47 protein-coding genes and 3 pseudogenes (1 of these 50 only partly in view) are annotated in these 57417 nt (G+C 71.9%); 21 read left to right on the top strand and 29 right to left on the bottom strand.

Features of this window, described 5'->3' with window-relative positions; genetic code table 11:
* Positions 1–47: the 3' end of a TetR/AcrR family transcriptional regulator gene (locus ABZ659_RS29980; RefSeq protein ID WP_360225954.1), read on the top strand. It extends 640 nt beyond the left edge of the window; only the last 47 of its 687 coding nucleotides appear in the window; the start codon falls outside the window, past its left edge; its stop codon occupies positions 45–47.
* A gap of 8 nt (positions 48–55) precedes the next feature.
* On the opposite strand, the gene ABZ659_RS29975 is transcribed toward ABZ659_RS29980, so the two are convergent.
* From ABZ659_RS29975 to ABZ659_RS29965, 3 genes are all read right to left on the bottom strand, one after another.
* Positions 56–544: a methylated-DNA--[protein]-cysteine S-methyltransferase gene (locus ABZ659_RS29975; RefSeq protein WP_360225951.1), complete on the bottom strand. Its 489-nt coding sequence runs from the start codon at positions 542–544 to the stop codon at positions 56–58.
* Positions 545–552: 8 nt separating this feature from the next.
* Positions 553–2025: an AlkA N-terminal domain-containing protein gene (locus tag ABZ659_RS29970; protein WP_360225975.1), complete on the bottom strand. Its 1473-nt coding sequence runs from the start codon at positions 2023–2025 to the stop codon at positions 553–555.
* Between the two features lie 61 nt (positions 2026–2086).
* Positions 2087–4027, bottom strand: a complete 1941-nt coding sequence (locus ABZ659_RS29965) for a heavy metal translocating P-type ATPase (RefSeq protein WP_360225948.1) — start codon at positions 4025–4027, stop codon at positions 2087–2089.
* 57 nt (positions 4028–4084) lie between these two features.
* On the opposite strand from ABZ659_RS29965, the gene ABZ659_RS29960 reads away from it, so the two are divergent.
* Positions 4085–4456 (top strand): metalloregulator ArsR/SmtB family transcription factor, encoded by a 372-nt coding sequence (locus tag ABZ659_RS29960; protein ID WP_360225945.1) that lies wholly within the window; start codon positions 4085–4087, stop codon positions 4454–4456.
* A 234-nt stretch (positions 4457–4690) separates the two neighbouring features.
* Here ABZ659_RS29960 and lpdA read toward each other — a convergent pair whose 3' ends face one another.
* The 4 genes from lpdA to ABZ659_RS29940 all read right to left on the bottom strand — a co-directional run bounded on the left by lpdA (position 4691) and on the right by ABZ659_RS29940 (position 11025).
* The gene (lpdA, locus tag ABZ659_RS29955; RefSeq protein ID WP_360225942.1) at positions 4691–6112 is read right to left on the bottom strand and encodes a dihydrolipoyl dehydrogenase; all 1422 of its coding nucleotides are present in this window, start codon (positions 6110–6112) and stop codon (positions 4691–4693) included.
* Positions 6113–6238: 126 nt separating this feature from the next.
* Positions 6239–6568 (bottom strand): DUF6343 family protein, encoded by a 330-nt coding sequence (locus ABZ659_RS29950; protein ID WP_360225939.1) that lies wholly within the window; start codon positions 6566–6568, stop codon positions 6239–6241.
* A 20-nt stretch (positions 6569–6588) separates the two neighbouring features.
* Positions 6589–7014 carry a CBS domain-containing protein gene (locus tag ABZ659_RS29945; protein WP_360225936.1) on the bottom strand — a complete coding sequence of 142 codons (426 nt, stop codon included), beginning with the start codon at positions 7012–7014 and terminating at the stop codon, positions 6589–6591.
* Positions 7015–7092: 78 nt separating this feature from the next.
* Complete coding sequence (locus tag ABZ659_RS29940; RefSeq protein ID WP_360225933.1) at positions 7093–11025, bottom strand: glycoside hydrolase family 2 TIM barrel-domain containing protein; 3933 nt, start codon at positions 11023–11025, stop codon at positions 7093–7095.
* 363 nt (positions 11026–11388) lie between these two features.
* On the opposite strand from ABZ659_RS29940, the gene ABZ659_RS29935 reads away from it, so the two are divergent.
* The 3 genes from ABZ659_RS29935 (at position 11389) to ABZ659_RS29925 (ending at position 13058) form a co-directional block, all read left to right on the top strand.
* Complete coding sequence (locus tag ABZ659_RS29935; protein WP_360225930.1) at positions 11389–12066, top strand: lytic polysaccharide monooxygenase; 678 nt, start codon at positions 11389–11391, stop codon at positions 12064–12066.
* 107 nt (positions 12067–12173) lie between these two features.
* Entirely contained in the window at positions 12174–12788 is a 615-nt protein-coding gene (locus ABZ659_RS29930) for an ABATE domain-containing protein (protein WP_360225928.1), read from the top strand.
* Between the two features lie 147 nt (positions 12789–12935).
* Positions 12936–13058: a hypothetical protein gene (locus ABZ659_RS29925; protein WP_360225927.1), complete on the top strand. Its 123-nt coding sequence runs from the start codon at positions 12936–12938 to the stop codon at positions 13056–13058.
* 155 nt (positions 13059–13213) lie between these two features.
* Here ABZ659_RS29925 and ABZ659_RS29920 read toward each other — a convergent pair.
* From ABZ659_RS29920 to ABZ659_RS29905, 4 genes and pseudogenes are all read right to left on the bottom strand, one after another.
* A pseudogene (locus ABZ659_RS29920) lies at positions 13214–13471 on the bottom strand (macro domain-containing protein); the annotation flags it as partial.
* Positions 13472–13512: 41 nt separating this feature from the next.
* Entirely contained in the window at positions 13513–14922 is a 1410-nt protein-coding gene (locus ABZ659_RS29915) for an NAD(P)/FAD-dependent oxidoreductase (RefSeq protein ID WP_360225924.1), read from the bottom strand.
* 162 nt (positions 14923–15084) lie between these two features.
* Positions 15085–15927, bottom strand: coding sequence for an inositol monophosphatase family protein (locus tag ABZ659_RS29910; RefSeq protein ID WP_360225921.1), 843 nt, complete (start codon positions 15925–15927; stop codon positions 15085–15087).
* Between the two features lie 202 nt (positions 15928–16129).
* Positions 16130–17959, bottom strand: a complete 1830-nt coding sequence (locus ABZ659_RS29905) for a gamma-glutamyltransferase (protein ID WP_360225918.1) — start codon at positions 17957–17959, stop codon at positions 16130–16132.
* Positions 17960–18203: 244 nt separating this feature from the next.
* Here ABZ659_RS29905 and ABZ659_RS29900 point away from each other — a divergent pair, with 244 nt between their 5' ends.
* From ABZ659_RS29900 to ABZ659_RS29890, 3 genes are all read left to right on the top strand, one after another.
* The gene (locus ABZ659_RS29900; protein ID WP_360225915.1) at positions 18204–19373 is read left to right on the top strand and encodes a hypothetical protein; all 1170 of its coding nucleotides are present in this window, start codon (positions 18204–18206) and stop codon (positions 19371–19373) included.
* Positions 19374–19601: 228 nt separating this feature from the next.
* Positions 19602–20582 (top strand): glycoside hydrolase family 11 protein, encoded by a 981-nt coding sequence (locus ABZ659_RS29895; RefSeq protein ID WP_360225912.1) that lies wholly within the window; start codon positions 19602–19604, stop codon positions 20580–20582.
* A gap of 34 nt (positions 20583–20616) precedes the next feature.
* Complete coding sequence (locus ABZ659_RS29890) at positions 20617–21606, top strand: polysaccharide deacetylase family protein (protein WP_360225909.1); 990 nt, start codon at positions 20617–20619, stop codon at positions 21604–21606.
* A 3-nt stretch (positions 21607–21609) separates the two neighbouring features.
* On the opposite strand, the gene ABZ659_RS29885 is transcribed toward ABZ659_RS29890, so the two are convergent.
* On the bottom strand, positions 21610–22284 hold the full coding sequence (locus ABZ659_RS29885; protein ID WP_360225906.1) for a response regulator transcription factor: 675 nt from the start codon (positions 22282–22284) through the stop codon (positions 21610–21612).
* Entirely contained in the window at positions 22281–23468 is a 1188-nt protein-coding gene (locus ABZ659_RS29880; protein WP_360225903.1) for a sensor histidine kinase, read from the bottom strand. Before ABZ659_RS29880 ends, ABZ659_RS29885 begins: the two co-directional genes overlap by 4 nt.
* Positions 23469–23633: 165 nt before the next feature.
* On the opposite strand from ABZ659_RS29880, the gene ABZ659_RS29875 reads away from it, so the two are divergent.
* From ABZ659_RS29875 to ABZ659_RS29865, 3 genes are all read left to right on the top strand, one after another.
* Complete coding sequence (locus tag ABZ659_RS29875) at positions 23634–24635, top strand: carboxymuconolactone decarboxylase family protein (RefSeq protein ID WP_360225900.1); 1002 nt, start codon at positions 23634–23636, stop codon at positions 24633–24635.
* Positions 24632–25456, top strand: a complete 825-nt coding sequence (locus ABZ659_RS29870) for a class I SAM-dependent methyltransferase (protein ID WP_360225897.1) — start codon at positions 24632–24634, stop codon at positions 25454–25456. Before ABZ659_RS29875 ends, ABZ659_RS29870 begins: the two co-directional genes overlap by 4 nt.
* A gap of 618 nt (positions 25457–26074) precedes the next feature.
* Positions 26075–26755, top strand: a complete 681-nt coding sequence (locus ABZ659_RS29865; protein WP_360225894.1) for a hypothetical protein — start codon at positions 26075–26077, stop codon at positions 26753–26755.
* 25 nt (positions 26756–26780) lie between these two features.
* Here ABZ659_RS29865 and ABZ659_RS29860 read toward each other — a convergent pair whose 3' ends face one another.
* The 9 genes from ABZ659_RS29860 to ABZ659_RS29820 all read right to left on the bottom strand — a co-directional run bounded on the left by ABZ659_RS29860 (position 26781) and on the right by ABZ659_RS29820 (position 37425).
* The gene (locus tag ABZ659_RS29860; RefSeq protein WP_360225891.1) at positions 26781–28325 is read right to left on the bottom strand and encodes an NCS1 family nucleobase:cation symporter-1; all 1545 of its coding nucleotides are present in this window, start codon (positions 28323–28325) and stop codon (positions 26781–26783) included.
* A gap of 108 nt (positions 28326–28433) precedes the next feature.
* The gene (locus ABZ659_RS29855; protein ID WP_360225888.1) at positions 28434–29453 is read right to left on the bottom strand and encodes a TIGR03842 family LLM class F420-dependent oxidoreductase; all 1020 of its coding nucleotides are present in this window, start codon (positions 29451–29453) and stop codon (positions 28434–28436) included.
* A gap of 23 nt (positions 29454–29476) precedes the next feature.
* Positions 29477–30880 carry a dihydropyrimidinase gene (gene hydA / locus ABZ659_RS29850; RefSeq protein WP_360225885.1) on the bottom strand — a complete coding sequence of 468 codons (1404 nt, stop codon included), beginning with the start codon at positions 30878–30880 and terminating at the stop codon, positions 29477–29479.
* Between the two features lie 28 nt (positions 30881–30908).
* Entirely contained in the window at positions 30909–31751 is an 843-nt protein-coding gene (locus ABZ659_RS29845) for a nitrilase-related carbon-nitrogen hydrolase (RefSeq protein WP_360225882.1), read from the bottom strand.
* Positions 31752–31907: 156 nt separating this feature from the next.
* On the bottom strand, positions 31908–33473 hold the full coding sequence (locus ABZ659_RS29840; RefSeq protein ID WP_360225879.1) for a PucR family transcriptional regulator ligand-binding domain-containing protein: 1566 nt from the start codon (positions 33471–33473) through the stop codon (positions 31908–31910).
* Between the two features lie 12 nt (positions 33474–33485).
* The gene (locus tag ABZ659_RS29835; protein ID WP_360225876.1) at positions 33486–34772 is read right to left on the bottom strand and encodes an aspartate aminotransferase family protein; all 1287 of its coding nucleotides are present in this window, start codon (positions 34770–34772) and stop codon (positions 33486–33488) included.
* Entirely contained in the window at positions 34769–35611 is an 843-nt protein-coding gene (locus ABZ659_RS29830; RefSeq protein WP_360225874.1) for a nitrilase-related carbon-nitrogen hydrolase, read from the bottom strand. Before ABZ659_RS29830 ends, ABZ659_RS29835 begins: the two co-directional genes overlap by 4 nt.
* Before the next feature lie 157 nt (positions 35612–35768).
* Complete coding sequence (locus ABZ659_RS29825; RefSeq protein WP_360225871.1) at positions 35769–37046, bottom strand: hypothetical protein; 1278 nt, start codon at positions 37044–37046, stop codon at positions 35769–35771.
* A 127-nt stretch (positions 37047–37173) separates the two neighbouring features.
* Positions 37174–37425, bottom strand: coding sequence for a helix-turn-helix transcriptional regulator (locus ABZ659_RS29820; RefSeq protein WP_360225868.1), 252 nt, complete (start codon positions 37423–37425; stop codon positions 37174–37176).
* A 32-nt stretch (positions 37426–37457) separates the two neighbouring features.
* Here ABZ659_RS29820 and map point away from each other — a divergent pair, with 32 nt between their 5' ends.
* From map to ABZ659_RS29805, 3 genes are all read left to right on the top strand, one after another.
* On the top strand, positions 37458–38240 hold the full coding sequence (gene map, locus ABZ659_RS29815) for a type I methionyl aminopeptidase (protein WP_360225865.1): 783 nt from the start codon (positions 37458–37460) through the stop codon (positions 38238–38240).
* 567 nt (positions 38241–38807) lie between these two features.
* On the top strand, positions 38808–41384 hold the full coding sequence (locus ABZ659_RS29810) for an ATP-dependent Clp protease ATP-binding subunit (RefSeq protein WP_360225862.1): 2577 nt from the start codon (positions 38808–38810) through the stop codon (positions 41382–41384).
* Positions 41385–41491: 107 nt separating this feature from the next.
* Positions 41492–42265 (top strand): hypothetical protein, encoded by a 774-nt coding sequence (locus ABZ659_RS29805; RefSeq protein ID WP_360225859.1) that lies wholly within the window; start codon positions 41492–41494, stop codon positions 42263–42265.
* Between the two features lie 196 nt (positions 42266–42461).
* Here the strand turns inward: ABZ659_RS29805 and ABZ659_RS29800 are convergent, their stop codons facing one another.
* Together ABZ659_RS29800 and ABZ659_RS29795 are read right to left on the bottom strand one after the other, a co-directional pair.
* The gene (locus ABZ659_RS29800) at positions 42462–43205 is read right to left on the bottom strand and encodes an amino acid ABC transporter ATP-binding protein (protein WP_360225856.1); all 744 of its coding nucleotides are present in this window, start codon (positions 43203–43205) and stop codon (positions 42462–42464) included.
* A 139-nt stretch (positions 43206–43344) separates the two neighbouring features.
* Positions 43345–43779, bottom strand: coding sequence for a DUF6278 family protein (locus ABZ659_RS29795; protein ID WP_360225853.1), 435 nt, complete (start codon positions 43777–43779; stop codon positions 43345–43347).
* A gap of 318 nt (positions 43780–44097) precedes the next feature.
* On the opposite strand from ABZ659_RS29795, the gene ABZ659_RS29790 reads away from it, so the two are divergent.
* Entirely contained in the window at positions 44098–45804 is a 1707-nt protein-coding gene (locus tag ABZ659_RS29790; protein WP_360225972.1) for an SGNH/GDSL hydrolase family protein, read from the top strand.
* A 9-nt stretch (positions 45805–45813) separates the two neighbouring features.
* Here the strand turns inward: ABZ659_RS29790 and ABZ659_RS29785 are convergent, their stop codons facing one another.
* The 4 genes from ABZ659_RS29785 to ABZ659_RS29770 form a co-directional block, all read right to left on the bottom strand.
* Positions 45814–46593 (bottom strand): exodeoxyribonuclease III, encoded by a 780-nt coding sequence (locus ABZ659_RS29785; RefSeq protein WP_360225850.1) that lies wholly within the window; start codon positions 46591–46593, stop codon positions 45814–45816.
* A gap of 53 nt (positions 46594–46646) precedes the next feature.
* Complete coding sequence (locus ABZ659_RS29780) at positions 46647–47282, bottom strand: MBL fold metallo-hydrolase (RefSeq protein ID WP_360225847.1); 636 nt, start codon at positions 47280–47282, stop codon at positions 46647–46649.
* 56 nt (positions 47283–47338) lie between these two features.
* The gene (locus tag ABZ659_RS29775) at positions 47339–48688 is read right to left on the bottom strand and encodes an alpha/beta fold hydrolase (RefSeq protein ID WP_360225844.1); all 1350 of its coding nucleotides are present in this window, start codon (positions 48686–48688) and stop codon (positions 47339–47341) included.
* A gap of 290 nt (positions 48689–48978) precedes the next feature.
* Positions 48979–49107: a hypothetical protein gene (locus tag ABZ659_RS29770; RefSeq protein ID WP_360225841.1), complete on the bottom strand. Its 129-nt coding sequence runs from the start codon at positions 49105–49107 to the stop codon at positions 48979–48981.
* An 8-nt stretch (positions 49108–49115) separates the two neighbouring features.
* On the opposite strand from ABZ659_RS29770, the pseudogene ABZ659_RS29765 reads away from it, so the two are divergent.
* Positions 49116–49410: pseudogene (locus ABZ659_RS29765) on the top strand (phospho-N-acetylmuramoyl-pentapeptide-transferase); the annotation flags it as partial.
* Positions 49411–49845: 435 nt separating this feature from the next.
* Positions 49846–51924: a hypothetical protein gene (locus ABZ659_RS29760; RefSeq protein ID WP_360225838.1), complete on the top strand. Its 2079-nt coding sequence runs from the start codon at positions 49846–49848 to the stop codon at positions 51922–51924.
* Positions 51925–51985: 61 nt separating this feature from the next.
* Here ABZ659_RS29760 and ABZ659_RS29755 read toward each other — a convergent pair whose 3' ends face one another.
* Positions 51986–52633: an SMI1/KNR4 family protein gene (locus ABZ659_RS29755; RefSeq protein ID WP_360225969.1), complete on the bottom strand. Its 648-nt coding sequence runs from the start codon at positions 52631–52633 to the stop codon at positions 51986–51988.
* Between the two features lie 729 nt (positions 52634–53362).
* Here ABZ659_RS29755 and ABZ659_RS29750 point away from each other — a divergent pair.
* The 4 genes and pseudogenes from ABZ659_RS29750 to ABZ659_RS29735 form a co-directional block, all read left to right on the top strand.
* Positions 53363–53527 (top strand): annotated as a pseudogene (locus ABZ659_RS29750) (hypothetical protein); the annotation flags it as partial.
* A gap of 119 nt (positions 53528–53646) precedes the next feature.
* On the top strand, positions 53647–53904 hold the full coding sequence (locus ABZ659_RS29745; RefSeq protein WP_360225835.1) for an IS3 family transposase: 258 nt from the start codon (positions 53647–53649) through the stop codon (positions 53902–53904).
* 287 nt (positions 53905–54191) lie between these two features.
* Entirely contained in the window at positions 54192–55394 is a 1203-nt protein-coding gene (locus ABZ659_RS29740) for a hypothetical protein (RefSeq protein ID WP_360225832.1), read from the top strand.
* Entirely contained in the window at positions 55391–57310 is a 1920-nt protein-coding gene (locus tag ABZ659_RS29735) for a caspase family protein (protein ID WP_176945206.1), read from the top strand. The genes ABZ659_RS29740 and ABZ659_RS29735 overlap by 4 nt, the downstream gene beginning before the upstream one ends.
* Positions 57311–57417: the final 107 nt, after the last annotated feature.

Genomic DNA, 57417 nt, shown 5'->3' with positions numbered 1-57417 from the left:
CCCTCATCCTCGACGCACTCGGTCCGGACGAGGCGCCGGGCACCTGAGCGGCGGGTCAGAACAGTGCCGTGCCCCGTTCGAAGTCCAGCAGGCGGCGCTTCCGCTCCAGGCCGCCGCCGTACCCGGTGAGGTCGCCGCTCGCGCCGACGACCCGGTGGCAGGGGACGACGATCCCGACGGGGTTGCGGCCGTTGGCGAGGCCCACGGCGCGGGAGGCGTGGGGGTTGCCGAGGTCGGCGGCCACCTCGCCGTAGGTGCGGGTCTCGCCGTAGGGGATCCTCTGGAGCGCGGCCCAGACGGTGCGCTGGAACGGGGTGCCGTGCAGGCGGAGTTCCAGGGTGAACTCCTTCAGGGCGCCCGCGAAGTACGCCTCCAGCTGCTCCTCCGCCTCCGCGAAGGGGGTGGTGGAGCGAGGGCCGAAGGTCTCCTCGGCGGGGCGGTGGCGCTGGTCGGTCATGTAGAGACCGCAGAGGGCCCCGTCGTCGGCGACCAGGGTCAGGGGGCCGTACGGGCTGTCGATGACCGTGTGCTGCTTCGTGTCCATGGAGCGTCCTATGCGGGGAGGAAGTTGATCGGGTGGCTGTCCGTCGCCCACAGGTACTGGACCGCGTACGCCCGCCAGGGCCGCCACGACGACGCCCGTGCCGTCAGGGCCACCGGGGTGGCGGGCAGGCCCAGGTCCCGGGCGGCGCGGCGGACGCCGAGGTCGGTGGGGAGGAAGGCGTCCGGGTCGCCGAGGGCGCGCATGGCGATGACGTCGGCGGTCCAGGGGCCGAAGCCGGGGAGGGCGAGGAGCCGGGCGCGGGTCTCGGGCCAGTCGCTCTCGACGCCCAGGCGGAGGGTGCCGGAGGCGAGGTGGGCGATCAGGGTCGTCAGGGTGGCGCGGCGGGACTTCGGCATGGCCAGGCCCTCCGGGTCCACCGCCGCCAACGCCTCCGTCGACGGGAAGAGGTGGGTCAGCCCGCCCTCCGGGTCGGCGACGGGTTCGCCGTGCGCGGTGACCAGGCGGGCCGCGTGGGTGCGGGCGGCGGCCGTGGAGACCTGTTGGCCCAGCACCGCCCGGACCGCGAACTCGGCCTCGTCGACGGTGCGCGGGACCCGGCGCCCGGGCGCCTTGTCGACCAGCGGGGCGAGCAGCGGGTCGGTGCGCAACTGGTCGTCGGTGGCGGTCGGGTCGGCGTCCAGGTCCAGCATCCTGCGGCAGCGGCTGCCGGCGACCGGCAGGTCCCGCAGGTCGGTGAGGGTGAGGCGGCAGGCGATGTGGTCCGGGTACGGGGTGAGCGCCGCGATGCCGTGGCCATAGGGGAGGCGCAGGGTGCGGCGGTAGGCGCCGTCCCGCCACTCCTCCACGCCGGGGACGGCGGTCGCCGCCAGGTGCCCGAAGAGGTTGTCCGGGTTGAGGGGGGCGCGGAAGGGGAGCCGCAGGGCCAGGGTGCCGCCCGTGCCGGTCACGGGGGCGTCGCGCGGGGCGCGGGCGCGCAGGGCGGTCGGCGTCAGGGCGTAGACCTCCCGCACGGTGTCGTTGAAGGCGCGGATCGACGCGAATCCGGCCGCGAAGGCGATCTCCGCCATCGGCAGTGCCGTCGTCTCGATGAGCAGCCGCGCGGTCTGGGCGCGCTGGGCGCGGGCCAGGGCGAGCGGGCCCGCGCCCAGCTCGGCCAGGAGCTGGCGCTCGATCTGCCGGGCGCTGTAGCCGAGGCGGGCGGCGAGACCGGGAACGCCCTCGCGGTCCACGGTGCCGTCGGCGATCAGCCGCATCGCGCGGGCCACGACGTCGGCCCGGTGGTTCCACTCGGGCGAGCCGGGGCTGGTGTCCGGGCGGCAGCGCTTGCAGGCCCGGAACCCGGCCTGCTGGCAGGCCGCGGCGCTCGGGTGGAACACCATGTTCCGCGGCTTCGGCGCGACCACCGGGCAGCTGGGCCGGCAGTAGATGCCGGTCGTCAGGACGGCCGTGTAGAACCAGCCGTCGAAGCGGGCGTCCTTGGACTGGACGGCGCGCACGCAGCGCTCGGTGTCGGTGTGCATCCCCTGGTGCATGTGTCCAGCATCGGGGACGCGTCCGCGCCGGGCTGGCGGGAATCCGACATCAGCCTCCCGTGGGCTGCGCCGCCGCCGGTCGCCACGCCGACTCCCGCAGCAGCCGCAGCCCGTTCAGGCCCACCAGGACCGTCGAGCCCTCGTGGCCCGCGACGCCGAGCGGGAGGGGCAGGTGTCCAGCGAGGTCCCAGACGACGAGGACGGTGATGAAGGTGCCCGCGATGACCAGGTTCTGTACGACCAGGCGGCGGGCGGTGCGGGAGAGGCGGACCACTGCGGGGACGGCGGTGAGGTCGTCGCGGACGACGACGGCGTCCGCGGTCTCCAGCGCGAGGTCGCTGCCCGCGCGGCCCATGGCGAGACCGGAGTGCGCGGCGGCCAGGGCGGGGGCGTCGTTGACGCCGTCCCCGACGAACAGGACCTTCCGGCCGGAGCGTTCCAGGTCCCGTACGGCGTTCACCTTGTCCTCGGGGAGGAGGCCCGCGCGGACGTCGGTGATGCCGGTGGCCCCGGCGACCAGGGTGGCGGTGCGGGCGTTGTCGCCGGTGAGGAGGGTGGGGGCGGCGCCGGTGAGGGCGGTCAGGGCGGCGGTGGTCGCGGGGGCGTCGGGGCGGAGGCGGTCGGTGAGGGCGAGGGTGCCGACGGGGGTGCCGTCGCGGGTGACCTCGACGACGGTGGCGGCGTCGGGCGCGGGGTGGGGGGAGCGGCCCACGGTCACCCGGTGTCCGGCGACGGTGGCGGTGACGCCCTGGCCGGGGGTGGCGGCGAAGTCCTGGGCGGTGGGCAGGGGGAGGCCGCGGGTGCCGGCGGCGGTCACGACGGCGCGGGCCAGCGGGTGCTCGCTGGGATGCTCGGCCGCGGCGGCGAGCGTGAGCAGGCCGTCCGCGTCCAGACCGGAGCCGGGCAGCGGGCGTACGTCGGTCACCTCGGGGACGCCCTCGGTGAGGGTGCCGGTCTTGTCGAGGGCGACGGTGTCGATCTCGCCGAGGCGTTCCATGGCGACGGCCGACTTGACCAGGACGCCGTGCCGTCCGGCGTTGGCGATGGCCGAGAGGAGCGGCGGCATGGTGGCGAGGACGACCGCGCACGGCGAGGCGACGATCATGAAGGTCATGGCGCGCGGCAGGGCCGCGGTGAGGTCCGCGCCGAAGGCGAGCGGGACGCCGAAGACCGCGAGGGTGGCGAGGACGATGCCGACGGCGTAGCGCTGTTCGACCTTCTCGATGAACAGCTGGGTCGGGGCCTTGGTGCGGGACGCCTCCGCGACCAGGGTGACGATGCGGGCGATGACGGAGTCGGCGGGGTCGCGGTCGACGCGGACGCGCAGCGCCCCGGTGCCGTTGAGGGTCCCGGCGAAGACCTCGTCGCCGGGGCGCTTCACGACGGGGAGGGGTTCGCCGGTGATGGTCGCCTCGTCGGCCTCGCTGGTGCCGTCGAGGACGGTGCCGTCGGCGCCGATCCGCTCGCCGGGGCGGATCAGCAGGGTGTCGCCGGTGGCGAGGTCGGCGGTGGGGACCGTCTCCTCGGCGCCGTCGGGTGTGACGCGGGTGGCGGTGGTGGGGGCGAGGTCGAGCAGGCCGCGCACGGAGTCGGCGGTGCGGGCGGTGGCGAGGGCCTCCAGGGCGCCGGAGGTGGCGAAGATGACGATCAGCAGGGCGCCGTCCAGGACCTGCCCGATCGCGGCGGCGCCCAGCGCGGCGACGATCATCAGCAGGTCGACGTCGAGGGTCTTCTCGCGCAGCGCGCGCAGCCCCTCGAGGGCGGGCTCCCAGCCACCGGTCCCGTAGGCGACCGCGTACAGGAGCCCGGAGGCCCACACGGGTGCGCCGCCGAGGTCGAGGGCGAGTCCGAGCAGGAAGGCCACCAGCGCCGCGAGCGCCCAGCGGGCCTCGGGCAGGGCGAGGATCCGGGTACGGCGGCGGGGGGCCTCCGGCACGGTGCGGGCGGGGGCCGGGCGAGGGGTGAGGGTCGCTGACACGGCAGCCACCATACAGGAACACATGAAGAGTCATTCATGCGTTCATATGTGACCGGTACGATACCGGTCATGGGTCACGGAGCCGCCACCGCAGCGCAGGACACCGCCGGGCGCCTACGCCTGGACGAGGGCAACGTCGCCAAGGTGGCGACCACCCTCCAGGCCCTGTCCACCCCGTCCCGGCTGCTGATCCTCGCCCGGCTGCGGGAAGGCCCGCTGCCCGCCACCGAGTTGGCGGCGGAGGTCGGCATGGAGCAGTCGGCCTGCTCCCACCAACTGCGTCTGCTGCGCAACCTCGGCCTGGTGGTCGGCGAGCGGCGCGGCCGGTCCGTCGTCTACGCGCTGCACGACGACCACGTCGCCGGACTCCTCGACCAGGCCGTCTACCACGTGGAGCACCTCCGCCTGGGCATCAGCGACACGGCGGAGGAGCGTCCGTAGTCCGTCGTGGGCCGCCAGGGCGTGGGGCGAGAGTCCCGCCTGCCGCCCGACGCCCGGCACGCCCGCCCTCTCGCCGCTGCCGGGCGGAAGCCCCCGCGCCACCCGTACGAGGGCTTCCGCCCGGCACGCCGGGAGCACGCTCCCCCAAGCTCTCGGCTCCGCTCGGGCGGGGGGACCCCCATGACGCCGCTCGGCCCGCCCCGCGGGCGGACGGCGGGACCTCCGCAACACCCCCTAGAAGTTGATCATGTGGCCCGCGAGCCCGTGCACCGCTTCCTTCACCGCCTCGCTCAGCGTCGGATGGGCGTGCACGTTGCGGGCGACCTCGTGCACGGTGAGGTCCCACTGCTGGGCCAGGGTCAGCTCCGGCAGCAGTTCGGTGACGTCCGGGCCGATCAGATGGCCGCCCAGCAGCTCGCCGTACCGGCCGTCGCTGATCAGCTTGACGAAGCCGGTGGCGTCACCGAGGCCGTGCGCCTTGCCGTTGGCGGTGAACGGGAACTTGGCCACCTGGACGTCGTGGCCCCGCTCGCGCGCCTGGGCCTCGGTGTAGCCGAAGCTGGCGATCTGCGGCTGGCAGAAGGTGGCACGCGGGATCATCGCGTAGTCCAGCTCCATCGTCTCGGCGTCCGCGATCGTCTCCGCCGCGACGACACCCATCGCCTCGGCCGCGTGCGCGAGCATCAGCTTCGCGGTGACGTCGCCGATGGCGTAGATGTGCGGCACGGAGGTACGGCAGCGGCCGTCCACGTCGATCGCGCCGCGTTCGGTGACCCGTACGCCGGTGTTCTCCAGGCCGTAGCCGGTGACGTTCGGCGCGAAGCCGATCGCCTGGAGCACCTTGTCGGCCTCCAGTACCTGCTGCGAGCCGTCCTTCGCGGTGACCGTGACCCGCACCTGGGGGCCGGACTCGTCGATCGCGTCGACGCGGGTCGAGGTGAGGACGTCGATGCCGAGGCGGCGGTACTGCTTCGCCAGCTCCGTCGAGACCTCGGCGTCCTCCAGCGGCGCCATCCGGTCCAGGAACTCGACGATGGTCACCTTCACGCCGTAGTTGTGCAGCACGTACGCGAACTCGACGCCGATCGCCCCGGCGCCCGCGATGACGATCGACCGCGGCAGGTCCTCGGCGAGGATCTGCTCCTCGTACGTCACGACGCGGGCGCTGCGCTTGGTGCCGGGCAGCAGTTTCGGCGTGGCGCCGGTGGCGATGACGCAGTGGTCGAAGCCGATGGTGCGGGTGGAGCCGTCGTAACCGGCCACCTGGAGGGCGCGCGGGCCGAGGAAGGTGCCGCGGCCGTCGAACTCCGTGATCTTGTTCTTCTTCATCAGGTAGTGGACGCCCTTGACCCGGCCGTCCGCGACCTTGCGGCTGCGCCGGAACGCCTCGCCGTAGTCGAAGGTGATCGGGCTGTCGGAGCGGATGCCGAAGGTCTTCGCCTCGCGGGTGACGAGGTGCGCGAGTTCGGCGTTGCGCAGCAGGGCCTTGGTGGGGATGCAGCCGACGTTCAGACAGACGCCGCCCCAGTACTTCTCCTCCACCACCGCGACCCGTTTGCCCAGCTGGGCGGCGCGGATGGCGGCGACATAGCCGCCGGGGCCCGCCCCGAGGACCACGACGTCGAAGTGCTCGTCCTGCTCGTCCTGCTCATCCATGCGTTGCGGTCCCTTTCGGTACGGCCGGAGCGTGCGTTCCGTCGTGTTCCCCACGGCGCACCAGGGATTCTTTCGCTCCGGCGCGTTCCCCGCCACACCGCGACGGCACGCACAGCGCAAACGGCGCTATCGGCCCGGCGATCCGCGCTCCCGACTCATCCGGCGGAGGACGACCACCCCGTCCACGGCCGCGATCAGCGCGAGCACACCGCAGCCGACGGCCAGGCCGGTCAGCACCCCGCTGTCGGGTGAGTCGCCGGGGCCCGAGCGGGCCGCCCAGAAGGCGAAGCCGACCGTCGCCACGACGAAGAGCGGCAGGAAGAGGGCCGTGAGCAGCAGGCGCAGCCGCAGGTCGCTCTGCGCGGTGGCCGGTTCGGTGCCGGTGCGCGGGTGGCGGCGGCCGAACGCTCCGGAGCGGGAGCGGGGCACCGGGGGCCGCGGCGGGCGGGGGGACATACGGGTCTCGCCTCGGTCGTTCAGTGGTTCGGGGCGGCGCGGCTGATGTCCGCCAGGGCGGAGTGCGGGTCCTCGGTGGTGGCCAGGTCGCCCAGGCTGACCATGCCGACCGGGCAGCCGCCGTGCTCGACGACCGGGAGCCTGCGGACGGCGTACCGGCGCATCAGCGCGATCGCCCGGTCCGTGGTGTCGTCGGGGGCGAGGGTCACCACGGGCGGGCGGGTGCAGACGGAACCGACCGTGGTGACCGTCGGGTCGCGGCCCTCGGCCACGGCGCGCAACGTGATGTCACGGTCCGTGAGGACGCCGAAGAGGTCGCGGTCGTAGGCCACCAGGACCTCTCCGACGTCCTGCTCGCGCATCACCCGGGCGGCGCTCGCCACCGTCGTCATGGGTTCGACGGCGGCCGCCCCGGGCGACATCAGGTCACGTACATGCCGGGTCATGGGCGCCTCCCGTGCGCGAGCCGGGCCTGTCGCCTACGGAGTACCGCGTACGGCCCGCCGCACACACCGCCTACCGGGTCACACCTCCTCCGTGAGCCGGGTGGGGCGTCGGGCGAGGTCCCGTGCCGTGCGGAGGTCGGTGATCGGGCGGAGCCGGTAGGTGTAGGCGTAGTCGCGGTCGGCGAACAGCTTGTACGCGTCGTGGGTGTGCGCGCCCCAGCTGTTGTCGCCGCCGACGCCCATCTGCCGGTGGTTCAGCCGGAGCACGACCTCCTCGCGCGGGGTGAGCTGGTAGTCGTGGCGGGCGCCGAGGGAGAGGTCCTCCGGGGTGAAGTGCGAGGCGTTGACCTCCAGCGGGGGCCCGCCGGGCGGGGCGGACGCGAGCAGGCCGACGCCGTCGCGGCCGGTGAGGGCGATCCAGCGGACGTCGGTCTTGTTGCCGTTCTCCTGGGGACGGATGTAGGGGGTCCACTGCTCGGCGACCGTGCCGGAGTACCGGCCCACGTCGGTGCCGTTGTTGCGGTCCCAGTGGTTCTCCTCGGGGCCCCGGCCGTAGTAGTGCAGTCGGTCGAGCCGGGCCGGGAGGAGGAGCAGGGTGCCGACCTCGGGGAGGTAGGGGAGGGTGGCGGCACCCGGGTGCAGGGTGTGGTCGACCTCGATCTCGGCGTCGCCGAAGACGGTGTACGTCGTGCCGTACGTCGATGGCACGCTCGTCGGCAGCGTCCCGGCGACCGCGATCTCCACCGCCCGGTCCCCCAGCGCCCGCACCCGGACGTCCGTCACCTCGCGCCGGGCCCCGGCGTCCCGCCAGGTCTGGTTGCGGGTGTGCTGGCCGTTGCCCCGGTCGTTGTCGGTGGGCGCCCGCCAGAAGTTCGGGGCGGGCCCGGAGAGGAGCAGGCGGGCGCCCCCGGCCTCGTACGAGGTGATGACGCCCGTGCGTTTGTCGACGGTGACGGAGAAGTCCCGGCCGGTGACGGTGACGGCCGTGTCGCCGTCGTCGTAGGAGAGCGGCGGCACGTCGGCCAGCGGGGCGGGGCGGAGGGCCGGGCCCGGGAGGTCGAGGGGCAGCTGGTCGGCGGCCACCTCGAAACCGGCGTCCGCCCACGGGGTGGGCTCCCTGGTGGTGAAGGAGAGCCGCAGGTGGAACTCCGTGCCGGGCGCGGGGTCGGCGGGCGGGCGTACGGGCAGGGTGATGTCCTTGCTGGTCAGCGGCGGCAGGTCCAGCTGGTCGCGGGTGAGCCTGCCGCGCCGCACCACCTCGCCGTCGGCGGACAGCGTCCAACCGCCGTCGAGCTCGCGGAGGTTGGTGAAGAGGTACTCGTTGGTGAGGGTGACGGTGACCGCGCCGGGCCCGCCGCCGGAGGCGAGGGCGGCGTGGACCGCCTGGTAGACGCGCTTGACCTCCGCCGCCTTGCCGGTGTGCCGCCGGTCGGCGGTGACGATGCCGTCCGCGCCGAAGTTGCCGTCGTTGGGGTTGTCGCCCCAGTCGCCGCCGTAGGAGAGGAACGTCCGCTCGCGGGGCCGCCGCTCGGTGACGTCGACGGTGGCGGCGTCGAACCAGAACCGCACGCCCTCGTCGTCGGGACCCCGGCCCTCGTCCGCCAGTTCGGCGGCGGTCAGCGCGCGGGCGTGGACGCGGGCCCGCCGGATGGTGCCGCTGAACTCGCGGCTGGGGTTGTCGGCGTCGGTGCCGAGGGCGAGCGGCGCCGTGTTGACGGACGGCCGCCTGGTGGTCGTCCGGGTGGCGCGCACCGTGCCGTCCACCCACAGCGCCAGGGTGCCCGCCGCCGCGTCGAAGACGCCCGCGACATGGTGCTCGGCACCGGTCCAGCCGTCGCCGGGGAGCGACCAGTTCACGCTGGTCCACTGCCCGCTGTCGTAGAGGAAGAACTCAAGGCTGTCGTTGGTCTGCTTGAGGGCGTACTGCGTGTCGCCCTTGGCGACGATGGGCTGGTGGTAGCCGGTCACCCGCGGGGTGATCCAGGCTTCCAGGGTGAGCGAGCCGGTGAGGTCGAGGCCGGGGTCGCGGGCGAAGACCGTACCGCCGGACAGCCCGTGGTCGCGGTCGAAGGTGCCGCTCGGGGCGAGGACCTCCCCGCGCAGCCCGAGCGGCCCGGACTCGGTGAACCGGGTGCGCGCGGGGGTGGGCCAGGTCAGCGCCTGGTCCATGAAGTCCCAGATCCAGCCGCCCTGGAGCACGTCGTGGCGGCGTACGACGTCCCAGTACTCCTTGAAGTTGCCGTTGGAGTTCCCCATCGCGTGGGAGTACTCGACCATCACGTACGGCCGGGTGTCGGCGGTGTCCCGCGCGCGCTGCTCGACGCGGGCGGGGCTGTCGTACATCTCGGAGCGGATGTCGCTGACGCCGGGCCGGTCGTCGCCCTCGTACTGGATGACGCGGGTGGTGTCGTAGGAGCGGATCCAGTCGTGCATGGCGGTGAACGTGCTGCCGCCGCCCGCCTCGTTGCCGAGGGACCAGATGACGACGCTGGCGTGGTTCTTGTCGCGGTGGACCATGTTCCGCGCGCGGGCCACGCACGCCGCGGTCCAGTCGGCGTGGTCGCCGGGGAACTCGCCGCGGATGCCGTGGGTCTCCAGGTTGGTCTCGTCGACGAGGTACAGCCCGTACTCGTCGGCGAGTTCCAGCCACAGCGGGTTGTCCGGGTAGTGCGAGGTGCGGACGGAGTTCATGTTCATCCGCTTGATGATCCTGATGTCCTCGACCATGTCGGCGCGGGTGAGCGCGGTGCCGCGGTCGGGGTGCATCTCGTGCCGGTTGGTACCGCGGAGCGACACCGGCTGGCCGTTGATGCGCATCAGCCCGTCCCGCAGGGCGAACTCCCGCAGGCCGACGCGGTGCGAGAGGGTCTCGACCACCTTCCCGGCCGGGTCGCGCAGACGCAGGACGGCGGTGTAGAGGGTGGGGTGCTCGGCCGACCAGAGGCGGGGGCCGGGGACGGGTCTGGCGGCCTGGACGGTGGCGTCCTCGCCGGTGGGGGCGGTGTCGACGTGCTGGCGCAGGGGACGTGACCAGACGGCGTGGCCCTGGTCGTCGTACAGCATGGTGTCGACGGTGTACCGGCCCCCGTCGCCCGCGTACGACCGCACGGTGGCCGTCACCGACAGCTCCGCCGCGGTGTGGTCGGCGCTCAGCGGGGTGTCCAGTCGGAAGTCCCGCAGGCGTACCGGCGGCGTGGAGTACAGGTAGACCGAGCGGAAGATGCCGCTCAGCCGGATCATGTCCTGGTCCTCCAGCCAGTCGCCGTCGGAGTAGCGGTAGACCTCGACGGCGATCTGGTTGGTGCCGGGGCTGAGATGGTCGGTGATGTCGTACTCGGCGGGTGTGAAGGAGTCCTCGCTGTAGCCGACGAGGTGGCCGTTGATCCACACGTAGTGCGCCGACTTGACGCCCTCGAAGTGCAGGAACGTCCGCCGTCCCGCCCAGTCGCGCGGGACGGTGAAGGTACGGCGGTACTGGCCGACGGGGTTGTAGCGGGTCGGCGCGGCGGGCGGGCGGGGCTCCTCGCCGAGGCCGTTGGGGCCCCAGTAGGGGTAGGTGATGTTGACGTAGACCGGGAAGTCGTAGCCGTGCAGCTGCCAGACGGACGGCACGGGGAGGGTGTCCCAGTCGCCGTCGTCGACGTCGGTGCGGTGGAAGTCGGGGTCGCGGTCGTCGGGGCGGTCGGCGTAGGCGAACTTCCAGGTGCCGTCGAGGCTCAGCCGGTACGGGGAGCGGGTGCGGTCGGCGGCGAGGGCCTGGTCGAGGTCGGCGTACGGCATGAGCGTGGTGTGCGGGGGTTCGGTGCCGACCTCGAAGAGGGCGATGTCGCCGTTCCACTCGGGGGTGCCCGGTGCCTGCGGCAGGCCGAGGGGGCGGGCCGTGGCGGACGACGGGGCGGACAGGGCCAGGGCGCCGAGGACGGCGGCCCCTCCTTCGAGGAGCCTGCGGCGACTGACGGCGGGACGCTCGGTGGGGGTGGCGTGGGGGCGCGGGGGGTGCGGGTGCGGCATGACCGTGTCCTTCCTTGGACGAACAGTGCGCTGCACGGGCTGAGAGCGGCTCAGCTCACAGACGGCCCACCCTAGAACTCCGATCACAAACGAATCAATTACCCCGTCGGACTTTGTTCGGTCCTGGGGAACCAGACTCGGAGGTCCGCTCCGCGCCCCCGTGGCCATTGCGCCACGGAGGCATGAAAGTGGCGCGATCGAACGTTGCGGAGCTGTCTCGCGGGGCGCAGATTGAAGAAATGGGAGCGCTCCCAATCGGATGCGTCCCGCCTCTCCCCTGCTCCACCGTGCCCGCACCCCTACTCCCCCCACCCCCCACCCTCTCCCCCTACACCCCCACGTCTGACGAAGGAGACCCTGACCATGCCTTGGCATGATCACGACAAGACCAGGTCGCGCCGCTCACGGCTGTCCCTCGCCTTCAGTGGACTCGTCGCCCTGCTGCTCTGCATGATCCCGTGGAGCGGCACCGCCGTGGCCCACGGCTCGGTCATCGACCCGGCGTCCCGCAACTACGGCTGCTGGCTGCGCTGGGGCAGCGACTTCCAGAACCCGGCGATGGCACAGCAAGACCCCATGTGCTGGCAGGCGTGGCAGGACGACCCCAACGCCATGTGGAACTGGAACGGCCTGTACCGCAACGGCTCCGCGGGCAACTTCCAGGCGGTCGTCCCCAACGGCCAGCTGTGCAGCGGGGGCCACACGGAGAGCGGCCGGTACGACTCGATGGACGCCGTGGGCGCGTGGAAGACCACGGACATCTCCAGCGACTTCACCATCCAGCTCCACGACCAGGCGAGCCACGGCGCGGACTACTTCCTGGTGTACGTCACCCGCCAGGGCTTCGACCCCACCACCCAGCCGCTGACCTGGAACGACCTCCAGCTGGTCACCCGCACCGGCCGTTACGGGCCGAGCCAGAACTACTCGATCCCGGTGAGCACCTCGGGGCTGAGCGGACGGCACGTCGTCTACACGATCTGGCAGGCGTCGCACATGGACCAGACGTACTTCATCTGCAGCGACGTGAACTTCCGCTGACCCCCTGACCGCCCGCCGGAGTCCCGCCGGGGTGAGCACCCCGGCGGGACTCCGGCCCCGATGCCGGTCCGGGCTCACGGAAAACGCCTGGCAGTACCATGAACCGCATGAAGGAGGCCCCGCCCGCCGCGCCCGCCGACGACGTCCAGTCGGCCCCGCCGCCCGCGCCGGGCGCCGACCGACACCCTGCCCTGGACTTCGCCGACAGTACCGCGGCCCTGCCCGGTGGGCAGCGGTACGACGCCCTGGCCACCCCCGACGCCGCCCGGCGCTGGCTGCTCGCCCGCGACCTGATCTCCCCGGACGTCCGGATGTACGAGGTGTGCGCCGCGCGGTCCCGCACCCTGCGCGGCCATGTACGCGCCCTGTTCGCGGCCCGGGTCGAGGACCGGATGGCACCGGCCGAGTCGCTGCGCGCGGTGAACGAGGCGCTGACGCGCGTCCCGGCCGCCCCCCTGCTCACCTGGGACGAGACGGACGGCCCGCGCCGGGTGCAACAGCACCCGACCGACCAGGCCGTGGACCACGCCCTCGCGGCCCTCGCCGCCGACGCCGCCGACCTGCTCACCAGCCCGGACGCCACCCTCCTCGCCGCCTGCGGCGCGGCGCCGTGCGACCGGTTCCTGCTGCGCACCCACGGCCGCCGCCACTGGTGCTCGACGCGCTGCGGCGACCGGGTCCGGGCCGCCCGGGCGTACGCCCGCCGCAGCGGCACACCGTAGGGCCGCCACACCCTCCACCCCGACGCCACGCCGGGCTACCCCCTTCCCACCCTCACCCCCTTCTCACGAATAGGGTTGCCCATTTCCGTGAGAAGCGACTACCGTCTTTCACGGATAATCTGCTCCCTATCCGTGAGGGGTTCTGTCATGACGTCCGTGGCCTCAGCGTCCGCCACCCGTGCACCCGGTGAGCACTTCCCCGTCCACGTCTACGGCGGCCCCACCGCCCTCTTCGAGTACGGCGGTCTGCGCTTCCGTCGCCGCCCTTAGCCGCCGCCACCATTCGACGCCGCCGTCTGGAGCGCTGTCACGCCGCTCTGGCCGAGCCGACCTGCGCCACCGCACGACCGGTGAGACCGCCCCGCGCCGCGGGTTCCGTCACCCCGCGGACTTCAGCCGGGCCTTCCGCAGGGCGTACGGGCGTTCGCCGTGTGCACGGGGCCGACGGTGTGGATCACCCAGCGGGCGTCCAGCTCCCCGGCGGTGGTGGCGACGGCGCGGCCGGTGGGCAGGCCCTTGCCGTACCGCGAGGCGCGCAGCCGTCGGCAGTCCGCCAGGATGGCCGGGCCGCCGCGCCGGTGGATGGCGCCGTCCACGCCACCCCCGCCGAGCAGGGAGGAGTTGGCCGCGTTGACGATCGCGTCGGCGCTCTGCCGGGCGATGTCGCCCTGGACGAGCGTGATCGCGGTCGTGGGAGGTCCCTTCGTCCGTGCCCGCTCGCCGGTCAGGTCCGCCGCAGTCGCCGCCAGACCGCCTTCGCCGCGTTGTGCCCGGACATGCCGTGCACACCGGGGCCCGGCGGGGTGGCCGACGAGCAGATGAAGACGGCCGGGTGCGGGGTGGCGTACGGGAACAGGGACAGCCGGGGCCGCAGCACCGCTTGGAGGCCGCTGACCGCGCCGGAGGCGATGTCGCCGCCGACGTAGTTGGCGTTGCGGGCGGCGATCTCGGGCGGGCCCGCGGTGGCGCGGGCCAGGACCCGGTCGCGGAACCCCGGTGCGAAACGCTCCAGTTGGCGTTCGACGGCGTCGGTGAGGTCGCCGGTCCAGCCGTGCGGGACATGGCCGTACGCCCAGAAGACGTGCTGGCCCGCCGGGGCCCGGGAGGGGTCGACGACACTGGGCTGCACGGTGATGAGGAACGGCCGGTCGGGTGCGCGGCCCTCCCTGGACGCCGCGCGCAGCGCCGTGCCGATCTCCGCGCTGTCGGCGCCGATCTGCACGGTCCCGGCGCGGCGCGCGTCCTCGGCGGTCCAGGGCACCGGGCCGTCCAGCGCGTAGTCGATCTTGAAGACGCCGGGGCCGTACCGGTATCCGGCATAGGTGCTGCCGAGGCCCGCGATCCGGGCGAGGGCGGTGGGTGAGGTGTCGAAGACGTAGGCGCGGGCGGGCGGCAGGTCGTCGAGGCGTTTCACCTCGTAGTCGGTGTGGACGGTGCCGCCGAGGTCCCTGAGGTACCCGGTGAGCGCGTCGGAGAGGGACTGGGAGCCGCCGCGGGCCACGGGCCAGCCGCGGGCGTGCGCGGCGAGGGCGAAGACCAGGCCGATGGCGCCGGTGGCGAAGCCGGAGAGCGGGGCCATGACGTGGGCGACGAGCCCGGCGAAGAGGGTCTTGGCGGGTTCGTCGCGGAAGCGGCGGGTCAGCCAGGTCGACGGGGGCAGCCCGACGAGGCCGAAGCGGGCCAGGGTGACCGGGTCGCGGGGCAGCGCGGTAAGCGGCAGGGACATGAAGTCCCGGGCGAGGGTGTCCCACTTGGGCAGGAAGGGCTCGACCAGTCTGCGGTACGGGCCCGCGTCCCGGGGGCCGAAGGAGGCGGCCGTCTCGGCGACGGAGCGGGCCAGCACGGCGGCGGTGCCGTTCGCGAAGGGGTGTGCCATGGGCAGCTCGGGGTGCAGCCACTCCAGGCCGTACCGGTCCAGGGGCAGGGCGCGGAACGCCGGGGAGTTGATGCCGAGGGGGTGGGCGGCGGAGCAGGGGTCGTGCCGGAAGCCGGGGAGGGTCAGCTCCTCGGTGCGGGCGCCCCCTCCGACGGTGTCCCGCGCCTCGAAGACGGCCACGGAGAAGCCGCGGCGGGCCAGCTCCACGGCAGCGGTCAGTCCGTTCGGCCCCGCTCCCACCACGACCGCGTCGAGCATCGACGGCACCTCCGGACCCCTTCGTCTGCCGATGGCCACTGAACCTCAGGATATGCGGGGGCACTGACACCCGCGCCGGGCGGTGCGGCGTACCGCCGGGACCGGCACACCGGGCCGCCCAGTACGCGGGGCGCCGCGCACCGAAGGGCATCCGGCCCTGACTCAGCCGCCCGCCAGCAACCCCGCCACCCGGCGTGCCGTGGCCGTGTCGCGTGCCGCGGTGAAGGGCAGGGCGTTGCCGCCGGTGACGCGGAACGGCTGGCCCGCGCGGGTCAGGTGGGTGCCGCCCGCCTCCTGCACGAGGAGCAGGCCCGCCGCGTGGTCCCAGGCGGCCTCCCAGGAGAAGGCGACGGCGTCCAGGTCACCGCGGGCTACCGCGAGGTACTCGAGACCGGCGGATCCGCAGGGCCGTGGCGAGACGCCGTCCGTGCGCAGGGCCAGCAGCGCTCGCTTCTCCTCGTCGGTGGTGTAGTCCGGGTGGGAGGTGGCGATCCGCAGGTCACGGCCCGGGTCGGGCGATCCTGCGCGCAGCTGCCGCCCGTCGAGGAAGGCGCCCCGGCCCCGTGCGGCGGTGGCGAACCGGTCGTGGACGGGGGCGTACGTCCAGGAGCCGACGACGACTCCCCCGACGGCCAGGGCGACCAGCGTGCAGAAGCCCTCCTCGCCGCGCACGAACTGCCGCGTCCCGTCGACGGGGTCGACGATCCAGACCGGCGCCTCGCCGCGGACCGCCCCGTACGACGACGGGTTCGCGTGCACCGCCTCCTCGCCCACGACCACGGAGCCGGGCAGCAGGGCGCGCAGCGCCTCGGTGAGGTACAGCTCGGCGTTGCGGTCGGCGTCGGTCACCAGGTCGTGCGGACCGGTCTTCTCCTCGACCTCGTGCTGGGCCAGCTGTCGGAAGCGCGGCATGATCTCGGCCGCGGCGGCCTTGCGGACCGCTTCTTCCACGTCGGCCGAGTGCCGGGCGAGAAACTCGTCGATGGTTTCGTTGTCTTCGATCATGCCTCCATGAGAGCACGCCCCTCTGACAATCCCCGCCCGGCCGGTGCACTCCGGATGGAATCCGGATGAACGGGTCCGCGGGAGTCCGGACGAAACAGTCGGGCGGGAGTCCGGACGAACCAGTCGGGCGGGAGTCCCGGCGAACGGGCGGGGCGCGGCGGCCCGGCCCCGGCAGGCGCGTGCGGGCCGCGAGGGGTGCGGCTCAGCGGCCGACCGCGTACCCCTGCATCCCGCGCGGGTTCGCCGCCGCCGACAGCACGCCCGTGGCGGGGTCCCGGGCCACCACGCACAGCCGTCCCTCGGACCAGTCGTCACCCACGACGACGTGGTGGCCGCGGCGCCGCAGTTCCGCGACGACGGCCGGGTCCGCGCGCGCCTCGACGGTGACGCTGCCGGGGCGCGTCCCGCGCGGGTAGAACGAGCCGGGGAAGCTGTCGTTGTGCCAGTTCGGGGCGTCGACGGCACCCTGGAGGTCGTAGCCGCCGCGGACGCCGGAGCGCTGGACGACGTCCAGGAAGAAGTGCAGTTGCCACTGGTCCTGCTGGTCGCCGCCGGGCGTGCCGAAGGCCAGCACGGGCACGCCGTCGCGCAGGGCGATCGTCGGGGTGAGGGTGGTGCGGGGACGGCGGCCCGGGGTGAGGGAGTTCGGCAGCCCCTCCTCCAGCCAGGTCATCTGGAGGCGGGTGCCGAGCGGGAAGCCGAGTTCGGGCACGACCGGGTTGGACTGGAGCCAGCCTCCACTGGGGGTGGCGGCGACCATGTTGCCCCAGCGGTCCACGATGTCGATATGACAGGTGTCGCCACGGGTGGCGCCGTCGCCGGACACCTCGGGCTCTCCGGGCACGGGCGACCGTGGGCTCTTCGCGACGGTCGGCTCACCGACCCCCATCGGGCTGAACCCGGGCTCGTCGCTGGCCACCACGCGCGCGTGCGCACACAGCCGCGGGGTGCGCCCGCCGGGGCCACCCGGCCGCAGCTCATGGGAGGCCGTGTCACCGACGAGGGCGCGCCGTGCCGCGTTGTAGCCGTCCGACAGCAGCTCTTCCAGCGGTACGTCGGCGGCGTCGCCGTACCACGCCTCCCGGTCGGCCATGGCGAGCTTGCAGCCCTCCACCAGCAGGTGGACGTAGTCGGCGGAACCGTGCCGGGGCAGTTCGGGCGGGAGGAGCGCCAGTTGCTGGAGGAAGACGGGGCCCTGGCTCCAGGGGCCCGCCTTGCACACGGTCCAGCCGTTCCAGTCGTACGTCGCCGGGGCCTCGTAGGTCGCGGACCAGGTGGCGAGGTCGGCGGCGGTGAGGGTGCCGGTGTGGCGCTCACCGCTGGTGTCCAGGGTGGGCCGCCGGGACTGCCGTACCAGGGCCTCCGCTATGAAGCCGGTGCGCCACACCTCCCGCGCCGCCTCGATCCGCGCCTCCCGGCCGCCCGCCCCGGCGGTCTCGGCGAGCAGCCGCTTCCAGGTGGCGGCGAGGGCCGGGTTGCGCAGCAGCGTGCCGGGGCGCGGCGCGACACCGTCCACCAGGTAGACGTCCGCCGACGAGGTCCACTCGGTCTCGAACAGTTCCCGGACCGTCTCGACGGTCTGCCCGACGCGTTCCACGGGCGCGTGCCCGTCCTCGGCGTAACCGACGGCGTACTTCAGCACCTCGGCGAGGGACTTCGTGCCGTGGTCGCGCAGCAGCAGCATCCAGGCGTCGAAGGCGCCGGGCACGGCGGCGGCGAGCGGCCCGGTGCCGGGCACCAGCTCCAGGCCGAGCCCCTTGTAGTGCGCGACGGTCGCGCCCGCCGGTGCGACGCCCTGCCCGCACAGCACCCGCACCGGGCCGCCCGCCGGGGCGAGCAGGATCGGCACCTCCCCGCCCGGCCCGTTCAGGTGCGGCTCGACGACGTGCAGCACGAACGCCCCCGCCACGGCGGCGTCGTAGGCGTTGCCGCCGTCCTCCAGCACGGCCATCGCCGACTGGGACGCCAGCCAGTGCGTGGACGACACCATCCCGAAGGTGCCCTGGAGGGTGGGGCGGGTCGTGAACTGCATCTCTCACCTCGCTGTTCGCGCCGCGCGGGAGGCTCCCGCGAGGCCGGTGTGGCACGCGGCGCCGTCAGCGTCGCGCGCACTGGGCAGCGTACGGGGGCGGGTACGGCCTGGCCGCGGGCTGCCGCCAGGGGGTGTGGACGCCCCGGGGGCGAAGCGGTCGGGGGCTTCTGGCAGGGTGGTGCACCGGCGGCCGGCCCGGCACTTCGACGGAGGACGACACGAACGCCAAGGTGTGTCCGCGCGTATGAGCGGCGTACGGATCCTCGTGGACGCGGTGGTGGTCGCGTCGGCCCTCACGGCTCTCGCGGTCACCGGACGCGCCCTCGCACGCCGTCCCGCCGCCGTCGGCACCGCGGGCCGCCGCGTGGTCTCCCCCGCCGGGTGGCTGGTGCTGGTGACCGCGCTGGTCTACGTCAACCAGGTGCTGTTCACCGTGTACGTGCTGCGCGTGCGCGGCGGGGACCCGGCGTTCCTCGCGCGGTACCTGCCCGCCGGGTGGTTCGACCTGGCGTCGGGGCAGCCCGTCGTGCGGGCGCTCGCCGAGCACTGGCCGCTGCCCGGCTTGCTCGCGCCGAGCGTGCTGCGGGTGCAGGCGTTCCTGGAACTCCCCTTCGTGCTGCTGGCGTTCGCGACCGTCGTGCGGTGGCTGGACGCCGACCTGTACCGCCGGATCGCGCGCTCGGCCCTGCTGCCCGCCGCCTCGGCGTCGTACACGGCCGTGTTCTGCCTGGTGGAGTGGGACCTGCGGAACCCGTACACGGTCGACGACATCCTGATCCGCGTCCTCTCGGCCGTCCTCACCCCGCTGTTCCTCGCGTGGCTGGCTGCGCGGGACACCTCCACCTCGCGGGCACCGGCCTCGGTGCCGGGCCTGCTCGTGTTCATCGGCTCGCTGGGAGCGCTGGGCGCGCTGGTGCTGGTGGTGTACGACACCGCCCTGCTGTACAGCCTGGGCCGTCTGGACGACCGGCTGCCGCTGGCGCTGGTCGCGGCCGTCGCGCTGCTCGGGTTGCGGACGGCGGCCCCGCGGGTGTCCGGCGCGTCCTCGCCCACGCTGTCCTTCGTGGTGCACGCCCTGCGCCACTGGCTGCTGCTGTTCTTCGTGCCCGCCCTGGCGATCCGCTACGGCCTGCTGTTCGGCACCCCCCTGCTCGCCCTCGCGGTCGGCGCGCTGACGGCGGGGGTGGCCTGCGTACGGGCCGTCCGCGCGACGCCGGACGGGCCGCGGCTGGTCGTACGGCTGGGCGGCGCCGTCCTCGCGGGGGGACTGGCCGCCGCCCTGGCGGCGCGGGTGACGCCACCGTCGTACGCGGAAGTCACGCTGCTGGCGGCGATGGGCGCGTTCCTCGTCGTCGGGGTCGCGGTGTGCGGACTGCTCGACCGCGCCAGCGGGCTTCGAAACATTCGAGGTTGAGCTTCCAGGGATTTGATCTAGCGGTCGCCAGGCACTTCTTCGACTAGATCCTTTTATGGCAACTAGCAGCCCTGAGCTGCGTGTTTGCCTCATCACGATCACTCGCCCCGCACCCGCAAGTTTCGAAATAAGTACCGAAACCGTTGACACTTGACGGGGCCACACCAACACTGTCGCCGTTCGCACCGCGCAACCCGCACCCCCCATCCCACTGGAGGAAGCACGGAGATGAACGCGCTCAGTATCAGGAGTCTCAAACACGGCTGGACCCTCGTCCTGGCCGTCGTGATCGCCCTGTTGATCCCCTCGACGGCGTACGCCGACACGGTCGTCACCACCAACCAGACCGGCACGCACGAGGGGTACTACTACTCGTTCTGGACCGACTCGCAGGGCACGGTCTCCATGAACATGAGTACCGGCGGCAACTACAGCACCCGGTGGAGCAACACCGGCAACTTCGTCGCCGGCAAGGGCTGGAGCAACGGCGGCCGCAGGACGGTGACGTACTCGGGCAGCTTCAACCCGTCCGGCAACGCCTACCTGGCGCTCTACGGCTGGACGTCCAACCCGCTCGTCGAGTACTACATCGTCGACAACTGGGGCACCTACCGGCCCACCGGCACCTTCATGGGCACGGTCACCAGCGACGGCGGCACCTACGACATCTACAAGACGACCCGCTACAACGCCCCCTCCGTCGAAGGTACCCGCACCTTCGACCAGTACTGGAGCGTGCGGCAGCAGAAGCGGACCGGCGGCACCATCACGACCGGCAACCACTTCGACGCCTGGTCCCGTGCCGGGATGCAGATGGGCAGCTTCAACTACTACATGATCATGGCGACCGAGGGCTACCAGAGCAGCGGCAGCTCCAACATCACGGTCGGCAGCGGTGGTTCCGGTGGCGGCGGTGGCGGCGGCGGCGGTGGCGGTGGCGGTGGCGGCTGCACCGCGACCCTCTCCGCGGGCCAGCAGTGGGGCGACCGCTACAACCTCAACGTCTCCGTCAGCGGCTCCAACTCCTGGACCGTGACCATGAACGTCCCGTCCCCGGCGAAGATCCTCTCCACCTGGAACATCAACGCCACGTACCCGAGCGCCCAGGTCCTCACCGCCAAACCCAACGGCAGCGGCAACAACTTCGGCGTCACCATCCAGCACAACGGCAACTGGACCTGGCCGTCGGTCTCGTGCAGTACCAGCTGACCCCGAACCGGCCACCACAGGAGGACGCACCCCCATGCGCACCACACCACGCCTGGCCCTGCGCAGCCTGCTCACCGGGCTCGCCGTCGGGGCGCTGGCCGTGACGGGCACCTCGGCGGTCAACGCGGCCCCGGAACGGGCGGCGGCCTGTTCCGGCTACGTCGGGCTGACCTTCGACGACGGCCCGTCGGGCAACACCTCGGCCCTGCTCAACGCACTCAGGCAGAACGGCCTGCGGGCCACCATGTTCAACCAGGGCAACAACGCCGCCGCCAACCCGGCCCTGGTCAGGGCCCAGGTCGACGCGGGGATGTGGGTCGGCAACCACAGCTACACCCACCCGCACATGACCCAGCTCAGCCAGTCGCAGATGGACTCGGAGATCTCCCGCACCCAGCAGGCGATCGCCAACGGCGGGGGCGGCACGCCGAAGCTGTTCCGGCCGCCGTACGGGGAGACCAACTCGACGCTGCGTTCGGTCGAGTCCAAGTACGGGCTGACCGAGGTCCTCTGGGACGTCGACTCGCAGGACTGGAACAACGCGAGCACGGACGCGATCGTGCAGGCCGCCTCCCGGCTCACGAACGGCCAGGTGATCCTCATGCACGACTGGCCCGCCAACACGCTCGCCGCGATCCCGCGCATCGCGCAGAACCTGGCCTCCCGCGGTCTGTGCTCCGGCATGATCTCCCCGCAGACGGGCCGCGCGGTCGCCCCCGACGGGAGCGGTGGCGGAGGCGGCGGGGGCGGGGGCGGCGGTAGCTGCACGGCGACCCTCTCCGCGGGCCAGCAGTGGGGCGACCGCTACAACCTCAACGTCTCCGTCAGCGGCTCCAACACCTGGACGGTCACCATGAACGTCCCCTACCCCGCCAAGATCCTGTCCACCTGGAACATCAACGCCACCTACCCGAGCGCCCAGGTCCTCACCGCCAAACCCAACGGCAGCGGCAACACCTTCGGCGTCACCATCCAGCACAACGGCAACTGGAACTGGCCGACCGTCTCCTGCTCCACGAGCTGACGGTCACCGGCCGCCCCGCGCGGTCACCAGTCCCGACTCGTAGGCGAACACGACCAGCTGGGCGCGATCCCGTGCGCCCAGCTTGGTCATGGCACGGCTGACGTGGGTCTTGGCGGTGTAGGGGCTGATGACCATGTGCGCGGCGATCTCCTCGTTGGTCAGCCCACGGGCGGCGAGGGCGGTCACCTCGCGCTCGCGTCGGGTCAGCGACTCCAGGCCCGGCGCCGTGGCCCGGTCCGGCGGTCGGGACACGAACTCGCCGATCAGGGTACGGGTGACCGACGGCGACAGCAGGGCCTCGCCACGGGCGACGACCGCGATGGCCTGGAGCAGGTCGGCCGGTTCGGTGTCCTTCAGCAGGAACCCGCTCGCCCCCGCCCGCAGCGCCTCGAAGACGTAGCCGTCGAAGCCGTAGTTGGTGAGGATCACCACGCGTACGGCGGCCAGGGCCGGGTCGGCGGCGATCCGGCGGGTCGTCTCGATGCCGGACAGCACCGGCATCTGTACGTCGACGAGCGCGATGTCGGGCACGTGGTCGCGCACCAGCGCCAGCCCCTGCTCGCCGTCCGCCGCCTCCCCGACGACCTCGATGCCGTCCTCCGCCTCCAGCAGGGCGCGGAATCCGGCGCGCATCAGCGCCTGGTCGTCGACGAGCGCCACCCGGACCGGATCCGTCACCGGCTCACTCCCCCGTCCGTCACCGGTCTTCGCTCGCCGCTCCTCAAGGGCGGCCCCGCCTCCCGTAAGGGCGACTCCCCGTCCCCCGAGGCCGTCAGGGGCAGCTCGGCCCGCACCGAGAAGCCGCCCGACGCGCGCGGGGCGGCGTACAGGGTGCCGCCGAGCGCGGTGACGCGTTCGCGCATACCGGTCAGCCCGGTACCGGGCCGCGGCGGGTGGGCCGGGTCGCCCGCTCCGTCGTCGTCGACGCGTATCGCCAGGGTGTCCGGACCGTGGTCGAGGCGGACGGTCACCTTCGCCGGTCCCGCGTGCCGGGCCGCGTTGGTAAGGGCCTCCTGGACGATGCGGTACGCGGCCCGGTCGACGCACTCCGGCAGCGGCCGTCCGTCGCCGGTGACGGTCAGTTCGACGGCGAGCCCCGCCGCGCGGGCCCGCTCCACGAGCTGCCCGGGCGTGCCGGTCGGCTCGTCGGTGCGCAGCACCTCCAGGGTGGCCCGCAGTTCGCGCATCGCCTCGCCGCTGGCCTCCTGGATGGCGAGCAGCGCGGGCGGTACCTCGTCGCCGCGTTTGCGGGCGAGGTGGACGGCCACGCCCGCCTGGAGTTTGACGATGGAGATGCTGTGGGTGAGCGAGTCGTGCAGGTCCCGCGCGATGCGCAGCCGCTCCTCCCCGGCGCGCCGCAGCGCCGCCTCCTCGCGGGTGCGTTCGGCCTCCAGGGCGCGCTGCTCGGTCTGGCGCAGATACGCCTGCCAGTTGCGGTCGGCCATACCGGTGGCCACCGCGCACAGGAACCAGCCCACGAGCAGCGCGGTCCGCTCGACGATCTCCCTGGTGGTCGGCCCGGTGGTCAGGTACCCGGCGAGGAAGAGCAGCGCGGCCACCGCGCCCAGCCCCCGGTGCCCGGCGCGGGCCGCGGTGTGCACGGCGCTCAGCACGGGCAGCGCGGCGACCGGGCCGGGGTGGGCGTGCAGCACGTACGCCGTACCGGTGGCGGTGGCCACCGCGAGCACGGCGCGCGGGGCGGTGCGGTAGAACGCCAGCGCCGCGCTCGCGAGCGCGGCGAGCGCGTAGTCGGCGGCCGTGGTGCCGTCGTCGAAGGCGGCCGTGACCACGACGAGGGCGCCGACCACGACCGCGAGGGCCGCGTCGGCGAGCCGCCCAAGCCTGACCTGGTGCCCGTCCATGCCCGAACCTTAGACGGCGGCGACGACAACGGCGTCCGACCTGTGGACAACTCCCGCGCTACTCCCGGTGGAGTAGTCGGCCGCCGTCGGCACCCGCGCGGAGCAGCGGCAACTGCCTCCGCCCGTACGACGCTCGCGCACCGTCCGGACGACGACAGTGCTGCCATGTCCACACCTTTCCGTTTCACCCGGCCCCCGTCGCCCAGGTCGGCCACCGGCCGGGTCGCCGCGACCTACGAGCAGCTCTCCCGGGATTTCGGCGTCGACCGTCCGCCGACCTTCGTCGTCCTGTCCTCCGCACCCGAACTCCTCACCGCCGCCTGGGCCCTGACCCGCGAGTCGCTGATCGCGGGCGCCGGGAGCCGCACCGGCAGGGAGCTGGTCGCGCTGGGGGTCTCGCTGGCCAACCAGTGCCCGTTCTGCGTGGACGCGCACACCGTGCTCCTGCACGCCACCGGTGACCACGCCCTCGCCGAGCGGTTGGCGCGCGGGGAACGGCCGGCGAGCGAGGAGCACGCGCGACTGCTCGACTGGGGGCGCCGCACCCGCGTCCCGGGCGCCGCGCTGGAGCCGTACCCGTTCCCGCGCGCGGAGCTGCCCGCCTACCTCGGTACCGCGTTCGCGTTCCACTTCGTCAACCGGATCGTGTCAGCGCTGGTGACCGAGAACCTGCTCCCGGCGGGCGCCCAGCGGTTCCGGGCGGTGCGCAGCGTGGCGGGCCGCTCCCTGGCCGCCACCGTGCGCCGCACCGCCGTCCCGGGCGCCTCCCTCAGCCTCGTCGACGGCACCGGCGACGCTCCCGCGTGGGCGGGCGGCAGCCCCGTCGGCCCGGCGTACGTGGCGCTGCGGCACGCCGCCACCCTGGGCGCGGGCCTCCTGTCCGAGGACGAGCTGACCCTCGTGCGGCAGACCATGACGTCGTGGGACGGCGCGCATCCGTCGCTCGCCCACGCCGCCTTCCCGGACCGCGCCGAGTGGCCGGGCGCCCGGCTGGCGCTGCTGGCCGCGCTGGCGCCGTACCGGATCACGGGGGAGGACGTGGCGGCCTGGCGGCGGCCCGAGCACACCGACCACTGCCTGGTCCACCTGGTGGCCTACGGCGCGTTCGCCGCCGTCGACCGCATCGAACGCGCGCTGACCGCGCGCCCGGCGTCGGAGACGGTATGACCGAGATCGCCAACTTCCGTCAGGCGCGTGCCTGGAACGGCCCCTTCGGCGCCCACCGGGCGGCCCACGCCGACCGGTACGACGCCATGCTCGCCGAGTTGGACGACGTACTGTTCGACGCCGCGGCCGTCACGGTGGCCGACCGCGTCCTCGACGTCGGCTGCGGCTCGGGGGCCACCACGCGGATCGCGGCGCGGCGGGCCGCGCGCAGCCACGTCGTCGGGGTCGACATCTCGGCGCCGCTGCTGCGCCTGGCCCGGGAGCGCACCGCCGCGGAGCGACTCACCAACGTCGCCTATGTGGAGGCCGACGCGCAGGTGCACCCCTTCCCGGCCGCCGGGTACGACGTGGTCGTCAGCCGGGGCGGGGTGATGTTCTTCGCCGACCACGCCGTAGCCTTCGCCAATCTGGCGCGGGCGCTGCGGCCGGGCGGGCGCCTGGTGTTCGTCTGTCCCCGCCCGGCCGGGCCGGACAGCGAGGAGGTGCGGGCGTTCGCCCCGTTCGCGCGGCTGCTCGGCACGCCGGACGCCGACGCGGTGGCCGCGCACACCGCGATGATGTCCCTGTCCGACCCGGCGGCTGTCCAGCAGGCCCTCGACGGCTACAAGGACGTCACCGTCGAACGCGTCGACGTGGGGACGGTGTGGGGCCGCGACGCGGCGGACGCCGCTGGCTTCGTGCTGTCCCGGGACACCAGCGGCCGCACGTTCTCCCCCGCCGTCCGCGCCGAACTGGCGGACGCCCTGAGCCCGTACGAGTCGCCCCGTGGGGTGCGGTTGCGGACGGGCGTCTGGCTGGTACGCGCGACCCGCCCCGAGTGACCGGCCCGACGGCGGGCCCGGGGCGTGTGGCGAAAGATCCCGTCGTCCGCCCGCGGGGCGGGCCGAGCGGCGTCATGGGGGTCCCCCCTGCCCGAGTGGAGCCGAGAGCTTGGGGGAGCGTGCTCTCGGCGTGCCGGGCGGAAGCCCCCGCCCCGGTTTGCGCGTGTGGGCTTCCGCCCGGTGCGGCGAGAGGGCGTGCCAGGCGCCGGGCGGCAGGCGGCAGGCGGCAGGCGGCAGGCGGCAGGCGGCAGGCGGCACTTTCGCAGCACGCCTTAGGGGCCCCGGTCCCCGCCGCGCCACCCGACGCACGAAGCACGCCCACGCGCGCGTGGGCCCACCGCAGGCACGGGGCAGGAAGCACGGAGCACGCGCGCGTGCCACCGTACGCACGGATACGACCCGGAACGGCCACCAACCGCCCCGAACACCCACGCGCGCGTGCGAACCCTCCCGCCCCCGGACGCACCACCCCGTCGCAGCTCGCTCACGGTGGGCCCGCCGTCACCACCCGCACACGGGGCCAGTTGGCACTTCCACCCCACAGGCACTCGTGTGACACTGGCGTCCCGCCCGCAGTGCGGACCCCGCTCCGCACCCTCCCCCACCGAAAAGTGCGCCGTGCGTTCACTTCCTCTGCCGCTCGCTCTCACCGCGCGGCTGGCCCCCGTCGCGGTGCTCGCGTGCGCGGGCTGGGCCCTCACGTCCGGTCCCGACGCCACGCCGACCGCCAAGGCCGACGACACCCCCCAGACCGAGAAGCGGTCGGCGTCCGAACCGTCCGCCCCGTCGTCGACGGCGGAGTCGAAGACGTACACCACCGCGCCCGCGCCCTGCACCAGCATGGCGAAGAAGACGATCACCTCGCTGGTGCCCGGAGCCAAGACGGCGGGCAAGGAGATCCCCTCGACGGACACCGACAAGCGCCGCACCTGCTCCTGGAACGCGCTGAAGGGCTACGAGTACCGCTGGCTCGACGTCTCCTTCGAGATCATGCAGACCGAGTCGGCGGCGGAGAGGTCCTACACCGCGCGCACCACGGAGAAGAGCGGCGGCGGCGCGGTCCCCGGCCTCGGTGACACCGCCTACTCGGTGGTCAACCTCACCACCGAGGATGGCCAGCAGACCCGTGAGGGCGTGGTCCTCGTCCGCGCCGCCAACGCGCTGGTCGCCGTCACCTACAACGGCAGCGACTTCGAGTCGAAGAAGGCGCCGAGCACGGACGAGATCAACAAGGGCGCCATCAAGGCCGCCAAGGAGGCGGTGGCGGCGCTGGCGGACGGTCAGTCGCAGCGGAGCTGACCGCCCGGAAGCGCCCCGGCCCGGCTCAGTCGGTGTCGGCGGGCTGCCGTGCCGCCGACGCCGTCAGGGCCACGTACACCACCAGCGAGGTGCCGAGGCCGACCGCCCACCCGTAGTCGGCGAGCGGCTGGAGGAACGGGACCAGACCGTCCGCCGGGAAGGGTCCGGCCTTGTTCCCGTCGGCGTCCACGTTGGAGTACGACCCGCCCACGGCGAGCACGGCGCCCGCCCCGAAGGCCACCAGCGCCCGCCAGTTCCAGCCGGAGCCGTACCAGTAGGGACTGCCGGGCCCGCTGTAGAGGCCGCGCAGGTCCAGGCGGGTACGGCGGATGATCCAGTAGTCGGCGATGAGGATGCCCGCGACCGTGCCGAGCAGACCGCCGACCGTGCCCAGCCAGGTGAAGATGTAGATGTCCGGGTTCTCGATCAGCTTCCACGGGAAGATCACGACACCGATGAAGCAGGCGATGATCGCCCCGCTGCGGAAGTTGATCAGCTTCGGTGCCAGGTTGGACAGGTCGTAGGCGGGACTGACCAGGTTGGCGGCGATGTTGGTGGAGAGCGTGGCGAGCAGCAGCACGAACAGCGCGAACAGCACCCCCACGGTGCTGTCCATCCGCGCGGCGAGCTGGCTCGGGTCCCAGATCGGCTCACCGTAGACGGCGACCGACCCCGACGTGACCAGCACCGACAACAGCGCGAACGCGGCCATGGTGGTGGGCAGCCCCAGGGTCTGTCCCCACACCTGGGCCTTCTGCCCGGCGCCGAACCGGGTGAAGTCGGGGATGTTCAACGAGAGCGTCGACCAGAAGCCGATCATGCCCATCAGCGCCGGGAAGAAGACCTTCCAGAAGTCGGCGCCCCACCCGAGCTGGGACGGCTGGTCGAGCAGCGGCCCGAACCCGCCCGCCTTGTCGGCGATCCACACCAGCAGCGCCACCGCACCTGCCAGCATCAGCGGCGCCGCCCAGTTCTCCAGCCGCCGTACGGCGTCCATGCCGCGCAGGATGATGACGATCTCCACGGCGAAGAACAGCAGGAAGCACAGCCACTGCGCCCACGGGTACCCGGCGACCTTCCCGGCGCCGGTCCACCAGCTCCCCGCCCCGAACAGCTTCCCGGCGAGGAAGTAGATGGACTGCCCGCCGATCCAGGTCTGGATGCCGAACCAGGCGCACGCCACCAGCCCCCGCAGCAGCGCGGGCAGATTGGCGCCGCGCAACCCGAAGGAGGCCCGCGCCAGGACGGGGAAGGGTATGCCGTACTTGGGCCCGGCGTGCCCGGTGAGCAGCATCGGCAGCAGCACGATGACGTTGCCGAGGGCGATGGTGAGCACGGACTGCTTCCAGTCCATGCCGAGCGCGACCAGCCCGGCGGCGAGCGTCCAGGAGGGCACGTTGACCGCCATGCCGATCCACAGCGCGGCGAAGTTGTACGTCGTCCAGCGCCGCTCGGCGAGCGGTACGGGGCGCAGGTCGTCGTTGGCGTAGGGGCTGTCGGTGGGGAAGGCGTCGGCGGCGAGTTCGACGCGGCCGTCTGGAGCGCCGAGGGCCGGAACCGTGTCTGTCATGAGCAGGCCAATCGAAGGGGTTCGGGGACGGAAAGGCCGTGCGGAGGCCCGGACCCCTCCCCGAGACGGCGGGGAGGGGAGACAGGGAACGAACGGGAACGAGGCGGATCAGGCGTTGACGGCGGGGATGACGTGCTGCCCGTAGGCGTCGATCACGGCCTCCGGCGCGTCGTGCATGTCGTAGACGGCGAACTGGTCGACGCCCAGCTCCCGCAGCGCGTTGAGCTTCTCCACGTGCTTCTCGACCGGCCCGACCAGACAGAACCGGTCGACGATCTCGTCCGGCACGAACCGGGTGTCCGGGTTGCCGCTGCGCCCGTGGTGGGAGTAGTCGTAGCCCTCGCGGGCCTTGATGTAGTCGGTGAGTTCCGGTGGTACGACGCTGCCGTCTGCGCCGTACTTGGAGACGAGGTCGGCGACGTGGTTGCCGACCATGCCGCCGAACCAGCGGCACTGCTCGCGCGCGTGGGCGAGCGCCTCGGGCGAGTCGTCGGCGGTGACGTAGGCGGGTGCGGCGACGCAGACGGTCACCTCCGCCGGATCGCGCCCGACGGCGACGGCGGCGTCCTTGACGGCCTTGACCATGTACTCGGTCAGATACAGGTCGGCGAGCTGGAGGATGAACCCGTCGGCCTCCTCCCCGGTCAGCTTCAGCGCCTTGGGTCCGTACGCGGCCATCCACACCGGCAGCCGCGCCCCCTCACTGATCCACGGGAACCTGACGGCCGTACCGCCGAGGTCGGCCTCCTCGCCGCTGGCGAGGGCGCGGATGACCTTCATCGCCTCGCTGATCCTGGCGAGGGTGTTGGGCTTGCGCCCGGCGACGCGCATCGCGGAGTCGCCGCGTCCGATGCCGCAGACGGTGCGGTTGCCGTACATGTCGTTGAGGGTGGCGAAGGTGGAGGCGGTGACCTCCCAGGTGCGGGTGCCCGGGTTGGTGACCATCGGGCCGACCGTCAGCTTCTCCGTCTGGGCGAGGATCTGGCTGTAGATGACGAACGGTTCCTGCCACAGCACGGCGGAGTCGAAGGTCCAGCCGTACCGGAAGCCGTTGCGTTCGGCGCGCTTCATCAGCGAGATGACCCGGGACGCGGGCGGGTCCGTCTGCAGTACGAGTCCGAAGTCCATGGGTGCCGCTCCTGGTCGAGGTCCTAGTTGAGGTACTGGCAGGTGGCGCGGGGGGTGTAGACGCCGTGCCCGGCGCGGCCCGTGTACTCCCGCCCGGTGATGACCGGCACCCCGCGCGAGAGGACGGTCTCGACCCGGCCGGTGACGGTCCTGCCCTCGTAGGCCGAGTAGTCGACGTTCATGTGGTGGGTCTCGGCGGAGATGACCTGCTCGGCGCCGGGGTCGTAGATGACGACGTCGGCGTCCGCGCCCGGCGCGATGGTGCCCTTCTTCGGGTAGAGGCCGAACATCCGCGCCGGGGTGGCGCAGGCGATCTCGATCCACCGGCGACGGGAGATGTGCCCGTCGAGGACGGCCTGGTGGAGCAGGTCCATCCGGTTCTCCACCCCCGGCAGCCCGTTGGGGATCTTGGAGAAGTCGCCGCGCCCCAGCTCCTTCTGTCCGGTGAAGCAGAACGGGCAGTGGTCGGTGGAGACCACCTGGAGGTCGTTGGTCCGCAGCCCCTTCCACAGCTCGGCCTGGTGCTCCCGGGGCCGGAGCGGCGTACTGCACACGTACTTGGCGCCCTCGAAGTCGGGCTCGGCGAGGTTGTCGGTGGACAGGAACAGGTACTGCGGGCAGGTCTCGCCGAACACGTTCAGCCCGGCGTCCCGCGCCCGGGCCAGCTCGGCCACCGCCTCCGTCGCCGACACGTGGACGACGTACAGCGGCGCCCCCGCGACCTGAGCGAGCCGGATGGCGCGATGGGTGGCCTCCGCCTCAAGGAGCGCCTTGCGCACCTCCCCGTGGTACCGCGGGTCGGTCTCCCCCCGGGCCAGCGCCTGCTCCACCAGCACGTCGATGGCGATGCCGTTCTCGGCGTGCATCATGATCAGCCCGCCGTTCTCGGCGGAGCGCTGCATGGCCCGCAGGATCTGCCCGTCGTCGGAGTAGAAGACCCCCGGATAGGCCATGAACTGCTTGAAGGAGGTGACCCCCTCCTCCACCAGCAGGTCCATCTCCTTGAGCGTCTCCTCCCGCACATCGGAGACGATCATGTGGAAGGCGTAGTCGACCGCGCAGTTGCCCTCGGCCTTGGAGTGCCAGGCGTCGAGCCCCTCCCGCAGCGAACGCCCGACGCTCTGCACCGCGAAGTCGACGATCGTGGTCGTGCCGCCCCAGGCGGCGGCGCGGGTGCCGGTCTCGAAGGTGTCGGAGGCGAAGGTGCCGCCGAACGGCAGCTCCATGTGCGTGTGGGCGTCGACACCGCCCGGGATGACGTACTTGCCGGTGGCGTCGACGACCGACTCGGCGGTCCACGCCTCGGCGGCCGGGGTGCCCGACGCGGCGAGGGCGGCGATCCGGCCGTCCTCGATCAGGACGTCCGCGTGCATCTCGTCGGACGCGGTGATGACGAGACCGCCGCGGATGACGGTACGGCTGCTCATGCTGCTCCTCCTGCCAAGGTCGGTACTGTCAGGGCGCGGTCAGCGGACCGTAGGCGCCCGGCGCGCGGTCCCGGTAGAACTGCCAGCGGTCACGGACCTCCCGCAGCTTGGCCATGTCGAGGTCGCGCACGACGAGTTCGCTCTCCTTGTCGCTCGCCACCTCCCCCACGAACCGCGCCTCGGGATCGACGAAGTACGAGGTGCCGTAGAAGTCGTTGTCGCCGTACTCCTCGACCCCGACCCGGTTGATGGCGCCGACGAAGTACTCGTTGGCGACGGCGGCGGCGGGCTGCTCCAGCTGCCACAGGTAGCCGGACAGTCCGCGCGAGGTGGCCGACGGGTTGAAGACGATCTCGGCCCCCGCGAGCCCGAGCGCCCGCCAGCCCTCCGGGAAGTGCCGGTCGTAGCAGATGTAGACCCCGACCTTCCCCACGGCCGTGTCGAAGACGGGCCAGCCGCTGTTCCCGGGCCGGAAGTAGAACTTCTCCCAGAACCCCCTGACCTGCGGGATGTGCGTCTTGCGGTACTTGCCGAGGTAGGAGCCGTCCGCGTCGATCACGGCCGCGGTGTTGTAGAGGACGCCGGGCTGCTCCTCCTCGTACACCGGCAGCACCAGCACGATGCCCAACTCCCGCGCCAGCGCCTGGAACCGCTGCACGACGGGCCCGTCCGGGACCTGCTCGGCGTAGTCGTAGAACGCCGGGTCCTGCACCTGGCAGAAGTAGGGCCCGTAGAACAGCTCCTGGAAGCACAGCACCTGGGCGCCCTGCGCGGCGGCGTCCCGGGTCGCCTGCTCGTGCACCCGGATCATCGACTCCTTGTCGCCGGTCCAGGCGGTCTGGAAGACGGCGGCACGGATCACTCTGCTCATCGGGACCTCCGGTTGGCTGGGTGTGCGGTGAGCCTAGGAAGTCCGGAAGTCGTCGTTGAGGTACACCGTGTCACGTCTGCGGCACCGCGGCGTACCACCGTGTCACGCCTTCTCTGCTCCATGTTTCACCACCGTTTTCCCAGGTCGCCGTATGTGTCACCCCTGTTGCGCGTCATGCGCGAGAAGCGCGATGTGCACCGAGGCGGCCTGCTCGAAGTCGTCGAGGTCCACCCCGAGCCGGGTCTGTATCGCCTCCAGCCGCCGGTAGAGCGCGGGCCGCGACACATGGTGGAGCCGCGCGGTACGGGACTTGTTCCGCCCGGTGGCCAGATACGTCCGCAGCACGGGCAGCAGGTCGCCCTCACCCCCGCACAGCAGCCCGTCCAACTCCCGCTCGGCGAAGGCCTGCACCTGCGGATGGTCCCGCAACAGCCGCACCAGGCCCCGCAGGTGCACGTCCCGCAGCCGCACCACGACGGGCAGCTCGAGCGCGGCGGACGACCCGCCCACGGCGTCGGCGACATGCCGGGCCTCCCGCAACCCGGCGGGCACGTCGTCCCAGCCGGTACGGCCCCCGGCGGCGGCGACCACGACCCGGTCCGCACCCGACTCCGACCGCAGCCGGACGGCGAAGTGCGCGGCGAGCGCGTCGGCGTCCTGGTCCCGCGCCAGGCTCAACAGCACCGCGGTCGCCCCGTCCGCCAGCTCGGCCACCAGTCCCGGCAGCCCGAGCAGCCGCAGCACCCGGTCCAGTTGCCCGGCGTCCCCGTCCCGCACCACCAGCGGCACGAACGTCCGCCGGTTGACGGGCAGCCCGGCGGCCCGCGCACGGGGCAGCAACTGCCGGGCCGGTACGACGCCGGAGACCAGGTCGGTGAGGAGCCCCTGCGCGGACTCCTCCTCCCAGCTGTGCGCGGAGCCGCCGAGCATCCGGTGCAGCACCAGCGCCTCCGCGGCCCGGTCGGCGAGCAGCCGCCCGGTGGCGGTGTCCCCCCGGTACCCGCACAGCACGATCCGCCCCCACCGTTCCCCGCGCCCGCCCAGCTCGGCCCGGATCCACCCGTCGCCCTCCCGCCCTCCAGCCTGCCGGGCGATGCGCTCCCAGTCCCGCAGCACGTCGTCGACGGCGGACCGCTCCCCGGCGGTGGCGAGCACCCGGTGGGCGAGATTGGTCACGACGACGGGACACCCACTGTGCTGCGCCACCTCGTCCAGGAGTCGCTGGAGCGGGGCCCCGGCCGTGATCAGCCCGGTCAACGCGGTCCGTACAGCCTCCGACAGGCTCACGGCGGCGTACTTCCGCCGCACCAGCCGGGACTGCACCTCCTCGGTCAGCTCGGCGAACGGGAACGGCCGGTGCAGCACCACCAACGGCAGCCCGCACCGCTCGGCGGCCCGCCGCATCACCTCGGGCGGCGCGGGGAACGCCCGCCCCAGCCCCAGGACGACGGCCGCCGCCTCGGCCCGGTGCAGCGAGCGGATGTACTCGGCCTGCTTGGACTCGTCCCCGGCGAGCAGCACGCCCGTGGTGAGCACCATCTCCCCGCCGCTGAGCATCACCCCGACGTCGGCGGCCTCGGCGACGTGCACCCAGCGCACGGCCCGGTCCAGCGCGTCCGCACCGGCGACCACCTCGGGCTCCCCGGCGAGCACCCGCTCCAGCCTGAGCACCTGCCGGACCGACAGGGCGGCGGCTTCCCCTGTCCCGAGGGCGATGGTCATGGCGCGCTCCCGCTACCGGATGCTCCGCAGGGCGTCCTCGAGGATGGCGGCGCCCTCCTCGGCCTCCGCGACGGTCAGCGACATCGGCGGCGCGATCCGCAGGGCGCTGGTGTCGTGCCCACCGCCCTTGCCGATCAGCAGCCCACCCGCGCGGGCCGCCTCCAGCACGGCCGCGGCGGCCTCGGGATCGGCCTCGGCGGTGCCCGGCCGCGCCAACTCGACCCCGATCATCAGCCCGCGCCCGCGCACCTCCCGCACCGCCGGAACCTGCGCGCCGACGGCCCGCAGCCGCTCGATGAGCAGCCCGCCGACCCGCCGCGCGTTGCCCTGTAGGTCGTGCTCCAGCAGATACGTCAGGTTGGCGAGCCCGGCGGCCATGGTGATCTGCGTACCACCGAAGGTCGAGATGCTGTTGGCGTCCAGACAGTTCATGATCTCGGCACGAGCGATCACACCCCCGATCGACATCCCGTTCCCGATGCCCTTGGCGAAGGTCACGATGTCCGGCGGCCCACTGCGCCCGTGCGCCTGCCAGCCCCAGAAGTGCTCACCGGTGCGCCCCCAGCCGGTCTGCACCTCGTCGGCGATCCACAGGATGCCCCGCTCGCGCAGCACCTCGCGGAAGGCGGCGTACAGCCCGTCCGGCGGCGCGGTGAACCCGCCGACGCCCTGCACGGGCTCGGCGATCAACGCGGCGGGCGGCCGGGTGTGCCCCAGCAGGTCCCGCAGATCGGCCACACAGGCGGCGATGAACTCCTCGTCCCCCAGCCCCGCGAAGGGCCCCCGCCCCCGCGCGCCCCCGTGTACGTACAGCGTCTGGAGCGGCGACAGCGAGGTGGGCGACCACCCCCGGTTCCCGGTGATCCCGACAGTGCTGAAGGACCGCCCGTGATAACTGTTCCGCATGGCCAGCACGGTGTTGCTACGCCGGTAGGTGGTCGCCAACAACAACGCGGTGTCGTTGGCCTCGGTCCCCGAGGTGGTGAAGAACACCCGCGCATCGGGAATCCCGCTCAACTGCGCGACTCGCTCGGCCAAATCGACCATAGGCCGATTCAGATAGAGAGTAGACGAATGAACAATCCGCCCGGCCTGCTCACTCACGGCTTTGGCGACCTCAGGCAGGGCGTGTGCGGTCATGGTCGTCAGAATGCCGCCGAAGAAATCAAGGTACTTCCTCCCCTCGGCATCCCACACATACCGCCCCTCACCATGAGTAATCTCGATCGGCTCGTCATAGTAGAGCGCGAGCCAGTCGGGCAGCACCTCGCGATGACGCCCCAGCAGGTCCTTGCTCACGGCCGCACCAGCCCTTCATACGCGTCGGGACGGCGATCCCGGTAGAACGCCCACTGCTGCCGCACTTCCTCGATCACCCCGAAATCAAGATCCCGGACGACGAGCTCCTCCTCGCCGTCACTGGCGACCTCCCCCACGAACCGCCCCCGGGGATCGACGAAATAGCTACTGCCGTAGAAGTCGTTGTCCCCGTACTCCTCGACCCCCACCCTGTTGATGGCGGCGACGAAGTACTCATTGGCAACCGCCGCGGCCGGCTGCTCCAACCGCCACAGATGCGACGAGAGCCCCCGATGCGTGGCCGACGGATTATAGACAAGCTGGGCCCCGTTCAACCCCAACTGCCGCCACCCCTCCGGAAAGTGCCGATCGTAACAGATATAAACCCCCACCTTCCCCACAGCGGTATCAAAGACAGGCCACCCCAGATTCCCAGGCCGGAAATAGAACTTCTCCCAGAACCCCTTGACCTGCGGAATATGATGCTTCCGGTACTTCCCCAGATAACTCCCGTCAGCATCGATCACGGCCGCGGTGTTGTAGTAGAACCCCGACTGCTCCACTTCGAAGACCGGCACCACGACCACCATCCCGGTCTCCCGAGCGACCTCCCGCATACGCCGCACGGTCGGCCCGTCCGGCACCGGCTCGGCCCACTGGTAGTGCTCGGGATCCTGTACCTGACAGAAGTAGGGGGAGTTGAAGACCTCCTGGAACCCGATGACCCGCGCCCCCTGGCGGGCCGCCTCCCGGGCGTGCTCCTCGTGCTTCGCCACCATGGACCCGGTGTCGCCGGTCCAGGTCGCCTGGACCAGAGCGGCGCGTACGACGTTGGCCAAGAGCTGCTCCTTCGACGGGACGTCAGAGCCTCTACGCCCGTAGAGCAGGCGGTAGAGGGATGAACGTATGCCTAGGGAACGGCCTTGCCAAGACCGTCGTCGTTAACCCGTGGAGACGGGCAGGTTTCACCCTCCCGGGGACGACCGGCAGGGCCGGTCAGACGGTCAGCCCGGCCACCCGCAGGGCGTGCAGCACATCCCAGTGCCGTTCCTCGGAGACCTGCCGCGCGGCCTCCAGCAGCAGTGGCACCAGCGTCTGCGGATCGGCCACGGCGCAACGGGCGGCCTCCTCCGGCGTCCGCATCCGCACAAAGGCGTCGAGCAACGCCCCGACCTCCCGCCGCCGCCCCTCCCCGAGCAGCCCGAGCACGGCGACGCCGATCTCCTCCGCGGGCCGAACGACGCCCTGCCGCAGGATCTGCTGCCCGTCCCCGGCCCGCCCGGCGGCCACCAGCGCGTCGGCGGCGGCGACCAGCCGGGCCGCGGGCAGCGAGGCCGCCTCCCACAACAACGTGGCCCAGTCGGCCCCCAACCCCGCCCGCTGCAACTCGACGGCCAGCGGCGGATACCAGGCGGCGGGCCAGTACGCGGCCTCCACGAGCAGCGCGTGGGCCTCCCCGCTCCGCCCTTCCCGCCGTAACCGCGACAGCGCCTCCACCACCCCACCGACCCGCCGCCGCACACCGGCGTCCACGAGGCCCTCCGGTTCAGCGGACGGCGCCCGCGCCTCACCCTCGGCAGCCCCGGCGAACCGCGCCCCACGAGGCGCGCTCCCCCCAGCCGGAGCGACCACGACGGGAGGGACAACGGCACCCTCTTCCTCGACCGCCCCCGCGAACCGGGCACCACCCCGCCGCCGCTTACGCTGCTTGGGCACGACGGCGGCGGAAACCTCCCCCTCACCACCCCCCACAGCGCCATCGCCACGCCGGTCAGCGAGCTTCTCCACCCGGACCCGCAACTCCTCACACCGCGCGGTGGCCCGCTCGTGGTCATCACGGGCCCAGGCAAGATCGAGCCGCAGCGCGCGCTCCTCCTCCGGACCGCTCACCGAGGCGAGCGCCCGCCCCAGCCCGGCCAGCCGGTCGGCGGCGTACTTCCGCTCCCGCAGCATCACGTCAAGCCGGTCGGCGACAGCCTCCCGCGCACCGGGCCGCGCGTCGTACGCGGCCAGCGCGGCGGCGTGCAGCGCACGGAACCGCTCCTGCTCGACGACCGCGGCATCGGGACCGTACGCCCCGGCGAAGTCCTGCAACAACGCTTCCACGACATCCCAGGGCGGCAGCTCGCGCCCTTCGAGACACGCCCCCATCCCCTCGGGGTCGCGCTGCCAGAAGACCCCGCACCACCCGGACCCGTGGTCCAGACGCGCCATCAGACCGTTCAGACAGTCCGTGAACTCCCGCACCTGACCGGGAAGTTGATCCACCGCCATCGCCCAACCCCCGCAAGACCGGAGCACTCCGGCCCCGTACACAACACCAACCGTGTTACAGGACGACTACGGGCAGTTTTCAAAAGGGACGCGGGACTCTCAGATCCCCACTCCCCCACCGGTGACGTCAGACGCCCACGACGACACACCGCCCCGCCAGTTCGTCCATCGACAGTCCGAGCGCGCGGGCCAGGGCCGCCACCGTGAAGAACGCCGGGGTCGGCGCCCGTCCGGTCTCGATCTTCCGGAGCGTCTCGGCGGAGATCCCGGCACTCGCCGCGATCTCGGCCATGCTCCGGCCGCCGCGGGCGTCACGCAGCAGCAGCCCGAGCCGTTCGCCGCGCTCGCGTTCTTCCGGGGTGAGAGGGGTGCGCACCATGACGCCATTCTAATACCGGTATAGTAATTGGCATGGTGGAGCTCAAGACAGACACATCGATCGACGCGATGCACGCCGCGGGCCGCGTGGTGGGGCAGGCCCTGACGGCCGTACGAGACGCCGCTGACGTGGGCGTTTCCCTACTGGAACTGGACGAGGTGGCCCGCGGGGTACTCCGCGAGGCAGGCGCGACCTCGCCCTTCCTCGGCTACCGCCCCTCCTTCGCACCGACACCGTTCCCCGCGGTCATCTGCGCCTCCGTGAACGACGCGATCGTGCACGGCATCCCCACGGCCTACCGGCTGCGCGACGGCGACCTCGTCTCCATCGACTGCGGCGCGGTCCTGGACGGCTGGGCGGGCGACTCGGCCCTCAGCTTCACCGTCGGCCGCCCGATCCCCGCCGACCTGCGGCTGATCGAGACCGCCGACCGGGCCCTCGCCGCGGGCATCGAGGCGGCGGTCGTCGGCAACCGCATCGGCGACATCGCCCACGCGGTGGGGTCCGTGTGCCGGGCGGCGGGGTACGGCATCCCCGACGGCTTCGGCGGCCACGGCATCGGGCGCGCGATGCACGAGGACCCGCCCGTGCCCAACGAGGGGCGACCGGGGCGTGGCCTCCGCCTCCGGCACGGCATGGTCCTCGCGATCGAGCCGATGGTCATCGGCGGGGGTGGGGACGGGTACCACGAGGCACCCGACGGCTGGACCCTACGGACGAACGACGGATCCCGGGCGGCACACGCGGAGCACACGGTGGCCATCACGGAGACGGGGCCGCGGGTCCTTACGGCTCGGTCTCTGCGGGTGGGGTAGGGCGGGTGCGGGTGCGCCGCGCGGCCCGGCGGTGGCCTGGTGCCCGGCGTCGCCGCTGCTCGCGGCGGGTGGGTCGCGCGCCCCGGCGCCACGGGGTGCCGCCGCGCCCACCCGTGCCGCCCCCAGCGGCACGACGGCCCGCGGCTGGGGCGGCAGGCGACAGGCCGCAGCTGGGGCGGCAGGCGGCTCGCAGCGACAGGTGCGAAGGCGGCCCGCAGTCGCCGTACGACGGAAGGGGACGTGTCGGGGGGTGTCCGCCCGCAGTGGTTCGCGCGCACAACCCGGCACACCCCGCACCCCACAGCCCGCGCGGTTCCGAGGACGGACACCCCCGGCGCGGCCCCGACCCACCCCCCGGCAGACAGCGCTACCCCAGCCACCCACCGAACAGCCACGGGCCGCCGCAGGCACCCGCTGGACATGCCCCCCGCGCGCGATCGTGCGAAGGTGGCCGCAGGTGTAACCGGAACCCCACCGGGCACTCGCGTCCGAACCGGCACGTCGATCAGCGAGCGCGTCCCGGGCGGCCACCGTCAGGCCATCACCGGGACGCCGGAACGGAAGGCCATGACCAGCGGCTTCAACGGTCCGCAGGGCTACGGCCCGGACCCCTTCGGAGAATTCCTCGCCCGTTTCTTCGGCGGACCCCGCCCCCGCCAGATCGACATAGGCCGACTGCTCAGTCAGCCGGCCCGCGAACTGGTCCGAGGCGCCGCCCAGTACGCCGCCGAGCACGGCAGCCGCGACCTCGACACCGAGCACCTGCTCCGCGCGGCCCTCGGCACCGAACCCACCCGCAGCCTCCTCAGCCGCGCCGGCGTGGCCGACCCCGACTCCCTCGCCTCGGAGATCGACGAACGCTCCGGCCCGGTCCAGTACCCGGAGGGCGAGGCCCCACCCCCCACCTCCCTCTCCCTCACCCCGGCCGTCAAGCGCGCCCTCCTGGACGCCCACGACATGGCGCGCTCCAGCGGCGCGGGCTATATCGGCCCCGAGCACGTCCTCAGCGCCCTCGCCGCCAACCCCGACTCCGCCGCGGGCCACATCCTCAACGCCGCCCGCTTCACCCCGGGCAGCCTCCCCCCGGACGCCACGGACCCCTCCCTCCGCGCCCCCCAGCCCCAGGTCGGCGGAGCCCCCCGCGTCGGCCCGGACCAGTCCCACCGCTCCGACACCCCCACCCTCGACAAGTACGGCCGCGACCTCACCGACATGGCCCGTCAGGGCCGTATCGACCCGGTCATCGGCCGGGACGAGGAGATCGAGCAGACGATCGAGGTACTCTCCCGCCGCGGCAAGAACAACCCGGTGCTCATCGGCGACGCGGGCGTCGGCAAGACCGCCATCGTCGAGGGCCTCGCCCAACGTATCGCCGACGACGACGCCCCGGACGTCCTCACCGGCCGCCGCGTCGTCGCGCTGGACCTCAGCGGCGTCGTCGCGGGCACCCGCTACCGCGGCGACTTCGAGGAACGCCTCAACAACATCGTCAGCGAGATCCGCGCCAACACGGACCGCCTGATCGTCTTCATCGACGAACTGCACACGGTGGTCGGCGCGGGCGCGGGCGGCGAGGGCGGCTCGATGGACGCGGGCAACATCCTCAAACCGGCCCTGTCGAGGGGCGAACTGCACATCGTGGGCGCCACGACACTCGAGGAGTTCCGCAGGATCGAGAAGGACGCGGCCCTCGCCCGCCGCTTCCAACCGATCCTCGTCCCGGAGCCCACGACGTCCGACGCCATCGAGATCCTCCGCGGCCTGCGCGACCGCTACGAGGCCCACCACCAGGTCCGCTACACGGACGAGGCCCTCACCGCGGCGGTGGAACTGTCGGACCGCTACCTCACAGACCGCCGCCTCCCGGACAAGGCGATCGACCTGATCGACCAGGCGGGCGCCCGCGTCCGCCTCCGCGCCAAGACAAAAGGCACGGACGTACGAGCCATGGAGCGCGAGGCGGACCAGCTCACCCGCGACAAGGACCAGGCGGTCGCGGACGAGCAGTACGAGGAGGCGATGCGCCTGCGCGACCGCATCACGGCGCTCAAGCAGCGTATCGCCGCGGCGAGCCACGACGACGAGGCGGACGAGGGCCAGCACCTGGAGGTCACCGCGGAGGCGATCGCCGAGGTGGTGTCACGCCAGACGGGCATCCCGGTGAGCCGCCTCACCGAGGAGGAGAAGGACCGCCTCCTCGGCCTGGAGGCACACCTGCACGAACGGGTCGTGGGCCAGGACGAGGCCGTCCGCGTCGTCTCCGAGGCGATCCTGCGCTCGCGGGCCGGACTGGCGGACCCCCACCGCCCGATCGGCAGCTTCCTCTTCCTCGGCCCGACGGGCGTGGGCAAGACGGAACTCGCGCGGGCCCTCGCGGAGGCCCTGTTCGGCAGCGAGGACCGGATGGTCCGCCTGGACATGAGCGAGTACCAGGAACGCCACACGGTCAGCCGCCTGGTCGGCGCGCCCCCCGGCTACGTGGGCCACGAGGAGGCGGGCCAGCTCACCGAGATCGTCCGCCGCCACCCGTACTCCCTGCTCCTCCTCGACGAGGTGGAGAAGGCGCACCCGGACGTCTTCAACATCCTGCTCCAGGTCCTGGACGACGGCCGCCTGACGGACTCCCAGGGTCGCACGGTGGACTTCACCAACACGGTCATCGTGATGACGAGCAACCTCGGCTCGGAGGCGATCACCCGCCGCGGCGCGGGCATCGGCTTCGGAGCGGGCGGCACGGACGCGGACGAGGAGGCGCGCCGGGAGCAGATCCTGCGCCCGCTGCGGGAGCACTTCCGCCCGGAGTTCCTCAACCGCATCGACGAGATCGTGGTCTTCCGGCAACTGTCGCCCGACCAACTGCACCGCATCACCCACCTCCTCCTGGAGGGCACCCGCCGCCTGCTGCACGCGCAGGACATCACCGTGGAGTTCACGGACGCGGCGGTGGACTGGCTGTCCCGGGAGGGCTTCCAGCCGGAGTACGGCGCCCGCCCGCTGCGCCGCACGATCCAGCGCGAGGTCGACAACCGCCTCTCCCACCTCCTCCTGGACGGCCGCCTCAAGGAGGGCGACCAGGTGACGGTGGACGCCCAGAACGGAACCCTGAGGTTCCACACCCCCGCAGCACAGCCCGAGAACCCGTAGAACCCGGAGAAGGAACCCGGAGAACCAGGGAAACCAGCAGAGCCCGGAGAGCCCGGAGAGCCCCGCATCGAACACGGGTTTGCGTTAACCCGCTACCATCCCCGCCCATGAATGACGACGTGCGCAACATCGTCCTGGGCGTGGTCGCGGCGGGCATCAGCGCGGCGCTGGGCTGGCTCGCCCGTACGTACCTGTGGAAGCGGAAACTCCGCCGCAAACAGGCCTTCTTCGGGCTGCCGGAGAACTCGGAGTCGCTGCTCGTCGTCAACCGCGACCCGGCCATGGCGGAACCGGCGGTGCACCGCTTCGACGTGTTCGCGCTGCTGGAGCTCTCCGCGCTGATCAAGGACTGCGGCGCGCACGTCCAGGTGGTCACCCAGGACGCCCACCCCCAGGGCTTCGGCGAGCGCACGGAGTTCTGCGTCGGCGGGCCGGGGTCGAATCGCCGCATGGTCGCGCACATGGCGGCGATGCTGCCCGGGGTCCGCGTGAACGTGGACCCCGAACCGGGCCCGGACCGGGGCGCGTTCCTGATAGGCACCGAGCGGTACCGGATGGAGCCGGGCATCACGGAGTACGTCCTGCTGGCCCGGCTGACGGCCGGTGACCGGCGCGAGACCCGCCCGGTGTTCCTCTTCTGCGGCCAGCGGGCGATCACCAACCAGGCGGCGACCCGCTACCTGGCCCGCCACCACGAGCGCCTGGCCCGCAAGTACGGCGGCAACTCCTTCGTCCTGCTGCTGAAGGTCGTCAACTCCCAGGCGTACGGCCCGGACGTGGTCGAACTGGTCGGCGACATCACCCGCACGGCCCAGACCCCGCTCCCAGACCCCGCGACGTCGACACCGCCCAAGACCAAGAACTCACACCGGGGCCAGTGAACGCCCCCCGGACCCGGGCCAACCCGCCCGGTGCGCGGCTGACCTTCTCCTCCGCGGCGGCCGACACCTCATCGGTGCCGGTCCCCCGCGCGAGCAGTGATCGGCGGCCGCGCCCGGCCGGGCCTGGCTCACAGGGTTGAACGTCACATCGTAGTCGAGGTCTCAACCACCCCCGGGCTCCCCGGTGCCTGAGGCCTCAATGCTTGAGGATCTTGGAGAGGAAGTCCCGGGCCCGTTCGCTGCTCGGGTTGGTGAAGAACTCGTCGGGGCTGCGGTCCTCGACGATGCGGCCGTCCGCCATGAACACCACCCGGTTGGCCGCGGACCGGGCGAAGCCCATCTCGTGGGTGACGACGACCATGGTCATGCCCTCCCGGGCGAGCTGCCGCATCACCTCCAGGACCTCGTTGATCATCTCCGGGTCGAGGGCCGACGTCGGCTCGTCGAAGAGCATGACCTTGGGGTCCATCGCCAGCGCCCGCGCGATCGCGACACGCTGCTGCTGCCCGCCGGAGAGCTGCGCGGGGTACTTGTCCGCCTGGTCGGCGAGGCCGACGCGGTCGAGGAGTTGGCGGGAGCGTCTGTCGGCGTCCTCCTTCTTCCGTCTGCGGACCTTGACCTGCCCGAGCGAGATGTTCTGGAGGACGGTCTTGTGGGCGAAGAGGTTGAACGACTGGAAGACCATCCCCACGTCGGCGCGGAGCCGGGCCAGCGCCTTGCCCTCGTCCGGCAGCGGCTGCCCGTCCACCAGGATCGTGCCGGAGTGGATGGGCTCCAGCCGGTTGATCGCGCGGCACAGCGTGGACTTCCCCGAGCCCGAGGGGCCGATGACGACGACCACCTCTCCCCGGCCCACGGTGAGGTCGATGTCCTGGAGGACGTGCAGGTCACCGAAGAACTTGTTGACGTCACGCAGCTCGATCAGCGGCTCGACGGCCATGCTCAGCCCTACTCACTCTCAGCTGTCACGCGTGTGTGGCGATCGCCGCAAACTAACCAGACGACCCCCACCTCGGTCCGCGACACGCATCCGACCCAGAAAAGCCGTATTAACCACGCGTGACCACCGCACGGACCCTTCAGGCCTCCGCGATCTCCGCGTACAGCTGCGACAGCTCGGGCACCCCGTGCGCCGCCCACTCCTGCCCCACCGTCACGACGTCGAACTCACGCCCGGAGGCGAGCCGGACGACGGGTTCACCGGTGGACCAGATGTCCCAGGCCGCCCCGGGCACCGTCCGCACGATCACCGTGCCCAGGTACAGACCGGCGTCGTTGCCGAGCCAGGGCAGCATCTCCTCGTCGTCGCGCCAGCGCGGCAGCAGCTGGTCCAGCGCTTCGAGGGAGGCCACCGAGTCGTCGAGCCGGACGCCCGCCCGGGACGCCTGCGACCGCAGCAGCTCGCACTCGGACAGCAGACCGGCGATCCCCTCGGGATCGGGCGTGTCACCGCCCGCCGTCAGGAGGGCGGCGGCCCGCTTCTTCCGCCGACCGCCCAGGAAAGGGATGTTCATACGGACCAGCCTGTCATTCGCACCCGCGTGCGCACCACAGGCGCGCGGACCTCAGCGTGCGGGGGGTTTCCCGCCCCGCCCACGCATGGCTCGTTGACCTGCGGCGACGACCTCCCTAGCTTCACGGTGACTCATCCGCGCCCATCAGGTCACTCGTCCCCCAAGACCACTGGTCCCCCACGGCCACCAGCAGGCACACACACCCCGGGAGTATCGGTCTTGTTGCCCAAGCATCCAGGGACCCCTTGCAGCCCCACGAGCCCCACGGGCGGCCTCACGGGCCTCACGATTCTCCTCACCCTGCTCGCGGCCCTCGTACTGCCGGGCGGCGGCACCGCGCGGGCCGCCGAGTCGCTGTTCGCCCCCCTCCCCCTGACCCGCCTCTACGACAACACCGCCATCAGCGACGACGCCGCCCCGGAGCGGGCCGACTTCGACGGCCTCGGCGCCTCCCTCTCCGCCCGGGACCTGAGGGCGGCTGGCTGGACGCCGGGCGCCGCGCTCACCGTCCAGGGGGCCCGGCTGACCTGGCCGGACAGCGCCGCGGGCGACCCGGACAACGTGCGCGCCGCGGGGCAGAGCGTCTGGGTGGGCGGCTCCGGCGACGCGCTGGCCTTCCTGGTCGCGGGCACGGACGGCGACGGCGTCACCGGCTCCGGAACGGTCTCCTACGCCGACGGCACCCTCTCCTCGTACGAGCTGGCCGCGCCCGACTGGCGTACCGGTCCGCTCGCCACCAAGGCGGTGGCGCTGCCGCACGTCAACACGCCCGCCGGACAGCTCGCCGAGAAGGCCCGGCTGTACGTGGTGACGGTGCCCGTCGCGGCGGGCCGCCAGGTGGCCTCCGTGCGGCTGCCGTACGCGCCCGCGCTGCACGTGTTCTCGGTGGCGGTACGTCCGGCCACGGCGGACTGGACGGGCAGCTGGGCGACGGCGACCTCCGGGTACCAGGCGGTCGGCCCCTGGACCGACCGGACGCTGCGGCTCGTGGTGCACACCTCGGTGGGCGGGCCGCGGGTGCGGCTGCGGTTCGACAACACCTTCGCGGGGACGCCGGTGCGGATCGGCCGCGCGACGGTCGCCGTGCAGGACAGCGGGGCGACGGCGCGCGGCGGCCCGGTGCCGGTGACCTTCGGCGGCTCACCGTCCGCCGTGCTCCCGGCGGGGGCGCAGGCGTACAGCGATCCGCTCGCCTTCCAGGTGCCCGCGGACGCCAACCTGCTGGTCAGCTTCCACCTCCCCGGCACGGTGTCGGCGGTGCCGGTGCACCGGCTGGCGGTGCAGCGGTCGTACGTCAGTCAGCCCGGCGACCACACGGCGGACGGCCCGGCGACGGCGTACACCTCGACGATCACCACCTGGCCGCTGCTCACCGGGGTCGACGTGGGCGGGGGGCCGGGGTCGGTGGTGCTGCTCGGCAACTCGATCACGGACGGTGACCGGTCGACGGTGGACGCCAACCGCCGCTGGCCCGACGTGCTGGCGACCCGGCTGCTGGCGCAGGGCGCGGTGCCGCACTACGGCGTGCTCAACCAGGGCGTCTCGGCGAACCGGGTGCTCACCGACCGCTATCCCGGCGACGGCGTCTCCCAGGACCTGGGCGGGGTGAGCGCGTTGAACCGGCTGGACCGGGATGTGCTGGCGCAGACGTCGGTGCGGACGGCGGTGCTGTTCGAGGGCGTCAACGACCTGCTGTCGGGCGCCTCGGCGGACGAGGTCGTCGCCGGGCTGCGGCAGCTCGCTGACCGGGCGCACGCGTGGGGTCTGCGGGTCCCGGCCGCGACGCTGCTGCCCTGCGGCGGGTTGGCGGGGTGCACGGCGGCGGTGGAGGCCGAGCGGGCCGAGGTCAACGCGTACATCCGGGACGCCGCGGTGTTCGACGGGGTGCTCGACTTCGACGCGGCGCTGCGGGACCCGGCGCAGCCGACCCGGATGCGCCCGGAGTACGACAGCGGCGACCACCTGCACCCCGGCGACGCGGGCCTGGCGGAACTGGCCGAGTCGGTGGACCTGACGCTGCTCTAGGCAGCCGGCCTACACCTCCAGATCCACCACCACCGGGGCATGGTCCGAGGCCCCCTTGCCCTTGCGCTCCTCCCGGTCGACGTAGGCGTCCTTGACGGCGTCGGAGAACGCCTGGTTGCCGTAGACGAGGTCGATGCGCATCCCGCGGTTCTTGGGGAAGCAGAGCTGCCGGTAGTCCCAGTACGTGTAGGGGTGGTCGTACTTCAGGGGCCGCGGGACGACGTCGCTGAGGCCGGTCTCGCGCAGGGCGGCGAGGGCGGCGCGCTCGGCGGGGGTGACGTGGGTGAGGCCCTCGAAGGCGGCGGTGTCGTAGACGTCGTCGTCCGTCGGCGCCACGTTGTAGTCGCCGAGGACGGCGAAGGGGCGGCTGCCGCCCGCGTCACCGGCGACGGCGGCCTTCAGGGCCTCGAACCACTGGAGCTTGTAGGCGTAGTGCGGGTGGTCGACCTCGCGGCCGTTGGGCACGTACACCGACCAGACGCGGACCGGGCCGCAGGTGGCGGAGATCGCGCGGGGCTCCACCGAGCCGTCGTAGCCGGGGTCGCCGGGCAGGCCCTTGACGACGTCTTCCAGGCCTACGCGGGAGAGCACCGCGACGCCGTTCCACCGGCCGGTGGCGTGGACCGCCGCCTCGTAGCCGATCTCGCGCAGTTGCCCGGTCGGGAACTGCTCCTCGGCGACCTTGGCCTCCTGGAGGCAGAGCACGTCGGTGCCGCTGCTCTCCAGCCAGGCGAGGAGCCGTGGCAGGCGGGCGGTGATCGAGTTCACGTTCCAGGTCGCGATGCGCATGTCCCACAACCTACCCGGCGGGTCTGACAACGCCGCCCCGCCGGGTTCGGGACTCAGACCTCCGCCGTGTCGCCCGAGGTCAGCCGCTGGTGGTCGGTGCCGCCGAGGGCGCCGATCTGGCGGTCGTAGATGGGGCGGGCGAGGTCGGTGAGGAGGGCGTCGTGGATGTCGTAGGCCCGCTGGGGCTTGACCTCGCGAACGTAGTCGATGACCTCGGCGATCTTGTTCCAGGGGGCCATCACCGGCAGCATCAGCGTCTCCACCGGGTGGTCGGGGACGGTCAGCGCGTCGCCCGGGTGGAAGACCTTGCCGCCGGCGACGAGGTAGCCGACGTTGGTGACGCGCGGGATGTCCGGGTGGATGACGGCGTGGAGTCCGCCGTGCACCTGGACGTCGAAGCCCGCGGCGGTGAACGTGTCGCCGTGGCCGACGGTGTGCACCCGGCCCGGGAACGCCGCCGAGAGCTGCTCGGCGACGGACCGCAGGGTCCAGATCTCGGCGGCCGGACTGGCCTCCAGCGCGGCCCGCAGCCGGGACTCGTCGAAGTGGTCGGGGTGCTCGTGGGTGACGAGCACCGCGTCCGCACCGGCCGTGGCGTCCTCCTCGCTGAACATGCCCGGGTCGATGACGAGGGTCCGTCCGTCCTTCTCAAGACGGACGCAGGCGTGCGACTTCTTCGTGAGCTTCATGGTTCCATCCTGCCTCGCGACGCCGGGCGGCTCCCGGGATGGCTCCCGGGAGGCGGTCACTCCTGCGGCGTGGTCTCCTCCCGCACCACCTGCTGCGCCACCCTGAAGGCGCTGCTCGCGGCGGGCAGGCCGCAGTAGACGGCCGCCTGGAGGAGCACCTCCCTGATCTCGGCGGGGGTGAGGCCGCTGCGCAGGGCGGCGCGGGTGTGGTCGGCGAGTTCCTCCAGGTGACCGCCCGCGACCAGGGCGGTGAGGGTGACAGCGCTGCGGGTGCGCCGGTCCAGTCCTGGCCGGTCCCATATCTCGCCCCAGGCGTACCGGGTCAGGAACTCCTCGAAGTCCGCGGAGAACTCGTCGGTCCGCGCCAGCGTCCGGTCCACGTGCGCGTCGCCGAGCACCTCGCGGCGCACCTTGATGCCGGTGTCGTACGGGTCGGGCCGCCCCGCCGGTCCCGCCGGGGCCACGGCGGCCGGGGCGATCTCGGCGATGGGCCCGGTCTGCTGCGGCTGCGCGAACTGCGGCGCCTGCGGGCCGGTCGGGCCCGGCTGGGCCGGTACGAGGACAGGCTGCCCGGGACCGGCGGCCGCCGGGACCGCGACCTGCCCGGTGGCGGAGTCGAACGCGGGCTGCCAGGCCGTGGAGAAGTGGTGGACCAGCAGGTCCGTGACGGCGGCGGGCTGTTCGACCGGAACGAGATGGGACGCGCCGGGTACGACGGCCAGCCGCGCGTCCGGAATCCCGGCGACCAGCGTGCGCGCCTCCGCGGGCCCGGTCACCTGGTCCTCGGACCCGACGAGCACCAGCGTCGGCACCCCGATCCCGGCGAGCTCGGACCGTACGTCGAACGCGGCCAGCGCCTCGCAGGCGGCGATGTAGCAGCCGGGGTCGGTGGTGCGCACCATCTGCACCGCCCACTCGGTGATCGCGGGCTGCGCGGCGGCGAACCCGGCGGTGAACCAGCGGTCGGGCGCGGCGCGCGCGATGGGGTCCAGGCCGTTGGTCCGCACGACCACCCCGCGCTGCCGGAACTCGTCGGCCGAGCCGAACCGCGGCGAGGCGGCGATCAGCACGAGCGAGGCGAGCCGCTCCGGGTGCCGCAGCGCCAACTCGATCCCGACCGCGCCGCCCAGCGCGCAGCCCGCGTACCCGAAGCGCTGCACCCCGAGCGCGTCCAGGGTGGCGAGCAGCCGGTCGACCAGATCCCCGACCGCGCCCGCCGGATACGCCGGCGCACCGCCGTGTCCCGGCAGATCGAACCGGAAGACCCGCCACTGCTCGGCCAACTCCGGCACCTGCCGGTCCCACATGTGCCATGTGGTACCCAGTGAGGGACCCAAGATCAGGACCGGAGCGTCTTCTGGCCCGTCAAAGCGGTATTGCAGGGTGTTCGGGGGTGTCTCACTCACGCCCCAGACCCTCTCACGTCTCACGACAGCCCCTATGAGCGGGGGCCTAGCTGTATCTGTTTGACCAGGTGGAAGACCTCCCGGGCCGCGTAGCCTTTGAGGCAACGGACGATTTCGCGCAGGGTCTTGCCTCCTTGATGCGGCGCTCGTAGTAGCCCTGAGTGCGCGGGTCGACCCACAGACGAGTGAATACGATGGGGTGGAGCGCGGCGTTGGCCTGACGGTCGCCCCCACGGTTGAGACGACGGAACTGCCCGGCGTCCCGAGGAACGCTCGACGGGACTGACCCCCTACAGCGCGGCGAAGGACGCCTCGATGTCCAGCCGTTCCGGATTGTCCCCCACCATGATCAGCAGAGCGACGGCTGTGTCCGGACCGATCCCCACCGCCTCGAGCAGCTGGGGCGCGTGACACTCCATGAGCCGGGCAGGTCCAGAAGTCGTGGGCCAACGCGATGACGATGATTCACCCCGCCTCCTGTATGGAGGTCCGCGCCCCACTCGACCAAGCCGTCATCGCCTCCGCCCTCACGGGCCGCGTGCCTCGGGTTTCTGTGGTGGAACACCTCACCCGCCAAGTTCATGGGTGACACCGGCTCGCTCGCCCTCGGTGGCGCCCTGGCGGGCCTGGCCATCTGCTCTCGCACCGAACTTCTGCTCGGTCTGAGGGGCGCCCTGTTCGCCCTGCTCACCCTGTCCGTTGTCATCCAGGTCAGCTCATTTCCTCGATGAGGACGGCTGTCGCGGAAATGGCCGCCGCTGTGCGGGAGTTCGCCGAGCAGTTCGGGCGGCATGACTTGGAGCCCACGCGGCGGACCGGTCACATCCTGGCCTCCAACAAGGGCAACAGTAGGCCCGCTTGCACATGGAGGTGCCTGGGTGCGTCCGATCGGTCCGTGCAAGCAACGTTCCGTCAGACAATGCGGGCCGGACGTCGTCGCACTTGCGGCTTGTGGACGTGTCACCCGAAGAGGCTCCCCGATCCGTGTCGCGGACCCCCCAGCAGGATCAACTGGTCCCGATCCTCGCGGCGAGTTCGACGACGACCATCTGTCCTTAAAGCGCCCTTACTTCGACCCTACTCCCAGGCGTATCGTCCTTCACTCGCGTTCATTCGAACGCACGTTTGACTCAGCTCGAGGAAGGATGCAGCCCTTCGTGTCTGTCTACCAGCGCTTATCGAGATCAGGCGTCCAAACGGGAATCGCCCTGGGGGCCTGCCTGCTGATGGTCTCCGCCGTGCCCGCGGCAGCCACCACCACCGCCCGTCCCGACCCCTACGCGGCGCCGTCTACGCGCCCGGCGGCCGGTCCGGAAGTCGCCTCTCCCGCAGCGGGTTCGCGTCCCGTATCCGGCAAGAACCCGTCCGCCGGTCCGCAGTTCAAGAAGAGCGGTGACACCTGGAAGGTCATCAGCCCCGATGTAGTACTGAAGAACACGGTCACCGACGCGGACGGCGACAAGTCCACGGTCACGTTCGAGGTCTACACGGCCAATGCGGACGGCACACCGAAGGCCCAGGTCAACATTGACGACTCCAACTCGTACGGAGTGGGAGTGTCCGGCTACGTCGCCTCGGGCGCGACCGCTCAGTTCAAGGTCGCCTACGGCAAGCTGAAGCCTGGCGTCAACTACCTCGTCCACACGTCTGCGTTCGACGGCAGCCTGTACGAGACGACCTGGTCGCCGTGGGCGAAGTTCCGCATCGACCCGTACGTGACGTTTCCCGCGCCGCAGCAGGCGGAATCGACGATCGACCAGGCCGAACAGAAGATCGTCGAGTTCACCCGGACCGATCCCGGCGGCTCCGCCACGTCATCCGCCCCGTTGTCGTCGCCCGCCCTGGGCGACTTCGACAAGAAGAACTGCTCCACGACAGACCAGCAGGACCGGCGCGTCTGCTTCACCATGACGAAGCCGGACAAGAGCAGGAAGAACGGCAGGCCCGAGCCCGGCAGGACCAAGGAGGCTCCCCAGAGCCTCAACCGCGCGGCCCTCGACCCGACCCCTGGCGGAAACGACGCGGTCGACCTGGTGGACTGGTGCACCGACGCCGCTGACGGCCTGGATTACATGAACCGCACCGAAGCCTGTCTGAAGGATCTCGGGGAGGGAGAACTGTGGTTCTTCGACTCCGACCCGGAAAAGCCGGCGATCGGACGCGCCACCTTCAAGTTCGAGCAGCGCATGAAGACCTACCGCAACAAGTCGGAGAGCGGCAGCGACTTCGGGGAATTCGACCAGCAGATCGTCATCATCCCCACCTACATCGACCCCGCTCTCGAGGGCGTCACGATGAAGTGGAACATCGATTCATCGTGTGCCGCCTGCGACGTCGCGCCCATCCAGTGGCTGGATGACGGCGCCAACCCGACCAGCGGCGCGCACTGGACCTACGATCCCACAGGCGGCTACTACGGCCGTTGGGGAACCGTGGTAACCCGGTGGACCGGCACCGGGAAGGAACAGATCGACCTTGGCTGGTCGATCACCGCGAGCGTGGACGCGAGCAACTCCCTGAAGGCCACCGCCGACTTCGGCAGCAGCGGTATCGACAGCGTGCGGGAACTCGCCCCGCGCTGCGACAACATTCTCGCCGTGCCGGCGCCCGGCTGCGTGCTGCCGTTCTTCAAGCCGACCTACACCGTGGACACCAACGCCTACCCGGCAGCCGGGGCCTACTACTGGCTGATGCAGGAGAAGATGCCCGACCATGCCGGATCGAAGAAGTGGGACTCGCTTCTTCACTACCTCGGCCCGGACACCACCGTCACCAACCCCACCACCGGCGGCCCGTGGACAAGCACCAACAGCCGTAACAAGATCTGCGGGAGCGGAACCACCAAGTTCATCCCGCACCCGGCTGACGCGTCGGTGGGATCGACCGACTGCGACGAGTACGCCATGGCGTCCACCCACGAGAGCGGCGGCTTCCCCGGCGGCGTCAACCAAGTGAGCGACGGCAGCAAGTGCGCTCAGCTCTTCACGGAGAAGATGGCCACCCCCGCCGCCACCTTCGGAATCCTCGCCGACACCCGGACTGCCACCAACGGCCCCGCCGGAACGGAGCGGTGCGGACGTGCTGGCATCAACTCAGGCCAGAACCAGGGCGCGTTCAGCGACCTGAACCCCGCGACCTGGCGCCTGCTCGACGGCGACGGTTTCTTCGTCTCCAACCCAGGATTCGAGCACTGCGCGAACGCCAACACCACCTGTAGCTGGCGCAGCCGGTTCTAGCCTCAGCCAGAAAACCCAGGAGGGCCGGATGCATGTCCGGCCCTCCTGGGCCGTTGCGGTCCTATCCGGTCCACGGCTCCCACAGGGCCGCCGCCTCCTCGCTGTCCGGCGGCCCCCATACCAGCGCTTCGCCTATCAGACCCGGCTTGTAGCCGGTGGCCAGCTTCGGGTACTCCAGCCTGTCCGCGACCTCTTCGAGAAGCATGGTCAGAGACGTGTCTTCTACCGTGCGTACAGCCGTGTCATCCCATCCGCCTGTCTCACCCGTCTCTGCGTCGACGAACCTGCCGAAACTCAGGTCTGTGACACTCCACGCGCAAAACGGCAGCCACGACGGCCTCCAGACCAGTGTCTCCGGATCGCGACGGGCCTGCCTGCGCTGGTTGTCCATGTGCCACTGATACGACCGCGCCACCGCATCAAGGTCCAGCAACGCCCACCCCTGATCAGGGATCACCCCGGCCGCCGGAACATCCCGGCTCCCTGCGCACAGGCGCCACAGCGCCCGCAGCTCCGTTGGGGCCCGCACGCCGATGGATTCCTCCAGGGCCGCAATCTCGTCCTCTGACGCGCCCGGCCTGAGCGCTGCATGTGTCGCGGGAGCATGGCGGCCAAGCCACGTCTCGATGCGCTGCCACGCCTCACCGATCTGCCGCGCCTGCATCACGTCCTGTCGCGGACTACTTCCCTCGGCGGCATCCTCAGGCATCGTCACGCCTTTCTCATTGCGGTTGGCAGGCAGGGCAGCGTGCTGGGGGGTCTTCCTACGCGGGACCTCGGGTGCTCTATACGGACGGCAGCCCCTACCACCGCATGAACGCCCCTCCGAGAGAAACGCGCCTGCGATCGTACAGGCTTGCCATAAGCGCGGTCTTACCCACCCACAGGCCGAGCACGGCCTGTTCGTCTCCCCAGCCCACCCCAGTCCTGCCCCCTGCTTGCGGTCAGCGACCTGGCCACCAGGCTCGCAACCTGCCGCTCGGCGCCCGAAGGCGACAGGTTCACGGATTCCTGAGGGCCCCGGGCAGTGAACTGGCTGGCCGCCTGACGTTGAGACGCAGATCGTCCAGCGGGTTGAGTCAGCAGGCGTTCGTACGGCATGCGCTTGGGAGGGTGTAGTGACGTGGCGGTCTTCTTCCATGTGAAGGCCATCGCGGTGGCGATCCCAATCCCCGCGACCACCGACACCTCACGCACCCGGCCCGAGCTCGGTGCGGTCTTCGACCCACTGTTTGAGGCCGGTGTTGAACACGGCGTACCCATCTTTGTTGGGTGTTCTGAGGAAGGGCCGAATCAGGGTGGGGCCTTGACCCTTGATCCTGGACACACGAGACACTGGATCCTGAGGATCTGAGAACGGACATCTCGTGGTCAAGAAGAACTATCCGCCGCCGTTCAAGGCGGACGCGGTCGCGCTGTACCAGTCGCGGCCCAGGCGACGATCCGGCAGGTCGTTGCCGATCTGGGAATCAACCCCGAGACCTTGCGGAACTGGGTCCAGGTAGCCGACATGAGCCGACCGCGGGGACGCCGGGCGGAGGTGCCGACCGAGCCGCCGACACCCTTGGAGGCAGAGAACGCCGCTGCGCAAGAAGGTCCGTGACCTGGAGGAGGAACGCGAGATTCTGCGGAAGGCGGCGAAGTATTTCGCCGGGGAGACGCGCTGGTGAACCGCTTCCAGTTCGTTGCCGACCACCGCCGCAGCTACGGCGTGAAGCGGCTGTGCACATCCTCAACATCGCCTGCTCCAGCTTCTACAACTGGCGTCGGACGGCCGCGGACAAAGCCGCCCGGCAGGCGGCCGGCGCTCGCCTCACCGCCCGGATACGGGCCGTTCACCGCGAGTCTGACGGCACCTACGGAGTCCCCAGGATCACCGCCGAACTCCGCGACGACGGCGAGCGCATCAACCACGAGCGGATCGCCCGGATGATGTGCAGCATCGACCGGCTCAGAATCGCGCAGGTTTGCATCCGGTGACCGCCGCTGTCATGGCAGGTGACCCCTTGTCTTCCCCACGAAGACCAGGGGCTATCGACCTTCCCGGTCTCTGCTCTCGGACGGAGGAGGGCCGGGGCAGGATGGAGAGGTGTCGTCGTCCCCGCCGACCTTCGTGCCTGCTTCCGCTGGCTGCCTTCTGAGCTTCACCTTGGGGATAGCCGTCTGAACATGACACGCAGTCAGGCGGGTTCGTCACACCGCCTCCCCCAACTTCGCCGACGGACTATTCTCACTGTGGCACAGGCACGTCGGGGGTCGGGGGGCGCATGAGGTTCGTCTTTGTCCATGGGACCGGTGTCCGCCGGGAACGGTTCGAGGAACTGTTCACGCTGGTCGAGGTCGGGCTGCTGAAGGAATTCCCGAAGGCCGAGGTCGAACGTTGCTACTGGGGAGCGGAGTTCGGTGCGGAACTCAGCGCGGGTGGCGCGTCAGTTCCCGGCATGAGGCCCACGCCAGAGCCGGAGGAGGATCCCGAGACCGCAGAGTGGCTGCTGCTCCTCGCCGATCCGCTGTGCGAGCTGAGGGTTCTGGCCGAACTCGGCACCGAGGCCGAAGACGACGGATTCGGGCTGCTGGGAACGCAGTCGCCCGGCGAGAACGTGGGCGATGCCCTGCGCGCCCTGCCCGCCGTCCTGGCACCGGACGACGAACTCGCCGGACTACTGCGGGAGACCGGTCTGGCCGGCGGCTACCGGAACGCCCTGTGGACGGTGGAGCGCTCCGACGAGTTCCACGCCGCGTGCCTCGTCGCCGAGGACGACGCGACCGCCGCCGAACTCAGGGTCCACGCGGGCCGGGCTCTGGTGGCCGTGATGCTCGCCGAGGCCCGCGACACCGCCCTGTGCACCGACGCGGAACGAGACCGGCTCGTCGACCTGCTGAGCGAGCGGCTAGGCGGGACTGCCCGCGGCGTGGTGACGCGCACGGCGGGCGTCCTGTCCCGACTGGCACAGCGCGTGGCCACCCAGTCCTTCCTGGATCGTAAGCGGGGTGAGGTCACCTCCGAGAAGGCATCCGAGATCGGTGACATCCTGCGCTACCAGGCACGCGGTGAGCATCTGCGCGCCCATCTGGAGCGGGTGATCGGCGACAGCCCGGAGCCTCCGGTCGTCATCGGCCACAGCCTCGGCGGCATCGCCCTCGTGGACACCCTCGCTCTGGCTGCCCGACGCCAACCTCCCTTGCCTGTGCGCCTGTTGGTGACGGTCGGCTCCCAGGCACCCTTCCTGCACGAACTCGGTGCGCTGGCCGGACTGGAGCCTGGTGACCGGCTGCCCTCCGACTTCCCTCAGTGGCTCAACATCTACGACCGTCGGGATGTCCTCTCCTACCTCGCCGAACCGGTCTTCCCGGGCGACGGCCGCGTTGTCGACCATGAGGTGCGCAGCGGAATGCCGTTCCCCGTCTCGCACAGCGCCTACTGGAAGCTCCCTCCGGTCTTCGAGCGGATCGCCGAGGCACTGCGGTGACGGACGGTTCCCCAGCCGCCGAGCCGCAGATCACACCGGAACGGACCTTCGCGCTCGTGGTGGGTGTCGAGTCCTACGAGATCGACACCCGGCTGAACCTCTCCGGCCCGGCCGGCGACGCCGTCCGCTTCGCCGACTGGCTCACCGGCACCGCTGGCGTGCCGAAGAGCAACGTACGTCTGCTGTTGTCGCCCCTGGCCGGCACCTGGGTCGAGGGGGAGGCCAAACCCGCGACACAGAAGAACGTCGAGGAAGCGCTCTTCACGGACCTCGCCCAGTGCGACGGTGACCTGCTGTGGATCTACTGGGCCGGACACGGCTTCCTGGACCGTCGCCACGATCTGCTGCTGCCGTACGCCGACGCCACGGCCGGTCTCTTCGCTCACCTCAATCTCAGCTCGGCTCTGCGCCGGTGGAAGTCCGACGAGATCGCTGGTGGCCGCTTCCGCCGTACCGTCACCGTGGGTGATGCCTGCCGGCTGGACATCGCACGCCTTAAAGGGAAGTTCCCCCAGGTGAACTACCCGGTGGGCGCCCCCACCAGGCGCATGCAGTTCACGCTCTACGCATCCCGGCCCGGTGAGACCGCGAAGAACACCGTCCGGGCGGGCCAGTTCACGGATACCCTCCTCAGACGTCTGGAGGGCCGAACGCTCGAACAGGCGACACTCGGCCTACCCGACATCGCCCGGGACGTGCAGGCCGACTTCACCGTGATGCGAGCGAACGGCACGGCCTGGCAGCATCCGCAGTTCGACATCGCCCTGGGCTGGGACGGTTCTTCTCTCCACGGGGACACCTGGGCGGACGGTGGTACGACGAGCAGGCCGACCGGTGGCCTCGTCCTCGACCAGGTCGCCTGGACGGAGCTGGGGCAACTGATATCCGAGAGCACGGAGTTGCCCCGTGACACCTATGCGGCGTACCGCTGGGCCTTCGAGGTGACGGGCTGCGTTCCGCCGATGGAGCACAAGTTGCCGTCGTCGGACTTGGTGGAGATCGTGCGTGATCTGGACGACCGGCAGGGCACCAGCCGTGCCGTTCCGCTCGCTCTGCCGTTCGTCAAGCACCTGGCATCCCGTGCCGCGCCCTCTCCCTGGGTCGTGGCGGCGAACGGATGGGTGGAGCGTACGCGTGAACGCCTCAGCGCGGACCCCGTCCCGGTGCCGCCCTCTCGTCCGGTCGAGTCCCCAGCGCTGCACGTGCGGTTGACCGAGGACGACGAGGACTCCTACCGACTGCAACTCTGGTCGTTCCAGGAGCGCTGGGACTACGTGGGCGACTTTCCGGACCCCATGGACCTGGAAGGCGTGCGGAAGGCGCTCACCCTTCACCTCCTGACGGAACCGGCGAAGCCGGCGCGGATCGAGTTCCACGTTCCGTTCGACCTGTTGGAGGTGCCGTTCGAGACCTGGACGGTGTCGCGCCCCGCGCGCAGAGGCCGCGGTGAGCGGGCCGTCCAGCTCGGCTGCCGCTACGAGGTAGTGCTGCGCTGCCCCGAGGAACGCGAGGATCTCGAACTCTGGCTGGCCAAGTGGCAGTGGTACGAGACACATGGCGGCCTGCATCCGGACGCCGTGCGGGACATCGCGGACTGCGATGTGTCCGGCGACCTGGCCGACAAGCTACAACTGAACGCGTCACCGGTCTGCGTGCTGGCCGAGGTGACCGAGGATCTGGTCATGGACGTCTTGGAAGCCGTGGTGGACGGCGGGATACCGATCGCCGTTTGGCGTCGCCCCTCCCCGGCACCCGGCGCGGCCATACGTACAGCGCTCGACGCCGACCCTCCGCACGCACTCGACGTGGCATCGCTGCCGACCGGACTCAGGCGAGCCCGGGTGGACCAACACCCGCTCGCGCTGCTCTACGACAACCCCGATCGGGTGCCCTTGAGGCGGTCGCTGTCCTCGTGAACCGTCGTCTAGTACTCCAGTCTGGTTTCGCGATCTTGCTGCGGACCCGGCTGGGAACGGGTACGGCCACCGCGTGATCATCGGTTGGTGTGTGGACAAACGAAGAT

Origin of the sequence: Streptomyces sp. NPDC006997 (assembly GCF_040635175.1) — a bacterium.
Classification (GTDB): domain Bacteria; phylum Actinomycetota; class Actinomycetes; order Streptomycetales; family Streptomycetaceae; genus Streptomyces.
This window is presented reverse-complemented; position numbering and strand designations above follow the sequence as displayed.

Bases quoted from the DNA above. Each gene is read 5' to 3' on its own strand.
- ABZ659_RS29975 (WP_360225951.1), bottom strand. From the start codon at position 544: ATGGACACGAAGCAGCACACGGTCATCGACAGCCCGTACGGCCCCCTG.
- ABZ659_RS29970 (WP_360225975.1), bottom strand. From the start codon at position 2,025: ATGCACACCGACACCGAGCGCTGCGTGCGCGCCGTCCAGTCCAAGGAC.
- ABZ659_RS29965 (WP_360225948.1), bottom strand. From the start codon at position 4,027: ATGGTGGCTGCCGTGTCAGCGACCCTCACCCCTCGCCCGGCCCCCGCC.
- ABZ659_RS29960 (WP_360225945.1), top strand. From the start codon at position 4,085: ATGGGTCACGGAGCCGCCACCGCAGCGCAGGACACCGCCGGGCGCCTA.
- lpdA (WP_360225942.1), bottom strand. From the start codon at position 6,112: ATGGATGAGCAGGACGAGCAGGACGAGCACTTCGACGTCGTGGTCCTC.
- ABZ659_RS29950 (WP_360225939.1), bottom strand. From the start codon at position 6,568: ATGTCCCCCCGCCCGCCGCGGCCCCCGGTGCCCCGCTCCCGCTCCGGA.
- ABZ659_RS29945 (WP_360225936.1), bottom strand. From the start codon at position 7,014: ATGACCCGGCATGTACGTGACCTGATGTCGCCCGGGGCGGCCGCCGTC.
- ABZ659_RS29940 (WP_360225933.1), bottom strand. From the start codon at position 11,025: ATGCCGCACCCGCACCCCCCGCGCCCCCACGCCACCCCCACCGAGCGT.
- ABZ659_RS29935 (WP_360225930.1), top strand. From the start codon at position 11,389: ATGCCTTGGCATGATCACGACAAGACCAGGTCGCGCCGCTCACGGCTG.
- ABZ659_RS29930 (WP_360225928.1), top strand. From the start codon at position 12,174: ATGAAGGAGGCCCCGCCCGCCGCGCCCGCCGACGACGTCCAGTCGGCC.
- ABZ659_RS29925 (WP_360225927.1), top strand. From the start codon at position 12,936: ATGACGTCCGTGGCCTCAGCGTCCGCCACCCGTGCACCCGGTGAGCAC.
- ABZ659_RS29915 (WP_360225924.1), bottom strand. From the start codon at position 14,922: ATGCTCGACGCGGTCGTGGTGGGAGCGGGGCCGAACGGACTGACCGCT.
- ABZ659_RS29910 (WP_360225921.1), bottom strand. From the start codon at position 15,927: ATGATCGAAGACAACGAAACCATCGACGAGTTTCTCGCCCGGCACTCG.
- ABZ659_RS29905 (WP_360225918.1), bottom strand. From the start codon at position 17,959: ATGCAGTTCACGACCCGCCCCACCCTCCAGGGCACCTTCGGGATGGTG.
- ABZ659_RS29900 (WP_360225915.1), top strand. From the start codon at position 18,204: ATGAGCGGCGTACGGATCCTCGTGGACGCGGTGGTGGTCGCGTCGGCC.
- ABZ659_RS29895 (WP_360225912.1), top strand. From the start codon at position 19,602: ATGAACGCGCTCAGTATCAGGAGTCTCAAACACGGCTGGACCCTCGTC.
- ABZ659_RS29890 (WP_360225909.1), top strand. From the start codon at position 20,617: ATGCGCACCACACCACGCCTGGCCCTGCGCAGCCTGCTCACCGGGCTC.
- ABZ659_RS29880 (WP_360225903.1), bottom strand. From the start codon at position 23,468: ATGGACGGGCACCAGGTCAGGCTTGGGCGGCTCGCCGACGCGGCCCTC.
- ABZ659_RS29875 (WP_360225900.1), top strand. From the start codon at position 23,634: ATGTCCACACCTTTCCGTTTCACCCGGCCCCCGTCGCCCAGGTCGGCC.
- ABZ659_RS29870 (WP_360225897.1), top strand. From the start codon at position 24,632: ATGACCGAGATCGCCAACTTCCGTCAGGCGCGTGCCTGGAACGGCCCC.
- ABZ659_RS29860 (WP_360225891.1), bottom strand. From the start codon at position 28,325: ATGACAGACACGGTTCCGGCCCTCGGCGCTCCAGACGGCCGCGTCGAA.
- ABZ659_RS29855 (WP_360225888.1), bottom strand. From the start codon at position 29,453: ATGGACTTCGGACTCGTACTGCAGACGGACCCGCCCGCGTCCCGGGTC.
- hydA (WP_360225885.1), bottom strand. From the start codon at position 30,880: ATGAGCAGCCGTACCGTCATCCGCGGCGGTCTCGTCATCACCGCGTCC.
- ABZ659_RS29845 (WP_360225882.1), bottom strand. From the start codon at position 31,751: ATGAGCAGAGTGATCCGTGCCGCCGTCTTCCAGACCGCCTGGACCGGC.
- ABZ659_RS29840 (WP_360225879.1), bottom strand. From the start codon at position 33,473: ATGACCATCGCCCTCGGGACAGGGGAAGCCGCCGCCCTGTCGGTCCGG.
- ABZ659_RS29825 (WP_360225871.1), bottom strand. From the start codon at position 37,046: ATGGCGGTGGATCAACTTCCCGGTCAGGTGCGGGAGTTCACGGACTGT.
- ABZ659_RS29820 (WP_360225868.1), bottom strand. From the start codon at position 37,425: ATGGTGCGCACCCCTCTCACCCCGGAAGAACGCGAGCGCGGCGAACGG.
- map (WP_360225865.1), top strand. From the start codon at position 37,458: ATGGTGGAGCTCAAGACAGACACATCGATCGACGCGATGCACGCCGCG.
- ABZ659_RS29810 (WP_360225862.1), top strand. From the start codon at position 38,808: ATGACCAGCGGCTTCAACGGTCCGCAGGGCTACGGCCCGGACCCCTTC.
- ABZ659_RS29805 (WP_360225859.1), top strand. From the start codon at position 41,492: ATGAATGACGACGTGCGCAACATCGTCCTGGGCGTGGTCGCGGCGGGC.
- ABZ659_RS29800 (WP_360225856.1), bottom strand. From the start codon at position 43,205: ATGGCCGTCGAGCCGCTGATCGAGCTGCGTGACGTCAACAAGTTCTTC.
- ABZ659_RS29795 (WP_360225853.1), bottom strand. From the start codon at position 43,779: ATGAACATCCCTTTCCTGGGCGGTCGGCGGAAGAAGCGGGCCGCCGCC.
- ABZ659_RS29785 (WP_360225850.1), bottom strand. From the start codon at position 46,593: ATGCGCATCGCGACCTGGAACGTGAACTCGATCACCGCCCGCCTGCCA.
- ABZ659_RS29780 (WP_360225847.1), bottom strand. From the start codon at position 47,282: ATGAAGCTCACGAAGAAGTCGCACGCCTGCGTCCGTCTTGAGAAGGAC.
- ABZ659_RS29770 (WP_360225841.1), bottom strand. From the start codon at position 49,107: ATGGAGTGTCACGCGCCCCAGCTGCTCGAGGCGGTGGGGATCGGTCCG.
- ABZ659_RS29755 (WP_360225969.1), bottom strand. From the start codon at position 52,633: ATGCCTGAGGATGCCGCCGAGGGAAGTAGTCCGCGACAGGACGTGATG.
- ABZ659_RS29740 (WP_360225832.1), top strand. From the start codon at position 54,192: ATGAGGTTCGTCTTTGTCCATGGGACCGGTGTCCGCCGGGAACGGTTC.